General features: G+C 71.6%; 52 protein-coding genes (1 of these 52 cut by a window edge). 14 read left to right on the forward strand and 38 right to left on the reverse strand.

The features are described 5' to 3' along the window. Nucleotides 1–335: 335 nt before the first annotated feature. The 3 genes from OG990_RS27465 (at nt 336) to OG990_RS27475 (ending at nt 4,356) form a co-directional block, all read left to right on the forward strand. A complete protein-coding gene (locus OG990_RS27465) occupies nt 336–2,738 on the forward strand; it encodes an immune inhibitor A domain-containing protein (RefSeq protein WP_406081903.1) in 2,403 nt (800 codons plus the stop codon). A gap of 126 nt (nt 2,739–2,864) precedes the next feature. Beyond that, nucleotides 2,865–3,341 carry a hypothetical protein gene (locus OG990_RS27470; RefSeq protein ID WP_406077621.1) on the forward strand — a complete coding sequence of 159 codons (477 nt, stop codon included), beginning with the start codon at nt 2,865–2,867 and terminating at the stop codon, nt 3,339–3,341. Nucleotides 3,342–3,423: 82 nt separating this feature from the next. Continuing rightward, nucleotides 3,424–4,356, forward strand: coding sequence for an alpha/beta hydrolase (locus OG990_RS27475; RefSeq protein WP_328422673.1), 933 nt, complete (start codon nt 3,424–3,426; stop codon nt 4,354–4,356). A 4-nt stretch (nt 4,357–4,360) separates the two neighbouring features. Here the strand turns inward: OG990_RS27475 and OG990_RS27480 are convergent, their stop codons facing one another. Then, complete coding sequence (locus tag OG990_RS27480) at nt 4,361–4,726, reverse strand: hypothetical protein (protein WP_328422671.1); 366 nt, start codon at nt 4,724–4,726, stop codon at nt 4,361–4,363. Next, complete coding sequence (locus OG990_RS27485) at nt 4,723–7,782, reverse strand: SseB family protein (RefSeq protein WP_406077622.1); 3,060 nt, start codon at nt 7,780–7,782, stop codon at nt 4,723–4,725. Before OG990_RS27485 ends, OG990_RS27480 begins: the two co-directional genes overlap by 4 nt. 152 nt (nt 7,783–7,934) lie before the next feature. Between OG990_RS27485 and mycP the strand changes: the two genes are divergently transcribed. After that, entirely contained in the window at nt 7,935–9,158 is a 1,224-nt protein-coding gene (gene mycP, locus OG990_RS27490; RefSeq protein WP_328422667.1) for a type VII secretion-associated serine protease mycosin, read from the forward strand. Nucleotides 9,159–9,321: 163 nt separating this feature from the next. Here mycP and OG990_RS27495 read toward each other — a convergent pair whose 3' ends face one another. Together OG990_RS27495 and OG990_RS27500 are read right to left on the reverse strand one after the other, a co-directional pair. Further along, on the reverse strand, nt 9,322–9,615 hold the full coding sequence (locus tag OG990_RS27495; protein ID WP_406077623.1) for a WXG100 family type VII secretion target: 294 nt from the start codon (nt 9,613–9,615) through the stop codon (nt 9,322–9,324). 22 nt (nt 9,616–9,637) lie between these two features. Further along, a complete protein-coding gene (locus tag OG990_RS27500; RefSeq protein WP_088986744.1) occupies nt 9,638–9,958 on the reverse strand; it encodes a WXG100 family type VII secretion target in 321 nt (106 codons plus the stop codon). A gap of 285 nt (nt 9,959–10,243) precedes the next feature. Here OG990_RS27500 and eccE point away from each other — a divergent pair, with 285 nt between their 5' ends. The 4 genes from eccE (at nt 10,244) to rarD (ending at nt 14,159) form a co-directional block, all read left to right on the forward strand. Beyond that, a complete protein-coding gene (gene eccE / locus OG990_RS27505) occupies nt 10,244–12,145 on the forward strand; it encodes a type VII secretion protein EccE (protein ID WP_406077624.1) in 1,902 nt (633 codons plus the stop codon). A gap of 61 nt (nt 12,146–12,206) precedes the next feature. Further along, the gene (locus OG990_RS27510; RefSeq protein ID WP_328422659.1) at nt 12,207–12,593 is read left to right on the forward strand and encodes a phage holin family protein; all 387 of its coding nucleotides are present in this window, start codon (nt 12,207–12,209) and stop codon (nt 12,591–12,593) included. Between the two features lie 130 nt (nt 12,594–12,723). Next, nucleotides 12,724–13,200 carry a GNAT family N-acetyltransferase gene (locus OG990_RS27515; RefSeq protein WP_328422657.1) on the forward strand — a complete coding sequence of 159 codons (477 nt, stop codon included), beginning with the start codon at nt 12,724–12,726 and terminating at the stop codon, nt 13,198–13,200. A 17-nt stretch (nt 13,201–13,217) separates the two neighbouring features. After that, nucleotides 13,218–14,159 (forward strand): EamA family transporter RarD, encoded by a 942-nt coding sequence (rarD, locus tag OG990_RS27520; protein WP_328422655.1) that lies wholly within the window; start codon nt 13,218–13,220, stop codon nt 14,157–14,159. Here rarD and OG990_RS27525 read toward each other — a convergent pair. Further along, the gene (locus tag OG990_RS27525) at nt 14,140–14,859 is read right to left on the reverse strand and encodes an anti-sigma factor family protein (RefSeq protein ID WP_406077625.1); all 720 of its coding nucleotides are present in this window, start codon (nt 14,857–14,859) and stop codon (nt 14,140–14,142) included. The two genes, rarD and OG990_RS27525, sit on opposite strands and share 20 nt — an antisense overlap. Beyond that, a complete protein-coding gene (locus tag OG990_RS27530; RefSeq protein ID WP_328422651.1) occupies nt 14,856–15,434 on the reverse strand; it encodes a sigma-70 family RNA polymerase sigma factor in 579 nt (192 codons plus the stop codon). The genes OG990_RS27525 and OG990_RS27530 overlap by 4 nt, the downstream gene beginning before the upstream one ends. A gap of 177 nt (nt 15,435–15,611) precedes the next feature. Between OG990_RS27530 and OG990_RS27535 the strand changes: the two genes are divergently transcribed. After that, nucleotides 15,612–17,747, forward strand: a complete 2,136-nt coding sequence (locus OG990_RS27535) for a PhoX family protein (RefSeq protein WP_406077626.1) — start codon at nt 15,612–15,614, stop codon at nt 17,745–17,747. 80 nt (nt 17,748–17,827) lie between these two features. On the opposite strand, the gene OG990_RS27540 is transcribed toward OG990_RS27535, so the two are convergent. Next, the gene (locus OG990_RS27540; protein ID WP_328422648.1) at nt 17,828–18,610 is read right to left on the reverse strand and encodes an IclR family transcriptional regulator C-terminal domain-containing protein; all 783 of its coding nucleotides are present in this window, start codon (nt 18,608–18,610) and stop codon (nt 17,828–17,830) included. A gap of 153 nt (nt 18,611–18,763) precedes the next feature. On the opposite strand from OG990_RS27540, the gene OG990_RS27545 reads away from it, so the two are divergent. Then, on the forward strand, nt 18,764–19,972 hold the full coding sequence (locus tag OG990_RS27545; RefSeq protein WP_386985712.1) for an MFS transporter: 1,209 nt from the start codon (nt 18,764–18,766) through the stop codon (nt 19,970–19,972). Here the strand turns inward: OG990_RS27545 and OG990_RS27550 are convergent. The 25 genes from OG990_RS27550 to paaA form a co-directional block, all read right to left on the reverse strand. Beyond that, nucleotides 19,969–21,054 (reverse strand): polyprenyl synthetase family protein, encoded by a 1,086-nt coding sequence (locus OG990_RS27550; protein ID WP_386985714.1) that lies wholly within the window; start codon nt 21,052–21,054, stop codon nt 19,969–19,971. The two genes, OG990_RS27545 and OG990_RS27550, sit on opposite strands and share 4 nt — an antisense overlap. A 91-nt stretch (nt 21,055–21,145) precedes the next feature. Then, nucleotides 21,146–22,699, reverse strand: a complete 1,554-nt coding sequence (nuoN, locus tag OG990_RS27555; protein ID WP_355600631.1) for an NADH-quinone oxidoreductase subunit NuoN — start codon at nt 22,697–22,699, stop codon at nt 21,146–21,148. Beyond that, nucleotides 22,696–24,231, reverse strand: a complete 1,536-nt coding sequence (locus OG990_RS27560) for an NADH-quinone oxidoreductase subunit M (RefSeq protein WP_355600633.1) — start codon at nt 24,229–24,231, stop codon at nt 22,696–22,698. The genes nuoN and OG990_RS27560 overlap by 4 nt, the downstream gene beginning before the upstream one ends. Before the next feature lie 64 nt (nt 24,232–24,295). Beyond that, nucleotides 24,296–26,221 (reverse strand): NADH-quinone oxidoreductase subunit L, encoded by a 1,926-nt coding sequence (gene nuoL / locus OG990_RS27565; protein ID WP_386985717.1) that lies wholly within the window; start codon nt 26,219–26,221, stop codon nt 24,296–24,298. Between the two features lie 11 nt (nt 26,222–26,232). Further along, entirely contained in the window at nt 26,233–26,532 is a 300-nt protein-coding gene (gene nuoK / locus OG990_RS27570; protein WP_328422636.1) for an NADH-quinone oxidoreductase subunit NuoK, read from the reverse strand. After that, a complete protein-coding gene (locus OG990_RS27575; RefSeq protein WP_328422634.1) occupies nt 26,529–27,299 on the reverse strand; it encodes an NADH-quinone oxidoreductase subunit J in 771 nt (256 codons plus the stop codon). Before OG990_RS27575 ends, nuoK begins: the two co-directional genes overlap by 4 nt. Further along, nucleotides 27,296–27,937 (reverse strand): NADH-quinone oxidoreductase subunit NuoI, encoded by a 642-nt coding sequence (gene nuoI / locus OG990_RS27580; RefSeq protein ID WP_386985719.1) that lies wholly within the window; start codon nt 27,935–27,937, stop codon nt 27,296–27,298. Before nuoI ends, OG990_RS27575 begins: the two co-directional genes overlap by 4 nt. A 1-nt stretch (nt 27,938) precedes the next feature. Further along, entirely contained in the window at nt 27,939–29,291 is a 1,353-nt protein-coding gene (gene nuoH, locus OG990_RS27585; RefSeq protein ID WP_355600638.1) for an NADH-quinone oxidoreductase subunit NuoH, read from the reverse strand. Then, a complete protein-coding gene (locus tag OG990_RS27590) occupies nt 29,288–31,795 on the reverse strand; it encodes an NADH-quinone oxidoreductase subunit G (RefSeq protein ID WP_406077627.1) in 2,508 nt (835 codons plus the stop codon). Before OG990_RS27590 ends, nuoH begins: the two co-directional genes overlap by 4 nt. Further along, a complete protein-coding gene (nuoF, locus tag OG990_RS27595; protein ID WP_151489191.1) occupies nt 31,795–33,111 on the reverse strand; it encodes an NADH-quinone oxidoreductase subunit NuoF in 1,317 nt (438 codons plus the stop codon). Before nuoF ends, OG990_RS27590 begins: the two co-directional genes overlap by 1 nt. After that, nucleotides 33,108–34,262, reverse strand: a complete 1,155-nt coding sequence (gene nuoE / locus OG990_RS27600; RefSeq protein WP_406077628.1) for an NADH-quinone oxidoreductase subunit NuoE — start codon at nt 34,260–34,262, stop codon at nt 33,108–33,110. The genes nuoF and nuoE overlap by 4 nt, the downstream gene beginning before the upstream one ends. Beyond that, entirely contained in the window at nt 34,259–35,584 is a 1,326-nt protein-coding gene (locus OG990_RS27605) for an NADH-quinone oxidoreductase subunit D (protein WP_328422622.1), read from the reverse strand. Before OG990_RS27605 ends, nuoE begins: the two co-directional genes overlap by 4 nt. Continuing rightward, nucleotides 35,581–36,318 (reverse strand): NADH-quinone oxidoreductase subunit C, encoded by a 738-nt coding sequence (locus OG990_RS27610; RefSeq protein ID WP_406077629.1) that lies wholly within the window; start codon nt 36,316–36,318, stop codon nt 35,581–35,583. The genes OG990_RS27605 and OG990_RS27610 overlap by 4 nt, the downstream gene beginning before the upstream one ends. Further along, on the reverse strand, nt 36,315–36,992 hold the full coding sequence (locus OG990_RS27615; protein WP_328422618.1) for an NADH-quinone oxidoreductase subunit B family protein: 678 nt from the start codon (nt 36,990–36,992) through the stop codon (nt 36,315–36,317). Before OG990_RS27615 ends, OG990_RS27610 begins: the two co-directional genes overlap by 4 nt. A 14-nt stretch (nt 36,993–37,006) precedes the next feature. Further along, complete coding sequence (locus OG990_RS27620; protein ID WP_328422617.1) at nt 37,007–37,372, reverse strand: NADH-quinone oxidoreductase subunit A; 366 nt, start codon at nt 37,370–37,372, stop codon at nt 37,007–37,009. A 134-nt stretch (nt 37,373–37,506) separates the two neighbouring features. Continuing rightward, a complete protein-coding gene (locus tag OG990_RS27625; RefSeq protein WP_328422615.1) occupies nt 37,507–38,784 on the reverse strand; it encodes a geranylgeranyl reductase family protein in 1,278 nt (425 codons plus the stop codon). A 139-nt stretch (nt 38,785–38,923) separates the two neighbouring features. Then, complete coding sequence (locus tag OG990_RS27630) at nt 38,924–39,148, reverse strand: hypothetical protein (protein WP_328422613.1); 225 nt, start codon at nt 39,146–39,148, stop codon at nt 38,924–38,926. Nucleotides 39,149–39,233: 85 nt separating this feature from the next. Then, on the reverse strand, nt 39,234–39,944 hold the full coding sequence (locus OG990_RS27635) for a demethylmenaquinone methyltransferase (RefSeq protein WP_355600651.1): 711 nt from the start codon (nt 39,942–39,944) through the stop codon (nt 39,234–39,236). A 113-nt stretch (nt 39,945–40,057) separates the two neighbouring features. Further along, nucleotides 40,058–41,284, reverse strand: a complete 1,227-nt coding sequence (locus OG990_RS27640) for an LPXTG cell wall anchor domain-containing protein (RefSeq protein WP_406077630.1) — start codon at nt 41,282–41,284, stop codon at nt 40,058–40,060. A gap of 436 nt (nt 41,285–41,720) precedes the next feature. Then, nucleotides 41,721–42,911, reverse strand: coding sequence for a cyclic dehypoxanthinyl futalosine synthase (mqnC, locus tag OG990_RS27645; protein WP_386985730.1), 1,191 nt, complete (start codon nt 42,909–42,911; stop codon nt 41,721–41,723). Between the two features lie 135 nt (nt 42,912–43,046). Further along, the gene (gene paaE, locus OG990_RS27650) at nt 43,047–44,156 is read right to left on the reverse strand and encodes a 1,2-phenylacetyl-CoA epoxidase subunit PaaE (RefSeq protein ID WP_406077631.1); all 1,110 of its coding nucleotides are present in this window, start codon (nt 44,154–44,156) and stop codon (nt 43,047–43,049) included. Then, nucleotides 44,153–44,647 (reverse strand): 1,2-phenylacetyl-CoA epoxidase subunit PaaD, encoded by a 495-nt coding sequence (gene paaD, locus OG990_RS27655; RefSeq protein ID WP_406081904.1) that lies wholly within the window; start codon nt 44,645–44,647, stop codon nt 44,153–44,155. The genes paaE and paaD overlap by 4 nt, the downstream gene beginning before the upstream one ends. Before the next feature lie 23 nt (nt 44,648–44,670). Continuing rightward, nucleotides 44,671–45,396, reverse strand: coding sequence for a 1,2-phenylacetyl-CoA epoxidase subunit PaaC (gene paaC, locus OG990_RS27660; protein WP_386985734.1), 726 nt, complete (start codon nt 45,394–45,396; stop codon nt 44,671–44,673). Then, entirely contained in the window at nt 45,393–45,674 is a 282-nt protein-coding gene (gene paaB / locus OG990_RS27665; protein WP_121655474.1) for a 1,2-phenylacetyl-CoA epoxidase subunit PaaB, read from the reverse strand. The genes paaC and paaB overlap by 4 nt, the downstream gene beginning before the upstream one ends. A gap of 14 nt (nt 45,675–45,688) precedes the next feature. Next, nucleotides 45,689–46,756 carry a 1,2-phenylacetyl-CoA epoxidase subunit PaaA gene (gene paaA, locus OG990_RS27670; protein WP_328422601.1) on the reverse strand — a complete coding sequence of 356 codons (1,068 nt, stop codon included), beginning with the start codon at nt 46,754–46,756 and terminating at the stop codon, nt 45,689–45,691. 372 nt (nt 46,757–47,128) lie between these two features. Here paaA and OG990_RS27675 point away from each other — a divergent pair, with 372 nt between their 5' ends. Both OG990_RS27675 and OG990_RS27680 read left to right on the forward strand, forming a co-directional pair. Then, the gene (locus tag OG990_RS27675) at nt 47,129–48,115 is read left to right on the forward strand and encodes a hypothetical protein (RefSeq protein WP_406077632.1); all 987 of its coding nucleotides are present in this window, start codon (nt 47,129–47,131) and stop codon (nt 48,113–48,115) included. Then, the gene (locus tag OG990_RS27680; protein WP_328422597.1) at nt 48,115–49,074 is read left to right on the forward strand and encodes a hypothetical protein; all 960 of its coding nucleotides are present in this window, start codon (nt 48,115–48,117) and stop codon (nt 49,072–49,074) included. Before OG990_RS27675 ends, OG990_RS27680 begins: the two co-directional genes overlap by 1 nt. A gap of 89 nt (nt 49,075–49,163) precedes the next feature. Here the strand turns inward: OG990_RS27680 and OG990_RS27685 are convergent, their stop codons facing one another. The 3 genes from OG990_RS27685 to OG990_RS27695 are packed head-to-tail and all read right to left on the reverse strand — an operon-like array spanning nt 49,164 to nt 51,958. Then, nucleotides 49,164–50,015 (reverse strand): menaquinone biosynthetic enzyme MqnA/MqnD family protein, encoded by an 852-nt coding sequence (locus OG990_RS27685; RefSeq protein WP_406077633.1) that lies wholly within the window; start codon nt 50,013–50,015, stop codon nt 49,164–49,166. Continuing rightward, the gene (locus OG990_RS27690; protein WP_406077634.1) at nt 49,967–51,334 is read right to left on the reverse strand and encodes an MFS transporter; all 1,368 of its coding nucleotides are present in this window, start codon (nt 51,332–51,334) and stop codon (nt 49,967–49,969) included. Before OG990_RS27690 ends, OG990_RS27685 begins: the two co-directional genes overlap by 49 nt. Before the next feature lie 39 nt (nt 51,335–51,373). Beyond that, nucleotides 51,374–51,958 carry an ArsR/SmtB family transcription factor gene (locus OG990_RS27695; protein ID WP_406077635.1) on the reverse strand — a complete coding sequence of 195 codons (585 nt, stop codon included), beginning with the start codon at nt 51,956–51,958 and terminating at the stop codon, nt 51,374–51,376. A 395-nt stretch (nt 51,959–52,353) separates the two neighbouring features. Here OG990_RS27695 and OG990_RS27700 point away from each other — a divergent pair, with 395 nt between their 5' ends. Next, complete coding sequence (locus OG990_RS27700) at nt 52,354–53,604, forward strand: DUF222 domain-containing protein (protein WP_406077636.1); 1,251 nt, start codon at nt 52,354–52,356, stop codon at nt 53,602–53,604. Nucleotides 53,605–53,636: 32 nt separating this feature from the next. Here the strand turns inward: OG990_RS27700 and OG990_RS27705 are convergent, their stop codons facing one another. Further along, on the reverse strand, nt 53,637–53,846 hold the full coding sequence (locus OG990_RS27705) for a hypothetical protein (RefSeq protein ID WP_406077637.1): 210 nt from the start codon (nt 53,844–53,846) through the stop codon (nt 53,637–53,639). Nucleotides 53,847–54,029: 183 nt separating this feature from the next. On the opposite strand from OG990_RS27705, the gene OG990_RS27710 reads away from it, so the two are divergent. Continuing rightward, complete coding sequence (locus OG990_RS27710; RefSeq protein WP_406077638.1) at nt 54,030–56,321, forward strand: HelD family protein; 2,292 nt, start codon at nt 54,030–54,032, stop codon at nt 56,319–56,321. Here the strand turns inward: OG990_RS27710 and OG990_RS27715 are convergent. Together OG990_RS27715 and OG990_RS27720 are read right to left on the reverse strand one after the other, a co-directional pair. Continuing rightward, nucleotides 56,301–56,912 (reverse strand): hypothetical protein, encoded by a 612-nt coding sequence (locus tag OG990_RS27715; protein ID WP_406077639.1) that lies wholly within the window; start codon nt 56,910–56,912, stop codon nt 56,301–56,303. The two genes, OG990_RS27710 and OG990_RS27715, sit on opposite strands and share 21 nt — an antisense overlap. Nucleotides 56,913–56,916: 4 nt before the next feature. After that, nucleotides 56,917–57,184: the 3' portion of a YbaB/EbfC family nucleoid-associated protein gene (locus OG990_RS27720; RefSeq protein ID WP_328422583.1), read on the reverse strand. It continues 71 nt past the right edge of the window; only the last 268 of its 339 coding nucleotides appear in the window; its start codon lies beyond the right edge, outside the window; it ends in the stop codon at nt 56,917–56,919.

The raw sequence follows: 57,184 nt of genomic DNA on the forward strand, positions 1-57,184 counted from the left end.
CGGAGCACCACGCTCCGGGCGGGCCGTTTCGCGTGTGGGTGTCGGAGTGCCGGACGGCGGTTGTCGTATGTCCGATCACATAGATCGAAATACGTCGTTATAAAACGCGTGTGGCCGGTCCACGCTGGTCAGCGTCCCTGATGAAGCGCGGGGGTGTGACGGTGAAAAGCATTCCCAACAAATTCTTGCAACAAATCGACGCAGGCATCTTCCCACCCGTCCCAGCAGTGTCTATGTTCACCATTGGTCCCACTAGTGGGATCGATCTGTCACCGGCCTGTACCCCCGTTGGGCCGGCTCCCTCACACCGGAGGTACCACGTGCGCAAAGTCGCAGTGGGTCTGCTCGGGCTCTCACTGACGGCGACAGGCCTGGCGTTCGGCCCGTCCGCCTCGGCGGCGCCTCAGCCCAAACTGCCGGCAGCAGCTCCGTCCGCCGCCGAACCGCAGTCACTGAAGGACGAACTCCCCGACAAGCTTGAGGACAAGCGTCGCGAGCTGCGTCAGCAGGGTCTCAGCGACGTGCTGAGCGGGCGCAGCAAGCCGATCGAGCGCAACGGCAGCACGGTCGTCAAGGTCGGCAAGACGAGCGGGACGGGATCCAACGCCCGCACCTTCTCCGGCGGCCAGGAGACCAGGGACCAGTACGTCGAGCTCAAGCGTGAGCGGACCGACAAGATCTTCGTGATCCTGGCCGAGTTCGGAGACCAGCGGCACCCGTCCTACCCGGACAAGGACATGAACCCGGACATCGCCGGGCCGACGACCTTCAACGGACCGCTGCACAACCAGATTCCGCAGCCCAACCGAGCCGTGGACAACTCCACCGTCTGGCAGCCGGACTTCAGCCCGGAGCACTTCCGCCAGCTGTACTTCGGCACCAACCCGGGCGACGAGTCGCTGAAGCAGTACTACGAGGCGCAGTCCTCTGGCCGGTACACCGTCGACGGCCTGGTCACCGACTGGGTCAAGGTGCAGTACAACGAGGCCCGCTACGGTCGTTCCGACGACCCGAAGGCCGACGACGACCCGACCGGCGACCCCGCCGTCTGCGGCGACAACGTCTGCTCGAACACCTGGGCACTGATCCGCGACGCCGCCAACCAGTGGGTCGCCGACCAGAAGGCCAAGGGCCGGACGGACGCCCAGATCGCCGAGGAGATGCGCTCCTACGACCAGTGGGACCGGTTCGACTTCGACGGTGACGGCGACTTCAACGAGTCGGACGGCTACATCGACCACTTCCAGATCGTCCACTCCGGCGGCGACCAGGCCGACGGTGACCCGCACCAGGGTGAGGACGCCATCTGGAGCCACCGCTGGTCGGCCTTCAACAGCTCGCCCGTCGGCCCGCCGAACTTCCCGATCGGTGGCACCCAGATCGGCAACACCGGCGTCTGGATCCGCGACTACACGATCCAGCCGGAAAACGGCGGCCGGAGCGTCTTCTACCACGAGTACGGCCACGACCTGGGCCTGCCGGACGACTACGGACCGGCGGACAACAACAACGAGCACTGGACCCTGATGGCCCAGAGCCGGCTCGGCGCCAAGAACGACGCTGGCATCGGTGACCGTGGCGGCGACCTGGGTGCGTGGAACAAGTTCCAGCTCGGCTGGCTCGACTACGAGGTGGTCGTGGCGGGGCAGAAGCTCAACATGGAGCTCGGCCCGCAGGAGTACAACTCGAAGAAGGCACAGGCCGTAGTGGTCGTGCTGCCCAAGCGGGAGTACACCTTCAACTACGGTGCACCGTTCGAGGGCTCGAAGCAGTACTTCACCGGCAACAGGGACAACCTCGACGGCACCATGACGAGGACGTTCGACCTCACCGGCAAGTCCGCTGCGGCGCTGTCGCTGAAGGGCAAGTACGCCATCGAGGAGAACTACGACTACCTCTACTTTGAGGCCTCGACTGACGGCGGGCAGACCTGGACCGACCTGGACGGCACCGTCAACGGCCAGCCGATCGGCGTCGACGGCGCCAACCGCCCGGCCCTCGACGGCAGCAGCAACGGCGCGTGGGCGGACATCAACATCCCGCTCACCTCGCTCGCCGGCAAGGTGGCGCAGGTCCGTCTCCACTACGTCACTGACGGTGGTGTGTCCGAGGGCGGCTTCTTCGGTGACGCGATCACCGTGACGGCCGACGGCCAGACCGTGTTCAGCGACGGCGCCGAGACCGACGCCGGCTGGGCGCTCGACGAGTGGCAGGTTGTCGGGGCGACCTACACCGAACTGTTCGACAACTTCTACATCGCCGGCAACCGGTCGTATGTCTCGTACGACAAGTACCTGAAGACCGGCCCGTACTTCTTCGGCTACGCGAACACCCGCCCGGACTGGGTGGACCACTACGCGTACCAGGAGGGCCTGCTCATCTCGTACTGGAACCGGCGCTGGGAGGACAACAACACGGTCGCCCACCCGGGTGAGGGTCGGAACCTGTACATCGACGCGCACCCGCGCCCGATCTACAACCTCACCGGCGCGCCGTGGCGGGCCCGCGTCCAGGTCTACGACGCGCCGTTCAGCCTCAAGAAGGCCGACTCGTTCACCCTGCACCTCAACAGCCAGCCGCAGTACATCCGCGGCCAGGCTGCGGAGCCGCTGTTCGACGACACCAAGAAGTACTTCTACGAGGAGCTGCCGAACCACGGCGTCAAGCTCCCCGCGGCCGGTGTCAAGATCAAGGTCCTGGAGCAGGACGGCACCTCGATGAAGATCCGTATCTCCTAGTTCCTTCAGCAGTAAACGGCAGCGGCGCCCGGGACTCCCCGGGCGCCGTTGCCGTTTCCGCTGCCGTCGTCGCGTGAGCTCCACGGCCCTCCGGAACCGGGGCGCCACGACCAGCGTCGAAGGAGCGTGCCCACAGCCTCCCGTGCCCTGCTCCTGCTCATCCCGGTGCTGACGATGGTCGCGTGCGCCAGCACCGGGGACGGCGGTGCGCCACCCGAGGACCGACCCGCCCCGACCACCGCCCCGCCGAGCGCACCCCCGACGCCATCGCTCGACCCGAGCAGCCCGCCCGCACCGGCCGCCAGCGCATCGCGAGCCCGGCCTCCGCTGTCCGCCACCGAGCCGCCGACGATGCGCCCGCCCGTCGCCAAACCGAGCCCGCCCAGCGACCTGCGGCAGAACGACCTGGTCAGCGGCACCGTCACCCGGGGCGGCACCGGTCCCTGCTACGGGCTCGTCGCCGAGGACGGAACCGAGTACGCGCTGCACGGTCCGGACGCCGGCGAGCTGCGGACGGGGAGCTTCGTGACCCTAAGGATCGCTGCCGCGCGAGCCCGCATCAGCTGCGGGCCGGGCCTCCCGATGAGCATCGTGTCGCGGTGAGCGGTCGTACTGTGCCCGGCTGAGCAGCGGACACGGCGGACGGCAAGGACCGCGCCCTGCGCCAGGGCCCTAGGCTGGGCGCATGACCGACCAGCGCGGCGAAGCCGTCGACGAGTCCTGCGTCCTCACCGAGGGGCCGTGGACCCACCGCTTCGTCGGAGCCAACGGCACCCAGTTCCACGTGGTCGAGGCCGGCACCGGACCCATGGTGCTCTTCCTGCACGGCTTCCCCGAGCACTGGTGGGCGTGGCACGACATGCTGCCGGCGGTCGCCGACGCCGGCTTCCGCGCGGTCGCCGTCGACCTGCGCGGCTACGGCGCCAGCGACAAACCACCCCGGGGGTACGACGGCTACACGCTCGCCGCCGACATCGCCGGGTTGATCCGCGCGCTCGGCGAACGGTCGGCGACGCTGGTCGGCAGCGGTGTCGGCGGCATGGTCGCGTGGACGGTGGCCTCGTTCCATCCGTCCCTGGTCCGCCGGCTGGTGGTGCTGGGTGCCCCGCACCCGCTGCGGCTGCGCGCCGCCATCTTCGCCGACCCGCGCGGGCAGTTCGCCGCCTCCACCCCGGCGCTGAAGTTCCAGCTTCCCCGCTACGAGCACGTGCTGACCCGGGACGGCGCCGCGCCCGTGGCGGAGATCCTGCGCCGCTGGGGCGGGCCACGCTGGGTGGCCGGGCCGGACTTCGAGGCGTACGCCGAGCGGAGCCGGGAGGCGATGCGCATCCCGCAGGCGGCGTTCTGTGCGCTGGAGGGGTACCGCTGGGCGTTCCGTTCGGTGCTGCGGCTGCACGGCTACCGGTTCGTCCGGCTGATGCAGAAGCCGCTGGTCACCCCGACCCTCCAGCTGCACGGGGCGCTGGACGTCGCCTCCCTGCCGCGTACCGCACTGGGCTCCGGCCGGTACGTCGTCGCCCCGTACGAGTGGCGGCTGCTCGACGGGGTGGGGCACTTCCCGCACCTGGAGGCACCGGAGCTGGTGCTCGGCGAGATCCTGCGGTGGGCCAAGTCCTGAACGGTCAGACCCGCTGCTCCCGCAGGTCGGTGACCTCGGCGGCCGGCGCCCAGCCCTGGTAGACGCCGAAGTCGAACACCTCCAGCCGCATGGCCTGGGCCACCGGCCAGCGGCCACCGGTGTACTCCACCCGCAGCCAGGCGTCGTGCTCGCCGAGCACGATGAACGGCTGCCCCTGCCAGGTGCAGGTGGTCCGCACGTACGCCAGGTCCTCGACCTCGCTCGCCGGCAGCACCCGCACGTACCGGCCGGCGCGGACCTCCTCGAAGCCCTCAGCGGGCTCTGGTTGGTACAGCCGGATGTCATCGCCGTCCGGGCTGGCCTGGTACTCCCGGCCCTGCCAACGGGCCACGTAGCCGTCCCGCATCACGCCTCACCGACCTGTCGCCACACGACCGCGTCCGTGTCGAGCACCGCGACCACCCGCTCGGTGCCGTCCACGCCGATCCGCCAGAGCTGCGCACCATGTGGCAGCCGCGCGCTGTCCACCTTGAACTCCGCCACCACGTCGCTGCTCTCGCCCGGGGCGAAGCCGTTGCCCCGGAACGGCGGGCGTTCGATGACCCAGCCCTCCATGGCCCGCATCGCCGGCTCGTTCTGACCGCCGTACGGGATCCGGTAGAGGCTCGGCCGGTGTGCCGGCCAGCGCAGCACGTAGATCTCCTCGGCGTCCCGAGCGAACGGCGAATCCGGGTGGCTGAGGCCGAGCGCGTCGTGCAACTGAGCCGGCGTGGTCAGGTGGGCCAACTCGCCGGCCCGGTGCACGAAACCGGAGACCCGGTCGTACCCCCGCTCCAGGTAGTACGCGAGCTGGCTGGGCGCGATCGCCTTCTGCATCACGGTTGGTCGGGCCGGGTCGACGGCCGCCGGGGCGTACCGGGGGCGAGCGGCGGGCTCCGCCACGACCGGCGTCTCCGCCGCGTCCACCTCCAGGTCGTCGCCGAGCCCCACCTCCGCGGCCCAGTTGGCCAACGCGACGATCTGCTCGCCGGGCAGCTTGGCCCCGACCGGAGTGCCCGGGTTGACGGCGAACGACCAGTCCTCGTCCGGCCAGCGCCGGATCAGTTGGGCGAACTTCACCCGGACCGTGTCGACGTCGCCCTCGGCGTGGTCGGCGAGGCGCTCCGGGGAGGTGTAGACCACCACGTACGTCTCGCCGTCCAACTGCTCGGTGCGCCAGACGAAACCCGGGTCGCCGGGGCGGCTGCCCCGCACCGAATCCGGGGCGGCCGGCAGCAGGACCCGGGCCAGCAGCAGCGTGGACAGGAACGTGTCCGTGCTGCCGGCACCGGCCGCGCCGAGCAGGTCCTCCTCGACCGTGTTGGCGGGCAGGAACTCGACCGGTGCCCGCCCGTGCTGCTCGTCGCCGTCCGGGACCGTGCGCTCCGCACTGTCGTCGGCGTCGGGCCGCGCCGGCTCCGCCCCGCTGCCCGTCCGAGGTCGCGGCGCCTGCCCGCCGACATCGTCGGCGACCCGATCCGCGCCGTCTACGCCGACCGGTGGTCCGGCGAGGTCGGCGCGATCTTCGCCGTCCTGCCCGCCGACGCGGTCGTCAACGCGCACGCCACCCCAGCCACCGTCCGCCGGGCCGCCGCCCACACCGGCCTCCGCTGGGCCGAACAGGCCCAGCCCAGAGGATCCCGGGCCGGACGACGCCGGACCGAACTGGTCCGGGCCGGAAGTGGGCGGGGCTGTGGGCTCCGGACCGAACTGGCCCAGTCCGGTGGACGGCGGGGCTGTGGGCTCCGGGACGGACGCCGCCGAGCCGAACGGGCCCGGACCGGTGGACGGCGGGGCTGTGGGCTCCGGGGCGAACGCTGCCGGACCGAACTGGCCCGGACTGGACGAGGGCGCGGCGGCGGACTGCGGACCGGACCGCCAGGCGGCGTCGGCCGGGCCCTCGGCCTCGGCCGGGTCGGGGAGGTCACGGGACTCGATGATGGTGCCCTCGATGACGATGGGCGTGAAGCCGCGGCGCGGCGCGGGCGGGCCGGAGACCGGTTCCGCGATGGACGCCGGCAGCTCCTCCCCCGGCTCGAACCGGCCCGAATCGCCCGTTCGGCGGCGCGGAATCGCCTGGGTCTCGTCCGCCGAGGGATCGGTTCGCCCGAGTCGGGTCAGCGGCACCTCGCCGGTGGGTCGACCGGGCACCCGGAAGGCACGGGTGGGCTCCTCGGCCAACGGACCGGACCGGCGGGGTGGCAGTGGCTGGGTGGGTTCGTCGTCGGGTGCCGGCGCTCGTACCCCCCGGGACGCGCCAGGGTCGACGGCCGGGGGCCGCAGCGGCCGGGTGGCGTCCGGATCCGGCATCGGGAAGGCCCGGGTCGCGTTGTCGCCGCCCGGCCCGTCCGCGGGGCGGCGGCGCGGGAAGGGCTGGCTGCCCGGCCCGAACCGGGACGGCGGAACCGCGCGGTCGCCGGGCCGGCCCTCGCCCGGGGCCGGGCCGGTGGTCCGGCCCCGGCCGGACGCCGGTTCGAAGAAGGAGCGTCGGCCGCTCTCGGCGCTGCTGTTGCCAGCGGCCGGACCGTTGCTGAGGGCTGGACCGTTGCCGGCGGCCGGGCCGTTGACGTCGGCACCCGGCCGCTTCGGCGGCGGCCAGCCCGCACCGGCACCGGTTTGGTCGGTGGGGGCGACATTGGGGCTTTCGGCAGGCGCCAGCGGCGTGAACCGGGACGCGGCCGACCGGGACACGCCGGGTATTGCATCGCCCGGCCTGCCGGGACGGGGCGGGCCGGTCGGGTACCGCTGACCAGCGGCGGGCATGTCTTCCCCGCCAGATCGGCGCGTCAGCTCACCTGGGCCGGGCGTCCGGGACGACGTGCCCGGTGCCACCGAGCCGCCCACACGGGGCACCGCGCCCCGCGCTGGCGAGGGCAGCCCGGACGGGGTCGCCGCCGGGTCAAACCCGGACGACGTCGACCCGGTGTCGGGCGGCGCACCCGTGGCGTTCGTGCCGTCCCGACCGGACCCACCGGTCCGGGACCGGGACAGGGTCTCGGCCCGCTCCAGGCGGGCGCGGGCGCCCATGGCGCGGCCGGGCAGCCGGACGTCGCCCCTGGAGAGCTGGGCGACGAACCAGGGCGGTAGGTACCCCTCGACGGGCAACCCCGGGTTGACCGCGAGCCACCACTCCTGGTTGGGCCAGCCGACCGCGAGATCCGTGAACGGGACGCGTCGGTTGCTGCCGGGGTGATCGCCGAGGCAGGCCCGCAGCGCGGCGGCGGAGGTGAAGGCCAGCACGTGGGTCCGGCCGCCGGTGGTCCAGGTGCCCCAGCCGGATGGTGCCTGACCGGGCAGCGCAGGGGCGGCGACCGGCAACAACAGATCGGTGCGGGACAGAAGCCGGAAGTAGAGCTCCTGGTCGTTGGCGCGCAGCGCGTCCCGCATCGCCACCTCGGCCTCCGTGGCCGGCTCCCATTCGGTCACGGCCACCTCTCCTTCCGAGAACAGGCCACAGGTATCGCGTACAACCTACAAGGTGGTACCAAGATCACAATTGCTGGCCGGCGGCGGTCCGCCTGCGCGTCGATGAGGCGATAACATCCCGTTCCGGAGCCGACACGATACGGAGGCCGTCGATGTCCCGGTCGATTGCGCGCCCGGTCCTTGCAGGTCTGACGGCCACACTGCTGACCGGCACGGCCGCCCCGGCCGTCGCCGCCGACGTCGCGCTCCGGGTGGCACCGGCCTGCGCGACCCCACTCGCCCCCGTCCGGCCGGTCACGGCGCTGCCCTGGCCGCAGCAGCGGTACGACCCAGCCCGGCTCGCGCCGCTGGCCACCGGAGCCGGGGTGACGGTGGCGGTGGTCGACTCCGGGGTCGACCGGGTGCATCCCCAACTGGCCGGGCAGGTGCTGGCCGGTACCGACCTGCTCGACCCCGGCGGGGACGGCGGCCGGGACTGCGCCGGGCACGGCACCGGTGTGGCGAGCATCATCGCGGCGGCACCCCAACCGGGCGTCGCCTTCCACGGCCTGGCACCGGGTGCCCGGATCCTGCCGGTGCGGGTGAGTGAGCAGCAGGTGGTGCAGGGGCGGGAGTCGGGGCGCACGGTCAGCGCCAGCGAGTTTGCCCGAGCCATTCGCTGGGCCGTCGACCACGACGCCGACGTGCTGAACCTCTCCGTGGTGCTGTACGCCGACGACCCGGAGGTCCACTCCGCCGTGCGGTACGCGGTCGACCGGAACGTGGTGCTGGTGGCCGCCGCCGGCAACCTGCACGACAACGGGGACCCGCGCCCGTTCCCCGCCGCGTACGACGGGGTGCTCGGGGTGGGAGCGATCGGGGCGGGCGGTGGGCGGGCGACCTTCTCGCAGGCCGGTCCGTACGTCGACCTGGTCGCACCCGGCAGCGAGGTGCTGGCCGCCGCGCCCGGTCAGGGCCACCACCAGGTCGAGGGGACCAGCTACGCGGCGCCGTTCGTGGCTGCCACCGCGGCGCTGCTGCGCCAGTACCGGCCCGAGTTGACCGCCGCCCAGGTGGCGGAGCGGATCGTCGCCACCGCCGATCCGGCACCCGGCGCGGGTCATGGCGGCGGGTACGGCGCTGGTGTGCTGAACCCCTACCGGGCGGTCACCGAGACCGGCGGTGCCCGGCCGGCCGGCCCTCGGGCAGTCGCGGCGCTCGCCGACGACCGGGTCGACCCGGCGCTGGTCGCTCGCCAGGCTCGCCGGGCGACTGCCCGGGACCGGGCGCTGCTGGTCGGTGCCGTGATCGGCACGACGGCGGTTGCCGTGGTGCTGCTCGCCCTGGTGCTGCCCCGAGGTGCGCGCCGGCGGTGGCGCCCGGCCGACCCGGCCTGAACCCGCCAGCCCGCCGCCCCGCTCCGCGGCCCGATCTGAACCCGCCAGCCCGCCGCCCCGCTCCGCGGCCAGGCCTGACCCTGCGAGCCCGCCGCCCCGCTCCGCGACCAGGGGCGGCCGGGGCGCCGACCCGGACATGGTCAGCGCTCCCGGCCCACCGGAATCACTGGAACAGCCCGGTGTTCTTCTTCTCGGTGTCCAGATAGTCGGCGGCGGAGTCGCCCACCGCCAGCCTGATGTCGCGCAGCATCGCCTGGAGGTCCTGTGAGGCGGAGCGCCACCGCGTCTGGCGCTGCTCATACGCCTGCCGGGCCTCGCCCGTCCAGCTCGCCACCAGCGGGGCGGCGTCCCGTTCGAGCTGGCCGAGCTGCGAGTCGAGCGTGTTCAGCGCCTTCTGGATGTCCGCGCCGGCCTGCTGAAGCGCGGCGAAGTTGACGACCAGCACACCGTGGTCCATCGAATCTCCCTCCCGAGCGGGATCAGAGCGGCAGCTGGATGCCGCCGCGGTTGGTGCCGGCCACCCGGCTGGCCGCCTCGTCGTCCGAGACGTCGTACTGCCGGCCGGCGGTGCGGATCGCACCGGCGGTCTCCCGCAGCGCCCGGTGCAGCGCCGCCTGGTCCTGCGACCACTGCTGCTTGACCTGCTCGAACGACCGCCCGCCGGCGCCGCGCCAGGCCTGCTGCAACACCTCCAGCTCGGCCAGCAGGCCGGTCAGCATGGACTGCAACGACTGGTCCACCTGCTCGAACTTCGCGGCGGTCTGCTGCATGACCGCGGCTTCTGCCTGGGTTTGGGACACCCGGACGTCACCTCATCTCCTCGATCGTGACTGGCCGTCGACGCGCCCACCCTGGGGACGCGCCGCTCGCGTGGCCCGGTCGTCGAGCATGGTGGACGCGGGTCAGCGATGAACTTCGTGGCTGACGGTAGCGGCCCGGTAGCGGTTCTGCTACCCCCCGCATCTCCCCTGTGGACAACCACGAGAGCCATCGGTCGCTTACGATGTGCCGCAGCCACGTCGCGGCGCGTGACGGACCGTCGGAGCGGCCGGCCGCCCGGCACGGTCCACTGTCGAGGAGGTGCGGTGCCGGCGATCAGCACCGGAGGACCGCAGCCGGCGATCCCCGCCGGGCCCAGGCCAGGCATTGTCCCGCCGCCCGGGCCGAGCGGGCTCACCGACACCGGCCCGGGTCTTCCCGTCCAGGACGCACCTCACCGACCGCCGCCCCGCACCCGGTGGGCGTCGCTCGGCCGACGCGCGGGGGCCGGGGTGCGCACCGGCCAACTGGTCACCGGGCAGGTCGCGGTGGCGCTCGTCCTCGCCGCCCTGGCCCGGGGCGTCCTGGCCACCCTCGCGGCCCTGCTGGCAGCGGTGCTACTGGTGGCGACCGCCTGGGTCCGGGTCCGGGGCCGTTGGCTCTTCGAGTGGCTGGGCACCGCCGTCGGGCACCTGACCCGTCGCCGGGCGCTGGTCGGGCCGGCCGGCCCGACCGAGTTGCTCAACCTGGTTGCCCCGGGTGCCGTGGTCCGTTCGACGGAGCTGCCCGGCGGACCGGCTGCGGTGCTGGAGGACACCACCGGCCTGGTGGCGCTCCTCGAGCTCGGCGACCCCGGTGACCTGCTCGGCGACGCGTCCCGGGCGATCCCGGCACCGGCCGCGCTGCTGCCCCCGCCCGGGCCGGAGGTACCGCCGCTGCGGATCCAACTGCTGCTCGCCGGGACACCGGCACCCGTTCCGGCGGCGGGCGGCGCGGTCGGCACGTCGTACCGACAGCTCACCGACGGGCGGCTCGCCGGGCGGGAGCGGGCCGTACTGGCGGTCCGGGTGCTACGGGTCGACGGCTGGTCGGAGGAGGATCTGCGCCGGGTGCTCGCCGGCACGCTGCGCCGGCTCGTCCGCCGGCTCGGGCCGCTGACCGCACGGCCGCTCGGCGTACCCGCAGCGCTCCGCGTCCTGGGCGAGCTGGCCCACCACGACGGCCATCCGGTGCGGGAGTCCTGGCCGGTGCTCCGGTCCGGCGCACTGCTCCAGGCCACCTTCCGGCTGATCCAATGGCCGGACGCCCACAGTGCGGGTGCCCGGCGGCTGGTGGCACGACTGCTCGCGCTGCCGGCGACCGCGACGACCGTGTCGCTCTGCGCGGGCCCGCCTTCGGCCACCGGGGTGCCGACCGAGCTGACCGTACGCCTGGCCGCCGGGACGGCGACGGAACTGACCGTGGCCGCCGAGGCGCTGAACCGGCTGGTGACCGGCCTGGGCGGGCAGGTCCGCCGGCTCGACGGCGCGCACCTCGACGGGCTGGCCGGCACGCTGCCGCTCGCGCTCGCCGCCACCGGGGCGCAGCCACGACCGGCGGTGGATGGCTGGGAGCTGACCCTGGGTGAGGCCGGGATGATGGTCGGCGCCAACCGGCACGGCGGTGCGGTCACCGTGCGGCTGTTCCGACCGGAGAGCACCCGCGTGCTGCTGGTGGGCGGGGTACGCGCCGCTCAACTGGTGGCGCTGCGCGCGATGGCGCTGGGCGCCCTGGTGGTGGTGCAGACCGCGCGCCCGCGCGCCTGGGCGCCGTTCGTCCGGGGCGTGGGCGCGCCCGGCGGGACGATCCCGCTGATTCCGCCGGGTCGCCCGGTCGCCGACGGAGTGGGCACCGCGCTGCGGCCGTTGCTGTTGGTGGTCGACTCGGGACCGGTGACGGCCGAGGCCGAGCCGGGCCCGCCGTGGCGGGCCACCCTGGTGGTCCGGGATGAATTGACCCCGGCGGACGTCGACACGCTCAGCCGGGCCGACCTGGCGGTGCTACAACCGCTGGATGCCGCCGAGGCCGCCCTGGCCGGTGCCGCGCTGGGGCTGGGCGGCTCGGCCGAGTGGCTGACCCGGATCCGGGACGACATGGTGGCCGTGGTGAACCGGCGAGCACTGCGGTGGGCGCTGCTCTCCCCCACCCCGATCGAGTCGCAGCTGATTGGGCGGCCGGCGCGCGGCTGAGCCGAACAGATCGTCAACTGGCGGGTTACGCCGGTGGCCGGTCCGTGGCACGATCCCCGCCATGGGTTTTCTGAAAGGGCTGCTGATTCGGCTGGCCACCACGGCGCTGGCCTTCTGGCTGGCCACACTGCTCATTCCAGGCATCATTCTGGAGTCGACCTCCGCGGTCGAGACGGTCACCACGCTGGTCCTGGTGGCGGCGATCTTCGGCGTGGTCAACGCGGTGCTCCAGCCGATCATCAAGACCGTCGGCTGTGGCTTCTACCTGCTGACCCTGGGTCTCATCGCGCTGGTGGTCAACGGCCTGCTGTTCCTGCTCACCAGCTGGATCGCCGACCAGGCCGGGCTGGGGTTCTCGGTGGACGGCTTCTGGCCGGCCGCCGTGCTGGGTGCCCTCTTCGTGAGCATCGTGACCTGGATCCTCGGCGCGGTCCTCGACCGCGACTGACCGGCGACCGCCCCGCACCGACCCGGGTCGTCCGGGGCCCCGGCCACGACCGGAGCCCCGGGCGGTCTGGTGACCACGGATCGGGAATTGGCGTGCGCGGGGACCGCTCGGGTCGGTTAGCCTCGCCGGCGTGTTCTCGCTGACCCGCGCCGACGGCCACCTGCTCAGCACCGACCCCGCCCGACTCGAGCTGGAGCGGGTGCACCGCTGGCTGTCCACCGACGCGTACTGGGCGCTGGGGCGGGACCGGGAGACAGTCGCCCGGGCGTTCGCCGGCTCGCTGCCGTTCGGCGTCTACCGACCTGGGGACGGCCGCCAGGTGGCGGTGGCCCGGGCGGTCACCGACGGCGCCACCTTCGCCTGGCTCTGCGACGTGTACGTGGACCGCTCCGCCCGGGGCAACGGGTTGGGCGGCTGGCTGGCCGGCACGGTCCGCGACCACCTGGCCGAGCTGGGCGTACGCCGGATTCTGCTGGCCACCAACGACGCGCACGAGGTGTACGCGCGGGTGGGCTTCACGCCGTTGGACACCCCGGAGCGGTGGATGCACCTCGATCGGCGGCCAGCGGTGACGCCGGTCACCGGAAAGGAACAAGACGGCAGTTGACCCCTTACGGTGGAGCCGTGACGCCACTCCGCCTGGGATACCTCTACGGCCTCGGCGCGTACCTGCTCTGGGGTTTCTTCCCGCTCTACCTGAAGCTGCTGCGACCGGCCGGCCCGCTGGAGATCCTGGCGCACCGCATCGTCTGGTCGGTCGTCTTCGTGGCCCTGCTGCTGGCCGCGCTGCGCAACATCGGCTTCCTGCGGGCGCTGCTGCGCCGGCCCTGGGCACTGGCCGGGATCGTCGCCGCCGCCGCGCTGATCGCGGTCAACTGGGGCACCTACATCTACGGGGTCAACTCCGACCGGGTGGTGGAGACGGCGCTCGGCTACTTCATCAACCCGCTGGTGGTGGTGCTGCTCGGGGTGACGGTGCTGGGCGAGCGGCTACGCCCGGCGCAGTGGGTGGCACTGGGCATCGGCGCGTCGGCGGTCGCGGTGCTCACCGTGGACTACGGCCGGCTGCCCTGGCTGGCACTGACCCTGGCCTTCAGCTTCGCCGGGTACGGCCTGGTCAAGAAGCGGCTCGGACTGCCCGCCGCAGAGGGGCTCTTCGTCGAGTCGGCGGTGCTGGCGCTGCCCGCGCTGGGCTACCTGGCCTGGCTGACCCGGCGCGCCGAGTCGACCTTCGGGCACGTCTCGGCCGGGCACACCGCGCTGCTGGTGGTGGCCGGTGCGGCCACCGCGATCCCGCTGCTGCTCTTCGCCGGGGCCGCCAACCGCCTGCCGCTGACCAACCTCGGCATGATCCAGTATCTGGCGCCGATCCTTCAGCTCGGCTGCGGCGTGCTGATCTTCCACGAGCCGATGCCGCCGGCCCGCCTCGCCGGCTTCGCGCTGGTCTGGCTCGCCCTGATCGTCTTCACCGCCGACGCCGTCCGCCAGTCGCACCGCACCCGTCTCGCCACCCGCACCCCCTCCCCCTCCCCAAGCCCTGAGCCGGTTACGGGACGGCGAAGGTGAGCAGGGGGGTGCCGTCGGCGCGTTGCAGTTCCACACTGACGAGTTCCGCGTCGGTGAAGCGGGTCGCTCCGGTGAACCGGAGGTCGTCCCCGGGCGCGGCGAGCCAGGAGCCGATCTGCTCGGTGGCACCGTTCGGGCCGTGCGCCACCAGCCGGAACGGGTACGCCTTGCCGTAGCTGGTCCGCGCGTCGTACCCGCAGTGCATGGTCACCTCGGTGCCCCAGTCGGTGCCGGTCAGCCCGATCTCGGCGTGCACCGGCCCGGCGGCGGCCACCGGTCGCATGGCGACCATCGACACCTTCGGCGCGGGCGTGCTGCCCTGGGCACCGGGGGTGTCGGGCGGGCCGGCCGGGCGGGGTAGCACCGCGCCCGTGCCGACACCGACCACCAGAGCCAGCGCGGCGGCGGCCAGGGTGGTCAGCGCATACCGCCGACGGGTCGCGGAGCGTTCACGGCGACCGCGGTTGCGGGCCTCCTCCAGCAACGCGGGCGCCCGGGCGGCGGTCGGTGGCGGCAGGAACTGCTCCAACCCCGCCGGGTCGAGGCGGCCGAGCAGCCCGGGCAGTACGGCGATCTCGGCGACGGCGTCCCGGCAGGAGGCGCAGCCGGCGAGGTGCCGCTCGTAGGCCGCCCGCTCGGCGGGGGCGAGGGCACCCAGCACGTACGCGCCATCGTCGTGCGCGAACTCGCACCGGGTCATCCCGTCACTCCCATCTCAGCCAGGACCAACCGTAGTGAGCGCAGCGCGTAGTGGGTGCGCGACTTCACGGTGCCCGGTGGCACGCCCAGCCGGGACGCCGCCTCGGCCACCGACCGTCCCTGGTAGAAGCACTCGACCAGCACCTCCCGATGGGTGGGGCTGAGCCGGTTCAGCGCCTCGGCGACCGTCCACGCCTCCACCGCGCGTTCGGCCTCGTCGACCACCTCCGGCGGTTCGGGCAGCTCGTTGGTGAACACCTCGCCGACCCGGGTCGATCGTCGCCGCCAGGCGTCGATGGCGAGGTTGCGGGCCGTGGTGAAGAGCCAGGCCCGCACCGAGCCGCGGCGCGGGTCGAGCGACTCCGGGTGTCGCCAGGCCCGCAGCAGCGTCTCCTGCACCAGGTCCTCGGCCCGCTGCCGGTCCCCGTTGACCAGCCGCAGGGCGTGTGCGTACAGCGCCTCCGCGTGCTCGTCATGCAGCGCGCGCAGCAGTTGGGCGTCATGGTCGCTGATGGCGGTCTCCTCGCTTCCGGCGCGCGTCCGGCGGTGCGTCCGCTCGTGAATACGTGCGGTCATGCCGATCGGTTCAGCCCGAGGTCAGACCGGCTGTGCGTCGACCGGCACCGGCGACTTGTTCACGTCTGGTTCACATTGCGGCCGACGAGCGCTCACCGCGTCCTCCTAGCGTCCGGCAGGTACGCCTGCCGATGCCTGATCCAGCAGTGCCACTGACCTTCCCAGGAGGCTTCTCCCATGAGCGACCGTCCCCGGCTGCTCCCGCTGTTGGGTGCCAACCGCCACGGCACCCGCGACGCCATGACCTGTCTCTACCGCTGTGGAAACGCCTGCGACCACCCGGTCCCGAACACCTCCGACAACGCGTACTTCGGAGACGTGGTGAACGCGGAGGTCTCGCGGCGCGGCGTCGTCCGGGCCGGCGCGGTCGGTGCGCTGGTGCTCGGTTTCGGTGGTGCCGCGGCCGGTGCGCTGGCCGGCGCCGCCCCGGCCATGGCAGCCCCCGCCACCCCGGATCTCCCGGACGTCCCGGAGTCCTTCGGCTTCGGACGTCCCACCACCGGCGTCGGCAGCGGGGCGCTGAGCTTCAAGCCGATCCCGCCGAACAAGTTGGACACCCTGGTCGTACCGAACGGGTACGACCACGCCGTGGTGATCAAGTGGGGTGACCCGGTGGTGCCGGGCGCGCCCGAGTTCAACGTGCACAAGCAGACCGCCGCAGCGCAGTCCAAGCAGTTCGGCTACAACAACGACTTCGTGGGCGTGCTGCCGCTGGACAAGCGGGGCAACCGGGCGCTGCTCGTGGTCAACCACGAGTACACCAACGAGGACCTGATGTTCCCGGGCTTCCCCGGCCTGGACGGGCTCTCGGTGGAGCAGCTGCGCACCGCGATGGCCGCGCACGGCATGTCCGTGGTGGAGCTGGAGCGGGTCGCCGGCACCGGGCAGTGGAAGCCGGTCGAGAACGGCCGGCGGCCGTACAACCGGCGGGTCACCGCGCTCGGCACGAAGTTCGACCTGACCGGCCCGGCCGCCGGCTCGGCCTGGCTGAAGACCGCCGCCGACCCGAAGGGCCGTACGGTCGTCGGCACGCTGAACAACTGCGCCGGCGGCGTGACCCCGTGGGGCACGGTGCTCTCCGGCGAGGAGAACTTCAACCAGTACTTCGTCGGTGCCGACGGCGTCCCGGCGGAGCTGAAGCCGAAGATGGACCGGTACGGCATCAGCACCGCAACCCGTTACCCCAGCGGCAGCCGCAAGTGGGAGCGCGCCGACGAGCGTTTCGACCTGGCGAAGCACCCGAACGAGGCGCACCGGTTCGGCTGGATCGTCGAGATCGACCCGTTCGACCCGGAGAGCCGCCCGCGTAAGCACACCGCGATGGGCCGGTTCAAGCACGAGGGCGCGAACGTGATCGTCACGAAGGACGGGCACGTGGTCGCGTACATGGGCGACGACGAGCGGTTCGACTACCTCTACAAGTTCGTCTCGGACAAGAAGTTCCTGAAGGGCAACTCCTGGGCCGCCCGCAAGCACAACCTGACCCTGCTGGAGTCCGGCACGCTCTACGTCGCGCAGCTGGACCAGACCAGCGCCGGCGAGATCGACGGCTCGGGCAAGCTCCCCAGTGACGGCGCGTTCAACGGCCGGGGCCGCTGGATCAAGCTGGTCAGCGGCAACCGCTCGTACGTCGACGGGATGACCGCCGCGGACGTGCTCACCTTCACCCGGCTCGCTGGCGACAAGGTCGGCGCGACCAAGATGGACCGCCCGGAGGACGTCGAGCCGAGCCTGCTGACCGGCAAGGTGTACGTGGCGCTGACGAACAACACCAACCGGGGCGTCGGCAGCAGCCCGAAGGCGGACGAGGCCAACCCGCGGACCGCCAACAAGCACGGGCAGATCCTGGAGCTGGTCGAGGACCGCGGCGACAACGCTGCCGAGACCTTCGCCTGGTCGCTGCCGATCGTCTGCGGCGACCCGACCGACCCGTCGACCTTCTTCGCCGGGTACGACAAGACCAAGGTCTCCCCGATCTCCTGCCCGGACAACGTCGCCTTCGACGCCACCGGCAACCTGTGGATCTCCACGGACGGCAACGCGCTGGGCAGCAACGACGGCCTCTTCGCCACCGCCGTGGAGGGCCCGGAGCGGGGTCACCTCAAGCAGTTCCTGACCGTGCCGCTCGGCGCCGAGACCTGCGGCCCGTTCATCACCGGTGACAACCGCTCGGTCTTCGTCGCCGTGCAGCACCCGGGTGAGATCACCGGCGCATCGGTGGAGAACCCGGCCTCGAACTGGCCGGACGGCGACTACGCCAAGCCGGGCGTGGTGGTCACCTGGCGCCTCGACGGCGGCCCGGTGGGCAGCTGACGTTACTCCGGCGGTCCGGCGCTGGACCGCCACCAGAGGCCCTCTCCCAGCCCGGGAGAGGGCCTCTCGGCGTCGTGGGGTCAGTGGTCGGCGGCGATGCCGTCGGCGACGGCCCGGGCGACCGTGAGCAGCTTGGCCCGGACCACCCGGGCGGAGGTCATCATCTCGCCGGCCGGCAGCGCGCAGGCCAGCACGACCCGCCGTTCCATGTCCTTGTCCGGCGAGACCAGCACCGCCGCGCAGGCCACCCCCTGGCGGAACTGCCCCAGCTCCAACTGCATGCCGCGCCGGTCGCCGGCGGCCAGGTCGGCCTCGAACGTCTCGGTGCTGGTCAGGGTGGCGGTGGTGAACGGGCGCATGCCGTACTCCCGCAGGTAGCGGAAGCGTTGTTCGGTGGTGAGGGTGGCGAGCAGGGACTTGCCGAGGGCGGTGGCGTGTGCCCCCTCGTCGAAGCCGGGGACCAGGTCCTCCAGGTAGGGCGAGCGGTGCCCCTCGGCGACCGCTGTGAGGGCCACCTGGCCGCCGACGAAGCGGCCCAGGTAGTGGCTGTAGCCGGTGTCGGCTGCGGCCCGCCGCAGCGTCTCACCGACGGCTGGCGGGCCACGGAACGCGGTGACCAGTTCGCGGTAGCGGTCCGCCACCTCCAGCCCCACGATGTACGTGCCGTCCTCCCGACGGATCACGTAGCCCTCGTAGGCGAGGGTGCGGACCAGGTGGTACGTGGTGGCCACGGTCAACTCGCACCGCCGGGCGATCTGCTTGACGGTCAGGCCCTTCGGGGCGCGACCGACCGACTCCAGCACCCGCAGCGCTCGGGACACGCTGCGGATCAGGTCCGAAGGTTCTGCCAAGGGGTCGCGCACAACCACCTCCGCCGCCAGGGACTTACACCATATGAAAAACAGGCCCGGTGCGAAATGCCTGTTCGGGTCGAGGATGCCAGATCGTCATCAACACGTCGTACCCCGCCGGTCACCAGGAGTGATCCGAGAACGGTTCACGTAGGTTTGTCGACGATGACCGACACCGCCCTCACCTCCGCCCCGGGCACCGCCCCGGCCCGCCCGATCCGGGTCAGCGCCGGCGCCGTCGCCACCACCATCGCCTGCGTGCTGCCCGTCTTCCTGCTCGGCGGCCTCGCCGTGCAGATGGGCGCGGACCTCGGCTTCTCCCCGGCTGGCCTGGGCCTGGCCGTGGCCGTCTACTTCGGGATCAGCGCGCTGGCCTCGGTGCCCTCCGGCCGCCTGGTCGAGCGCTACGGGCCGGCCGTGGTGGCCCGCTGCGGCATCCTCCTGGCCGCCGGGTCGATGCTTGCCGTGGCGGCGCTCGCCCGGTCGTACCCGGTGCTGGTCGGGCTGCTGGCGCTCAGCGCCGCCGCGAACGCCCTCGGCCAGTTGGCCAGCAACGCCGCACTGGCGCAGCACGTGCCGGCTCGCCGGCAGGGGCTGTCGTTCGGTGTCAAGCAGGCCGCCATCCCGGTCTCCACCCTGCTGGCCGGGGCAGCGGTGCCCACCGTCGCGCTCACCGCCGGCTGGCGTTGGGCGTTCGTGGCCGCCGCCGGCGCGGCGCTGACGACGCTGCCCGCCGTACCCCGGCAGGAGCGCGGCCGTGCCCGGCGGGCCGGCGCCGGGCGCGCGGGCCGGGCCACGATGGCGCTGGTGGTGATCGGTGCGGCGGCGGCGCTGGCTGCCGCCGCGGCGAACGCGCTCGGCACCTTCCTGGTGGACTCCGCGGCCGCCCGGGGCCTGTCACCGGGTCTCGCCGGCCTCACCCTGACCCTGGGCAGCGCCGTCTGTGTGCTGGCCCGGGTCGGCGCCGGCTGGCTGGCCGACCGACGCGCCAGCGGCCACGTGGCACTGATCGCCGCGATGCTGGTGGTCGGCGCGGCCGGGCTCGGCCTGCTCGCCCTGACCGGGGCGGTGCCGCTGGTGGCTGGCGTGGTGCTCGGCTTCGGCCTCGGATGGGCCTGGCCCGGCCTGATGAACTTCGCGGTGGTCCGGCTCCACCCGCAGGCCCCGGCCGCCGCCACCTCGATCACCCAGACCGGGGTGTACGCGGGCGGCTGCCTCGGTCCACTGACCCTCGGCCCGCTCGCCGCCCACCTCGGCTACCCGACGATGTGGACCACGGCTGCGGTGGCCATGCTGCTCGCCGCCGCCCTCATGCTCGTCGGCAGCCGCCTGTTGACGCGCACCGCCGCCGGGGCGGGTCGGAGCGGGGATTAGCTGGTGCGGTCGGCGATGTAGTCGCAGAGCGATTCGAGGGCCTGGCGGGACGGGCCCTTCGGAAGCGGGGCCAGGCGCCCCCGGGCGTCCTCGGCGTAGCTGCGCACGGTCTCCCGGGCCCGCTTGAGCGCCGGGCTCTCCCGGAGCAGCCCCAGCGCCTCGGCGTGCAGCGCGTCGTCGGTCAGCGGGCCGGTGGCCAGGATCTCCCGCAGCCGCACCGAGGACGCGTCGGAGTCGTCCGCAGCGCGCGCGTAGAGCACCGGCAGCGTCGGAACGCCCTCACGCAGGTCCGTGCCGGGTGTCTTGCCCGACTGCATCGAGTCGGAGGCGATGTCCAGCAGGTCGTCGGAGAGCTGGAACGCGACGCCGATGGTCTCGCCGTACCCGGCCAGCGCCTCGATGTGCTCGGTGGAGGCTCCACTGAACATGCCGCCGAACTGGGCCGACGTGGCGATCAGGGAGCCGGTCTTCTCGGCGATCACGTGCAGGTAGTGCGTGACCGGGTCATCGTCGGCGCGCGGCCCCACGGTCTCCGCGATCTGGCCGTGCACCAGCCGGGCGAAGGTGCGCGCCTGCAACCGGACCGCCTCGGGGCCCAGCTCGGCCGAGATGTCCGCAGCGCGGGCGAAGAGGTAGTCGCCGACCAGGATGGCGACCGAGTTGGTCCAACGGGAGTTCGCGCTCGGCGCGCCCCGGCGCACGGCGGCCTCGTCCATCACGTCGTCGTGGTAGAGGGTGGCCAGGTGGGTGAGCTCCATCACCACGGCCGCAGGGACCACCTGCGGGCTGGTCGGGTCACCGAACTGGGCGCCCAGCGCCACCAGCAGCGGCCGGAACCGCTTCCCGCCGGCCTCGACGAGGTGCCGGGCGGCCTCGGTGACGAACGGGTCGGCGCTGGCCACACTGGCCCGCAGATCGACTTCGACCGCGTCCAGCAGACCCAGCACACATGCCTCGACGCGGGGATCGGCGAGATGGAGGCCGAGCGCGCCGAACTGACTCGTGCTCGCCCGACCCCGACGACCGCCGGAGCCGGTGGCACCTGAACGCTCGCCAGCCGGAATCACCACGCTATCAACCATGCCACACCCGTTCTACCTGCTCCGGGTCGGGGATATGCACCGGGGACCGGCACACGAACGTGTGCCGGTCCCCGGTTTGCCGAGGCTCTGGTCATCGCACGAAGTCGGCGGCTCCGGCAGCCAGGTCGAGCAGCGGCGCCGGGGCGACACCCAGCACCAGGGTGGCCAGGACGCCGATCATCAACGCGGCGGAGGTGAGTCCACCGGGCACGGTGACGGTCGGGGTGGACTCGCCCGGCTCGGAGAGCCACATCATGACCACGACCCGCAGGTACGGGAAGGCCAGCACCATGCTGGTCAGCACACCGGCGATCACCAGCCAGGCGTGGCCACCGTCCAGCGCCGGCCCGAAGACCGCGAACTTGCTGGTGAAGCCGCTGGTGAGCGGGATGCCGGCGAAGGCCAGCAGGATGAACGTGAACAGGCTGGCGTAGAACGGCGAGCGCCGGCCCAGCCCGGCCCAGCGGGACAGGTGGGTGGCCTCCCCGTCGGCGTCCCGGACCAGGGTCACGACCGCGAACGCGGCCAGCACCGAGAAGCCGTACGCGACCAGGTAGAACATCGTGCCGGAGAGCCCGTCACTGCTCGGCGACAGCACACCGACCAGCAGGTAGCCGGCGTTGGCGATGGAGGAGTACGCGAGCAGCCGCTTGATGTCGGTCTGGGTGACCGCGAGCACCGCGCCGACCAGCATGGTCAGCACCGCCACCGCACCGAGCACCGGGGTGAAGTCCCAGGCGGCACCGGCGAACGCGACGTGGAAGACGCGCAGCAGCGCGCCGAACGCGGCAACCTTGGTGCAGGCGGCCATGAAGCCGGTGATCGGGGTCGGCGCGCCCTGGTAGACGTCCGGCGTCCACACGTGGAACGGGGCCGCCGCGGCCTTGAAGAGCAGGCCGATGGCGAGCAGCGCCATGCCAGCGAAGAGCAGCACCGGGCTTGCCGGCGACTCGGTCACCGCCGCGTTGATCGTGGCGAAGTCGACCCCGGCACCGCGACCGGGGATCCCGGAGGTGAAGCCGTAGATCAGGGCCACCCCGAACAGGAAGAACGCCGAGGCGTACGCGCCGAGCAGGAAGTACTTCATCGCCGCCTCCTGGCTCAGCAGTCGCCGGCGACGGGCCAGCGCGCAGAGCAGGTACAGCGGCAGCGAGAAGACTTCCAGTGCGATGAACATGGTCAGCAGGTCGTTCGCCGCCACGAAGATCAGCATGCCGCCGATCGCGAACGTGGTGAGCGGGTAGACCTCGGTGAGGCCGTTGCGCCCCTCGGCCTGCTGCCGGTCGTCGGCCGACTCGGCGGTCACCGCGGCCTGGGCGACGAACGCCCCGCCCCGCTCCACCGTCCGGTCACCGATCAGCAGCAGCGCCATCGCGGCCAGCACCAGGATCGCGCCCTGGAGGAAGAGCGTCGGTCCGTCCACCGCGATGGCCTGGCCGGCGGTGATGAGCCGGTCGTCGGCGTTGAGGACCACCATGGTCAGCGCGGCGAGGACGGCCAGCAGGGCCAGCGTCAGCTGCACCACGTGCCGCAAACGCCGGGGCACGAAGGCCTCGACCAGCACGCCGAACAACGCGACACCCAACATGATCATGATTGGGGCGAGCGCCGCATAGTCGAGCGACGGCAGTTTCAACTCGGTCACTTTGCCGCCTCCTGGACGGTGCCGCCCACCGACGGGGCGGGGTCGGTCCTGCCGATGTCGTCCATGGTCGCCTGGACGGCGGGGTTGATCACGTCAGTGACCGGCTTGGGGTAGAAGCCGAGCAGCACGATCAGCGCGATCAGGGGGGCGACCACGACCTTCTCGCGCAGGTTGAGGTCCCGGCGCATCCCCTCGACCTCGGTCAGCGCCGGGTTGAGCGTGCCCTGGGTGGTGCGCTGCACCATCCACAGCACGTACGCGGCGGCCAGGATGATGCCGACCGTCGCGATGACCGCGACCGGCTTGTTCACCGTGAACGTGCCGATCAGCACCAGGAACTCGGAGATGAACGGCGCGGTCCCGGGCAGCGCGAGCGAGGCGAGACCGGCGAAGAAGAGCACCCCGGCGAGCACCGGGACCAGCTTGCCCGCGCCACCGAAGTCGCTGATCAGCGCCGAGCCGCGCCGCGAGATCAGCATGCCCACCACCAGGAAGAGCAGGCCGGTGGCCAACCCGTGGTTGAGCATGTAGAGCACCGCGCCGGTGCCGGCCTGGGTGGTGAAGGCGAAGATGCCCACCCCGATGAAGCCGAAGTGCGCGATCGAGGTGTACGACACCAGCCGCTTGAGGTCGTTCTGGCCGACCGCCAGCAGCGCGGCGTAGACGATGCCGATCACGCCGAGCGCCAGCGCCCACGGCGCGAACCACTTCGACGCCTCGGGGAACAGCGGCAGGCAGTAGCGCAGGATGCCGAACGTACCGACCTTGTCCAGCACGCCGACCAGCAGCGCCGCGGCGCCCGCGGGGGCGGCGCCACCGGCGTCCGGCAGCCAGGTGTGGAACGGGAAGAACGGCGCCTTGATGGCGAACGCGAGGAAGAAGCCGAGGAACAGCCAGCGCTCGGTGCCGGTGCTGATGTCGATCTGCGACAGCGCCTGCCAGTCGAAGGTCTTCCCGCCGACGACCCACAGCCCGATCACCGCGGCCAGCATGAACAGGCCGCCGACGAGCGAGTAGAGGAAGAACTTCACCGCCGCGTACTGCCGCTGGTGGCCACCGTAGCTGCCGATCAGGAAGTACATCGGCACCAGCATGACCTCGAAGAACACGTAGAACAGGAAGACGTCGGCGGCGGCGAAGACGCCGATCATCGTGCACTCGAGGACCAGCAGCAGCGCGAAGTAGACGGGCACCGACCGCTTCGACGACTCCGCGTCGTGCCACGACGCCAGGATCACCAGCGGCACCAGCACCGCGATCAGCATCAGCATCACCAGCGCGATGCCGTCGGCGGCGAAGGTGAAGTTGACACCCCAGTTCGGGATCCACGAGTAGGACTCGCGGAACTGGAACCGGTCACCGCCTGCCTTGAAGCTGACCCACATCACCACGGAGAGCACCAGCACCAGCAGCGACCAGACGAACGCCACCTGCTTGGCCAGCTCCGGTCGGTGGCGCGGCAGGAAGGCCACCACCAGGGCGCCCACCAGTGGCGCCACGGTGAGCACCGAGAGGAACGGGAAGTTGGACATTATGCGGCCTTACCTCCGTCGTCACTGCGTGGTCCGCCGGCGGGGGCGGCCGGAAAGAGGTCGATCACGCCAACCACCCCGCCTGCACGGCCAGGAACGCCGCCATCACCAGCAGCGCACCGGCCAGGATCGAGGTGGCGTACGAGCGGACGAAGCCGGTCTGCAGCCGCCGGAGCCGACCCGAGCCACCGCCGACCCCGGCGGCGAGCCCGTTGACCAGCCCGTCGATGCCCCGGTTGTCGAGGAAGACCAGCGCCCGGGTGAGGAAGATGCCCGGCTTCTCGAAGACCGCCTCGTTCACCGCGTCGGTGTAGAGGTTGCGCCGCGCGGCGGTGACCAGCACCCCGGCCGGCTGCGGCGCGGTGGCCGTACCGGCCCGGAACAGGAACCAGGCCAGCCCGGCGCCGAGCACGGTGACCAGCAGCGAGAGCGCGGTGATCACGGTGTGCGAGAGGACCGCCTCGTGCCCCTCCTCGTGGCCGCCCAGCCCGGCGGTCGCCGTCAGCCAGTCCGGTACCGAGGTGGCGAGCAGGAAACCGGCACCCACCGAGCCGACCGCCAGCAGGATCAGCGGGATGGTCATCAACGCCGGCGACTCGTGCGGGTGCTCGATGTCCTCGGTCCACCGCTTCGGGCCGTGGAAGGTGAGCACGAAGAGCCGGGTCATGTAGAACGCGGTCAGCCCGGCGCCGAGCAGCGCTGCCCCACCGAAGAGCCAGGCCGTCCAGTCCGTCCGCTCGAAGGCGGCCACGATGATCGGCTCCTTGGAGAAGAAGCCGGAGAACGGGAACATGCCGATGATGGCCAGCCAGCCCATCATGAAGGTCAGCCAGGTGACCTTCATGTACTTCGACAGCCCACCGAAGCGGCGGATGTCCACCTGGTCCTTCATCCCGTGCATGACCGAGCCGGCGCCCAGGAACATGTTGGCCTTGAAGAAGCCGTGCGCCAGCAGGTGCACGATGGCCAGCGCGTACGCCCCGCCGCCCAGGCCGACGCCGAGGAACATGTAGCCGATCTGGCTCACCGTCGACCAGGCGAGCACCCGCTTGATGTCGTCCTTGGCCGCACCGATGATGCAGCCCATCAGCAGGGTGAGCGCGCCGACGCTGACGACCACGAGCTGAAGCGTCGAGTTGGCGGAGAAGATCGGGTTGGACCGGGCGATCAGGTAGACGCCCGCGGTGACCATGGTGGCGGCGTGGATGAGCGCCGACACCGGGGTGGGGCCCTCCATCGCGTCCGGCAGCCACGCCTGGAGCGGGAACTGGCCGGACTTACCGGCCGCACCGAGCAGCAGCAGCAGGCCGAGAACCAGCACGGTGGCGCCGGTCAGCGCGCCGACACCGTTGAACACCTCGTCGTACTGGGTGGTGCCCAGGGTGGCGAACATGATGAAGATCGCGATGGCCAGGCCGGCGTCGCCGACCCGGTTCATCAGGAACGCCTTCTTGCCGGCCGTGGCGGCGCTCGGCCGCTCGTACCAGAAGGAGATCAGCAGGTACGACGCCAGACCGACGCCCTCCCAGCCGACGTAGAGCATCACGTAGTTGTTGCCGAGCACCAGCAGCAGCATGGCCGCGACGAACAGGTTGAAGTACGCGAAGAACCGGCGGCGGCCCGCGTCGTGCGCCATGTACTCCACCGCGTACAGGTGGATCAGGAAACCCACCCCGGTGATCAGGAGCACGAAGACCGCGGCCAGCGGATCGAACAGCAGGCCGAAGTCGACCCGCAGGTCACCGACGGCGATGAAGTCCCAGAGGCTCAGCTCGACCGACTTGTTCTCCAGGCCGCGAAGCTGGAAGAAGAAGGACAGGCCGAGAACGAACGCGGCACCGATGGCGGCGACGCCCAACCAGTGCCCCCAGCGGTCGGCCCGCCGGCCTAGCAGCAGCAGGATGGCCGCGCTGACCAGCGGGATCGCCACCAGCAGCCAGACGCTGCTGAGCAAGCCCGTGGCACCGGCGTACTGCACAGTCTCTTCCACTTGCTTGCCCCTTAGTACTTGAGCAGGTTGGCGTCGTCGACGCTCGCGGAGCGTCGAGTCCGGAAGATCGACATGATGATCGCGAGCCCGACCACGACTTCGGCCGCCGCCACCACCATCACGAAGAACGCCATGATCTGACCGTTGAGGTCGCCGTTGATCCGGCTGAAGGTGACCAGGGTCAGGTTGGCCGCGTTGAGCATCAGCTCCACGCACATGAACAGCACAATCGCGTTGCGCCGGATGAGCACCCCGGCGGCACCGATGGTGAACAGCACCGCAGCCAGCACGAGATAGTGGTTGGGCGTCACTGGTCGGTCCCCTTCAGCGAGGTTTCCTGGGCGGTCAGCTCCCGCACCGGCAGGATGTCCGGCGTGCTCCGCTCGGTGAGCCGCCCGTCCGGCAGCCGCGCCGGGGTGGCCACCGAGGAGGACGTCGCGAAGACACCGGGGCCCGGCTTGGGGCCGGGGTAGTTGCCCGGCGCGAAGCGGGCCCGCATGGTCGACGGCTGGTCGACCTTGTCCTGCTTACGCCGCTCGACGTGCGCGAGCACCATGGCTCCGACCGCCGCGGTGATGAGCAGAGCCGAGGTCAGCTCGAACGCGAAGACGTACTTGGTGAAGAGCAGCCGGGCGATGCCCTGCACGTTGCCCTCCGCGTTGGCCTGCTCCAGGCCGACCGCGGTGGTCCCGTCCATCGCCCGGTAGAGCGCGCTGCCCACCAGGCCAGCGAAGCCCAGCCCGAGCACGATGGCGGCGACCCGCTGACCGCGCAGCGTCTCGATCAGCGAGTCGGAGGCGTCCCGGCCGACCAGCATCAGCACGAACAGGAAGAGCATCATGATCGCGCCGGTGTAGACGATGATCTGCACCATGCCGATGAACGGCCCGGCCTGGAGCACGTAGAACACGCCCAGGCAGAGCATGGTGAGCACCAGCCAGAGCGCCGAGTGCACGGCGTTGCGGGCGGCCACCATCCCGATCGCGCCGATCAGCGCGAGCGGCGCGAGGATCCAGAAGGTGACCTCCTCGCCGCCGGACACCCCGCCCGCCGCGGCCAGCACCGTAGACGTGGTCATGCTCCCTCTCCCTTACCGACCGCCGCGCGTTGGGCGGCCTGCTCGGCGCCCGGGAACGTCACGCCGGGGTGCTCCTCGACCTGGTAGCGGTCGGGGCTCATCGGGGACTTCTCGGCACCGGCAGAGGTGCCCGGGTTGTCCAGGGCGCCGATGTAGTAGTCCTTCTCGCTGTCGCCCAGTCGCATCGGGTGCGGCGGCTGCTCCATGCCCTCAAGCAGCGGCGCGAGCAGCTGCTCCTTGGTGAAGATCAGGTCCTGCCGGTTGTCCCGGGCCAGCTCGTACTCGTTGCTCATGGTGAGCGATCGGGTCGGGCAGGCCTCGATGCACAGTCCGCAGAAAATGCACCGGGCGTAGTTGATCTGGTAGACGCTGGCGTACCGCTCACCCGGCGAGAAGCGCTGCTCGTCGGTGTTGTCGCCGCCCTCGACGAAGATCGCGTCCGCCGGGCAGGCCCAGGCGCACAGCTCACAGCCGATGCACTTCTCCAGCCCGTCCGGGTGCCGGTTGAGGATGTGCCGCCCGTGGTAGCGCGGCGCCGACACCGGCGGCTTGAACGGGTAGTCGGTGGTGACGACCTTCCTGAACATGTGCGAGAAGGTGACCCCGAATCCCTTGAACGTTCCGGTGATCGCGCCCACGTCACACCTCCCTGGAGTCCGAGCCGGCGACGATGTTTGCCGGCTCCCGCTCGGCCACCACGCGCGTGATACGCGGGCTCGGTGGTACCTGTAGATCCATCGGTGGCAGCGGGAAGCTGCCGTACGGGCGGCTGTCCACCTGTTCCTGCATGGTCGGCTTCGGCTGCGGCCGGCGGTTGGGCCAGAACAGCGTGGCGATCAGCAGGAGGCCGGCCGGGATGCCGACCGCGATCAGCTTGCCCTGCGAGTCCCAGTCCTCGATGGAGCGCAGGCCCGACAGGACCAGGATCCAGACCAGGTTGATCGGCAGCAGCACCTTCCAGCCGAAGCGCATGAACTGGTCGTAGCGCAGCCGGGGCAGCGTGCCGCGCAGCCACACGAAGACGAAGACCAGCGCGATCACCTTGCCGAAGAACCAGAGCAGCGGCCACCAACCGGAGTTGGCGCCCTCCCAGAGCGTGATCGGCCACGGCGCCCGCCAACCACCCAGGAACAGCGTCGTGGTGACGGCGGACATGGTCACCATCGCGACGTACTCGCTGAGCATGAAGAGCGCGAACTTCAGCGAGCTGTACTCGGTCATGTAGCCGGCGACCAGCTCGGACTCGGCCTCGGGCAGGTCGAACGGCGCCCGGTTGGTCTCGCCCACCGTGGAGATGAAGAAGATGATGAAGCTGGGCAGCAGCAGGATCGCGTACCAGCCCGGCGCCGGGATCGAGTTGCCGAAGATGGTCAGCTCGGTGCCGTGCCCCTGGGCGGCGACGATCCCGCTGGTGCTCATCGTGCCGGCGGTCATGAACACCGCCACGATGGAGAGCCCCATGGCGACCTCGTAGGAGATCATCTGGGCGCTCGACCGCAGGCCGCCGAGGAGCGGGTACGTCGAGCCGGAGGCCCACCCGCCCAGCACGATGCCGTAGACGCCCATCGAGGAGCAGGCCAGCAGCAGCAGTACCGCCACCGGCACATCGGTGACCTGCAGCGGCGTCTGGTGGCCGAAGATGCTCACCATCGGGCCGAACGGCACCACCGACAGCGCGGTGACCGCGCAGATCACCGAGATGGTCGGGGCGAAGAAGAAGACGACCTTGTCGGCCGCCTTCGGCAGGATGTCCTCCTTGAAGGCCATCTTCAGGCCGTCGGCGAGCGTCTGGAGCAGACCGAACGGGCCGGCCTGGTTGGGGCCGGGCCGAACGGCCATGCGGCCGACGACCCGTCGCTCGAACCAGACGCCGAGCAGCGTGGCCAGCACGGCGACGACGAAGGCCATGACGACCTTGATCAGGACCAGCCACCACGGATCCTGGCCGAAGTCGGCCAGCGTCGGATCCTGGGCCAGGTAAGACGGGCTCACTGGTTACCCCCAGCGTTGAGGAGCGGACCGGGGAGACCGGCTTCGTCCGCCGCCACGCGCCCGGCCGGAACGGCCACGCTCGGTGCGGGAACGGAGATCCGGACGACCGCGCCGGACGTCGCCCCGAGGCTGCGTCGCACGGTCGAGCCCGGTGAGTTGGTCGGCAGCCAGACCACGCCGTCCGGCATCTCGGTGAGCTCCGCCGGCAGGGTCAGCGCCCCCCGGTCGGTGCCCACAGTGACCGGGTCGCCGTCGGTGACGCCGAGCGCCTCGGCGGTGCCCTTGCCCAGCCGGACCACCGGCGGGCGCGCGGTGCCGGCGAGGTCCTCGTCGCCGTCGATCAGGGTGCCCAGGTCGACCAGTTGGTGCCAGGTGGCCAACACGGCCTCCCCGGTGCCCGGGTGCGGCACGGTGCCCGGCGCCACCGACGGCGCGGCCGGCCGCTGGGTGCGCGTCGCCGGCAGCGAGCCCAGCTCACGTCGCACGCTCGGCACGTCGGCGGTGCCCAGTCGCACGTCGAGCAGCGCGGCCAGAGCGTCGAGCACCCGGCCGTCGGTCATCGCGGCGGTCTGCAGCACCGCCTCGAACGGACGCAGCCGGCCCTCCCAGTCCAGGAAGCTGCCGGCCTTCTCGACCACCGGGGCGACCGGCAGCACCACGTCCGCCCGCCGGGTCACCGCGCTGCCGCGCAGCTCCAGGCTGACCAGGAACGGCACCGCGTCCAGGGCGGCCTCGGCCAGCCGCGGGTCGGCCAGGTCGGTCGGGTCCACACCGCCCACCACCAGCGCGCCGAGCTGCCCGTTGGCGGCGGCCGACAGGATCTGATCGGTGTCCCGACCGGCCTGGCTCGGGATCACCCCGGCCGGGATGTCCCACGCCTCGCCCAACTCGGCCCGGGCCGCCGGCTCGGTGACCAGCCGGCCACCGGGGAGCAGGTTGGGCAGGCAGCCCGCGTCGACCGCGCCGCGGTCACCCGCGCGCCGCGGCACCCAGGCCAGCTTCGCGCCGGTACGCCGGGCCACGTTGGCCGCCGCGGAGAGCCCGCCCGGCACACTGGCCAGCCGCTCGCCGACGATCAGGATCGCGCCCGGCGCGCTCAGCGCCTCGGCGACCGTGGCGTGCTCGGCGAGCACGCTGGCCTCCTCGCCCGGCACCACCCGGGCCAGCTTGGCACCGAGCTTCTCCAGGCCACGGGTGGCGAACGGCGCGAGCGCGTACACCGTCAGCGTCTTCTTCAGGTACGCCTTGCGCAGCCGCAGGAAGAGGATCGGGCACTCCTCCTCCGGCTCCAGGCCGACCAGCACCACCGCCGGCGCGTTCTCCACGTCGGTGTAGGTGACGTCGGTGACCCCGGCGACCGAGCTGGCCAGGAAGTCGGCCTCCTCGCGGGAGACCGGCCGGGCCCGGAAGTCGATGTCGTTGGTGTTCAGCGCGACCCGGGCGAACTTCGCGTACGCGTAGGCGTCCTCGACGGTCAGCCGACCGCCGGTGAGCACCGCAGTGCCCTGTCCGCCTTCCCGGGCCGCGTGCAGCCCCTCGGCGGCCACGGTGAGCGCCTCACTCCAGGACGCCTCCCGCAGCTCACCGGTGCGCTTGTCGCGGACCAGCGGGGTGGTCAGCCGGTCGGTGGCGCGGGCGTACTGGAAGCCCCACCGGCCCTTGTCGCAGTTCCACTCCTCGTTCACCGCCGGCTCGTCGCCGGCCAGCCGGCGCAGCACCTTGCCGCGCCGCCAGTCGGTGCGCTGCTCGCAGCCGGCCGAGCAGTGCTCGCAGACGCTCGGGCTGGAGACCAGGTCGAACGGGCGGGCCCGGAACCGGTACTGGGAACCGGTGAGCGCGCCCACCGGGCAGATCTGCACGGTGTTACCGGAGAAGTAGGAGTTGAACGGCACGTCACCCGCGTCGCCCTGCTCGCCGTACGCGTCGTCCCGGTAGATGTTGATTTCCTCGGCGGACGACCGGCCCATCAGGTCGATGAACTTGTCGCCGGCGATCTCCTCGGAGAACCGGGTGCAGCGCTGGCAGAGCACGCACCGCTCGCGGTCCAGCAGCACCTGGCTGCTGATCGCCATCGGCTTCTCGTACTCCCGCTTGTGCTCGTGGAAGCGGGAGTCGGTGCGGCCGGTGGACATCGCCTGGTTCTGCAGGGGGCACTCGCCACCCTTGTCACACATCGGGCAGTCCAGCGGGTGGTTGAGCAGCAGCAGCTCCATCACCCCCTCCTGCGCCTTCTTGGCCACCGGGGAGGTGATCTGGGTACGGACCACCATGCCGTCGGCGACGGCCTGGGTGCAGGAGGCGACCGGCTTGCGCTGCCCCTCCACCTCGACCAGGCACTGCCGGCACGCGCCGGCCGGTGCCAGCAGCGGGTGGTCGCAGAACCGGGGGATCTCGGTGCCCATCTGCTCGGCGACCCGGATCAGCAGCGTCCCCTTGGGGGCGGTGACCTCGACGCCGTCGATGGTGAGGGTGACCGTGTCGGTCTGCTTGGCTACGTCCGTCATCAGTGAGCTCCAACCAGCTGCTTGTCGGAGAGCTTCGGCGCGGTCCGTCCCTCGATGTAGTCGAGGTAGTCCTGCTTGAAGTACTTCAGCGACGAGGTCACCGAGCTGGTCGCGCCGTCGCCGAGACCGCAGAACGAGCGGCCGAGGATGTTGTCGCAGGTGTCCAGGAGGGTGTCCAGGTCCTCGTGGGTGCCCTGACCGGCGAGGATCCGCCGGTAGACCCGGACCATCCAGTAATTGCCCTCACGGCACGGAGTGCACTTGCCGCACGACTCGTGGTGGTAGAACTCCAGCCACCGGTACGTCGCGTAGACCGGGCAGTCCTGGTCGGAGAAGATCTGGGTGGCCGTGGTGCCGAGGATCGAGCCGGCCGCCGCCACCCCCTCGAAGTCCAGTGGCACGTCCAGGTGCTCGGCGGCGAGCAGCGGGGTGGACGAGCCGCCCGGGGTCCAGAACCTCAGGTTGTGGCCAGGCTGCATCCCACCGGCCAGTTCCAGCAGCTCGCGCAGCGTGACGCCCATCGAGCACTCGTACTGGCCGGGGTTGGCGACCCGCCCGGAGAGCGAGTAGATCATCGGCCCGGAGGACTTCTCGGTGCCCATGGTCTTCCACCAGTCGGCTCCACCGAGCACGATCGGAGGCACGCTGGCGATGGTGCCGACGTTGTTCACCACCGTCGGGCTGGCGTACAGGCCGTGGGTGGCCGGGAACGGCGGCCGCAGCCGCGGCTGGCCCCGGAACCCCTCCAGCGAGTCCAGCAGCGCCGTCTCCTCGCCGCAGATGTACGCCCCGGCGCCGGAGTGCACCACCAGCTCGAGGTCGTAGCCGCTGCGCAGGATGTTCCGACCGAGGTAGCCCTTGTCGTACGCCTCCTGGACCGCGTTGCGCAGCCGGCGCGCGGCGTGCACCGCCTCGCCCCGGATGTAGATGTAGGCGCGGCTGGCCCGGATCGCGTACGACGCGATGATGACGCCCTCGACCAGCGCGTGCGGGTCGTGCGTCATCAGCGGCAGGTCCTTGCAGGTGCCCGGCTCGCCCTCGTCGGCGTTGACCACGAGGTAGTGCGGCTTGCCGTCGCCCTGCGGGATGAAGCCCCACTTGAGACCGGTGGGGAAGCCGGCGCCGCCCCGGCCGCGCAGCCCGGAGTCCTTGATCAGCTGGATCAGGTCGTCCGGGTGGGCCTTGAGCGCCTTGCGCAGGGCGGCGTAGCCGTCCAACTGCTCGTAGGTGCCGATCCGCCAGGCGTCCGGGGACAGCCAGCGCTTGGTCAGCACCGGCGTCAGCTTGGCCAGCGTCTCCGGGCGGGGAGTGGTCACTTCTGTGCCCCCGTTTCGCTCGCGGCGGAGTTCGCGCCACCGGCGCTCGCCGACGCTTCGTTGAGGTTTCGCTCCTGCGCGCCGGTGGAGTCACCGGCGGGCTTGCCGTCGCCGGCCGGCTCGTTGGCCGCCACGCCGGCGGCCTGCGCCTCCTGCGCGTCACGCGGGCCCGGCGGCGAGGTCTCCGCCGGAACCTTGGTGCCGGGCGCGTCCGGCACGGCGGTCGCCGCGTCCGGCTGCCGGGTCTCAGCGGTACGCACCTGCGGCGACTTGTCGTCCGGCGCCTTCACGTCCGGCGCGGTGCTGCCGGTCACAGCAGCGGCGGGAACCGGCTGGACGGTGCCGGGCGTACCCGTCGGAGCGGACGCGCCGTCGCCACCCTTCACCGGGGTGACCGGCTTGGCGGGCGCCTCGGCCGGCTTCGCGCTGGCCTCGGCGGCCTTCGCCTTCGCCGCCGCCTTGTCCGCCTCCGCCTTGCTGCGGATCGGGGTGTTCGGGTCGAAGCCCGGCACCGAGACGCCGTGCTGCTGCGCCAGCCGCAGCCCGCGCAGGGTGGGCTCGCCCGGCCCGCCGTCGGCGACCGCGCCGTCCCGCTCGTCGGCGAAACCGGCGAGCTGCACCGCCATCTCCTTGAGCGTGCAGAGCCGAGCGCCCCGGGTCGGCATCGGCCGCCCGCCGGCGCGCAGCTCGTCGACCACGCCGACCGCAGTGGACGAGTCCACGCCGTCGAAGAAGTCGTAGTTGACGGTCATCACCGGGCCGTAGTCGCAGGCCGCCAGGCACTCGGCGTGCTCCAGGGTGATCTTCCCGTCGGCGGTGGTCTCGTCGTGCCCGACGCCGAGGTGCTCGGCGAGGGTGTCGTAGACCTCCTGACCGCCGAGCACGTTGCACATGGTGTTGGTGCAGACGCTGACCAGGAAGTCGCCGGTCGGCTTGCGCTTGTACATGGTGTAGAAGGTGGCCACCGCGCCGACCTGCGCCTTGTTCAGGCCGAGCACCTCGGCGCAGAACGCGACGCCGGACGGGGAGACGTACCCCTCCTCCGCCTGGACCAGGTGCAGCAGCGGCAGCAGCGCCGAACGGGACCGGTCCGCCGGGTAGCGCGCGATGATCTCGCGCGCCCGCTCCCGGGTCGTCTCAGTGAAAGTCATCGGTCACACCCACCCATCACGGGGTCCAACGAGGCGCCGCCGGCGATCACGTCGGCGATCAGGCCGCCCTCGGCCATCGCCGGGAGGGCCTGGAGGTTGACGAAGCTCGGCTCCCGGTAGTGCACCCGGTACGGCCGGGTGCCACCGTCGGAGACCGCGTGCACGCCCAACTCGCCGCGGGGCGACTCGATGCCGACGTACACCTGGCCGGGCGGGACCCGGAAGCCCTCGGTGACCAGCTTGAAGTGGTGGATCAGCGACTCCATCGACTGACCCATGATCTTCGCGACGTGCTCCAGCGAGTTGCCCAGGCCGTCGACGCCGATGGCCAGCTGCGCCGGCCAGGCGATCTTGCGGTCGGCCACCATCACCGGGCCCGGCTTGAGCCGGTCGAGGGCCTGCTCGACCAGCTTCATCGACTCCCGGATCTCGGCGAGCCGGACCAGGTAGCGGCCCCACACGTCACCGTCGGAGTGGGTCGGCACGTCGAACTCGTACGTCTCGTAGCCGCAGTACGGCATGGTCTTGCGCAGATCCCAGGCGAGGCCGGCGGAGCGCAGCACCGGGCCGGTGACGCCGAGCGCGAGGCAGCCGGTCACGTCCAGCACTGCCACGTTCTTCGTGCGCTGGGTCCAGATCGGCTGGCCGGAGAGCAGGTCCTCGTACTCCTTGAGCCGCTTCGGCAACAGCTTGAGGAACTGTTGGATCTTGTGGATCGCCTCGTCCGGCACGTCCTGCGCCACGCCGCCCGGCCGGACGTACGCGTGGTTCATCCGCAGGCCGGTGATGGTCTCGAAGATGTCGAGGATGTACTCCCGCTCGCGGAAGCCGTACAACATCATGTTGATCGCGCCGAGTTCCATGGCCGTGGTGGCCACCCAGACCAGGTGCGACGAGATCCGGTTCAGCTCCATCATCAGGACCCGGATCGTGGTGGCCCGCTCGGTGATGTCGTCGGTGATGCCGAGCAGCTTCTCCACCGCGAGGCTGTAGGCCGTCTCGTTGAACAGCGGGGCCAGGTAGTCCATCCGGGTCACGAACGTCGTGCCCTGCACCCAGTTGCGGTACTCGAGGTTCTTCTCGATGCCGGTGTGCAGGTACCCGATGACCGACCGCGCCTCGCGGACCGTCTCGCCCTCCAGCTCCAGGACCAGCCGCAGCACACCGTGCGTGGACGGGTGCTGCGGACCCATGTTGACCACGATGCGCTCGTCGTTGATCGGGTCGGTGCCCGAGACGATCGTGTCCCAGTCCCCACCGGTGACGGTGAAGACCCGACCCTCGGTGGTCTCGCGTTCGGTCGCGTAGTTCGACGTGGTCACTGGTAGGACCTCCTCCGGTCCGGTGGCGGGATCTCGGCGCCCTTGTACTCGACCGCCACGCCACCGAGCGGGTAGTCCTTGCGCTGCGGGTGGCCCTCCCAGTCGTCCGGCATGAGGATCCGGGTCAGGTTGGGGTGGCCGTCGAAGACGATGCCGAACATGTCGTACGCCTCCCGCTCCTGCCAGTCAGCGGTCGGGTAGACGGCGGTCACGCTGGGCAGGTGCGGGCTCTCGACGGAGACCGCGGCCTCCAGCCGGACCCGACGCCGGTAGGTCATCGAGGTGAGCAGGTAGACCACGTGCAGCCGGCGCTCGTCGGCACCGAGATAGTCCACGCCGGACACCGACGAGCACAGCTCGAAGCGCAGCGCCAGGTCGTCCCGCATCACCTGGCAGACCTCGGCGATGCGCTCCGGGCGGACGTGCAGGGTCAGCTCGCCCCGGTCGACCACGACCTTCTCGATCGCGTCGCCGAAGGCCGGGTACGCCTCCTCCAGCGCGTCGCGGACCTCGTCGAAGTAGCCGCCGTACGGGCGGGTGGCCTCCTCGATCGGCTGGCGCTGGCGGACCAGGCCGCCGTAGCCGGACACGTCGCCGGTGCCCTGGTTGCCGAACATCCCCCGGCCGGCCGGGCTGGCCGGCGGGTACTCGGCCGGGGCGGTGCTGCTGGCGCCGGCCGGCGTGACCGGCACCGGCACCCCGCCGTCGTTGTTCTTCTCGTTCAGTGCGGTCACTTCGGGCCCCTGTGCGCGTGGAGATGGTTCTGGGCGTTCATCCAGTTCTCGATCCGCAGCTGCTCCTCGCGCCCCTCGCGGACCGCCTGGGTCCACTCGGCACGCCGGGCCTTGTCGCTGCGGTACGAGGACGGCATCGAGCCGTAGGGCACGACGGGGACGTCACCACGCTCCTGACGGGCCTCGAGCATCTTGCGGCCGTTCGGGCCCAGCGGCTCATACATGATCTTCTCGCGGAGCTTGAGGATCGCGTCGATGAGCATCTCCGGCCGGGGCGGGCAGCCGGGCAGGTACATGTCGACCGGCACCACGTGGTCGACGCCCTGCACGATCGCGTAGTTGTTGAACATGCCGCCGCTGCTGGCGCAGACGCCCATCGAGAGCACCCAGCGGGGCTCGGCCATCTGGTCGTAGATCTGGCGCAACACCGGGGCCATCTTCTGACTCACGCGGCCAGCCACGATCATCAGGTCGGCCTGCCGGGGCGAGGCCCGGAAGACCTCCATGCCCCAACGGCCCATGTCGTAGTGCGGACCACCGGCGGCCATCATCTCGATGGCGCAGCAGGCCAGGCCGAAGGTGGCGCCCCAGAAGGACGTCTTCCGCGACCAGTTGACCAGCTTCTCCACCGAGGTGAGCAGGACGCCTGCGGGGAGCTTCTCCTCGATGCCCATCTGACGTTCCTTCCTCAGTCCCAGTCCAGGCCGCCGCGCCGCCACACGTAGGCGTACGCGACGAAGACCGCGACGATGAACAGGACCATCTCCACGAAGCCGAAGATCGGCAGAGCGTCGAACGAGACCGCCCAGGGGTAGAGGAAGATGATCTCGATGTCGAAGACGATGAAGAGCATCGCCGTCAGGTAGAACTTGATCGGGAACCGCCCACCGCCGACCGGCTGGGGGCTGGGCTCGATGCCGCACTCGTAAGCCTCGAGTTTGGCTCTGTTGTATCGATGGGGACCTGCGAAGCGGGCGGCGCCAACGGAGAACAGCGAGAACGCCGCGGCGAGGGCGAACAGCCCGATGATCGGTGCGTAAGGCGAGAGCGACATCGTATTCTCCTGCTCGTCCTTCCCTGCCCTCGGTGCTTGAGGAAAATCACACTATTCACGTCCCACGCGGTGGCTGCCGGCGGGGGTCGATCTTTGTCCGGGTCGGGGCTGTGACCAGCCCCGACACCGGTTGTCTAGACGGCTGGCGCTGCCTTCGTCATCGCGTTGATGACCCGGTCCATCGCGTCCCCGCCACGGGGGTCGGTCAAATTGGCCAACAGCTTGAGCACGAAGCGCATCAACGTCGGGTGCGGCATTCCGTGCTTGGTGGCGATCCGCATGATCTCCGGACGGCCGATCAGCTTCACGAAGATGCCGCCCAGCCGGTAGTAGCCGCCGAGCCGGGCCTTCAGCTCGTTCGGGTACGCCATCAGCGCCCGCTCCCGCTCCGCGCCGGCCGGCCGCGCGAGGGCCTGCACGGCCACCTCCGCGGCCAGCTCGCCGGACTCCATGGCGTACGCGATGCCCTCCCCGTTGAACGGGTTGACCATGCCGCCGGAGTCGCCGACCAGCATCACGCCACGGGTGTAGTGCGGCACCCGGTTGAAGCCCATCGGCAGAGCCGCGCCGAGGATCGGGCCGTCGGCGTTGGTCTCGTCGGTCATCCCCCAGTCGGCGGGCGTGTTCGCCAGCCAGTCGGTGAGCAGCCGCCGGTAGTTGGTCTTGCCGAACGCGGAGGACGAGTTGAGCACGCCGAGGCCGACGTTGACCCGCCCGTCACCGAGCCCGAAGATCCAGCCGTACCCGGGCAGCAAGTTGTCGCCGCTGTCCTTGCTGCGCAACTCCAGCCAGGACTCCAGGTAGTTGTCGTCGTGCTTGGCCGGCGAGCGGTAGTAGCGGCGGACGGCCACGCCGATCGGCCGGTCCTCCCGCTTGGCCAGGCCGAGAGCGAGCGGGAACCGGCCGGATACCCCGTCAGCCGCCACGACCAGCGGGGCGTGGAAGGTGGCTGGCTCCTTGTCCGGGCCCACCTCCGCCTCGACGCCGGTCACCCGGCCGTCGCCGTCGAGCACCGGGCCCAGCACGTTGACGCTGGTCTGCAGCTTGGCGCCGGCGGCCACCGCCCGTTGGGCGAGCAGGTCGTCGAAGTCCAGCCTGGTGCGCACCAGACCGTAGTTGGGGAAGCTGGCCAGGTCCGGCCAGTCCAGCTCGAGGCGTACCCCGCCGCCGATCACCCGCAGGCCCCGGTTGTGCAGCCAGCCGGCCTCGGGCGAGGTGTCCACGCCCATCCGGATGAGCTGGCGCACGGCGCGCGGGGTCAGCCCGTCGCCGCAGACCTTCTCCCGGGGGAACTCGGTCTTCTCCAGCAGCAGCACCCGTACGCCGTGCCGGGCCAGGTGGTACGCCGTTGCCGATCCACCGGGACCGGCGCCTACGACGATGACGTCGGCATCGTGCTCCACCGCGGTCATTCGCGCCTCCTCCCGCACGCTCGTGAAATGCTTCACAAGCCAGACGGGACGAGTGTATGACCGGTGTCATACCTGCGCAGGATCAGGGGTACCTAACTCGCCGGTGTGACAGCAGATGACCGTCCACAGACACTCGGTGTCAGGCCGGACTGGGCGCATCCAGGCCGGCGTCCACGCGGATGGTCTCCGGCAGGTGCTCGCGCAGAGCGCCACCCGCCGCCCGATCCAGCGCTGCCAGAACCTCGGCGACCACCTGCCGGACCTCCGCCGGATCGGCGCCGGCCAACGCGCGCAACTGCGCGATGAGTTCGGCCGCGTCGTCGTCGGTGGCGGCCACCGGGTCCGCCGGGTCTGCTCCGGTCATGCGGACGAGCGTACGGGGCAAAGTGGACTAAAGCCTGATATTCACGAAACCTGAATATTGTCCATGCCCGTCCCCTGGTCCGCCGTTACTCGCGGATCCCCCGGTGCAGGGCGACCACGCCGCCGGTCAGGTTGCGCCACGCCACCCGACCCCAACCGGCCGCAGCGAGACGCCCGGCCAGCGCGGCCTGGTCCGGCCACGCCCGGATCGACTCGGCCAGGTAGACGTACGCCTCGGGGTTGCTGGACACCGCACGGGCCACCGCCGGCAGCGACCGCATCAGGTACGACAGGTAGACCGTCCGGAAGGCCGGGTTGACCGGGGTGCTGAACTCGCAGACCACCAGCCGGCCACCGGGCCGGGTCACCCGGGCCAGCTCGCGCAGGGCCGCGTCCGTGTCGTTGACGTTGCGCAGCGCGAAGGAGATGGTCACCGCGTCGAAGCTGGCGTCGGCGAACGGCAGTCGCAGCGCGTCTCCGGCCAGCAGCGGCACCTCGGGCCGGACCCGTTTGCCGGCGTACAGCATGCCCAGCGACAGGTCGGCGCCGACCGCGTACGCCCCGGACTGGGCCAGCTCCTGCGTCGAGACACCGGTGCCCGCACCGACGTCCAGCACCCGCTCGCCCGGCCGCAGGCCGAGCGCCGCGCGGGTGGACCGACGCCAGGAGCGGTCCTGGCCGAAGGAGAGCACGGTGTTGGTCAGGTCGTAGCGCTCCGCCACGCCGTCGAACATCGCGGCGACCTCGTGCGGCTGCTTGTCCAGGCTGGCGCGCTGGCCCTGCGGGGTACGGCTCACCCCTCCACTCTGCCAGCCGCCCTCCCGTCGACGGCCGCTGGGTGGCGCGGCGCGGACCCCGGTACGCGAAAGGGCGGGGTGGTCGCCCACCCCGCCCTCGCGTCGTGCCTGCGTCAGTCGGTCGACTTCTCGTCGCCCGGGGCGATCAGGACGACCTTGCGCCGGCGGGAGAGCACAAGCAGCGCCCCGCCGACGAGCAGGATGATGCCGCCGATGCCGCCGATCAGGCCAGCCTGCACACCGGTCACCGGCAGACCGCCGCCGCCACCTCCACCGGCTGCCGGCGACGTGGTCGCGCCCGGCGTCGGCGTACCGCCCGGGGTCGGGGTCGCCGTCGGGGTGGGGGTGGGCTGCACGGTCAGGTCGACGAAGACGTCGAACTGCGCGGTGTTGTCCCCTTCATCGGTCTCCGTGAAGGCCTTCCGCTGGGCGCCGGTGGCCACCTTCGGCTGCTCCTCAGGGCTCCCCTCGGCGGCGTCCAGGCCACTGGCGAAGAGGAAACCAGGCCGAAGCACCGGCTCGGTGACATCCGCGCCGATCTTCACCCGCACGTCGCCGGTGTAGAACTGACCCGGCTTCAGCACCACGCCGGAGTCCTCGCAGTACGCGTTCGCCAGACCATTCAGCGGCTGCTCCACGCAGCCCTCCGGTAGCTCGGCGAAGGTGACGCCCGCCGGCAGCGTGATCCCGTACGCCACGCCGGTGGCCTTGCGGCTGCCATCGTTGTAGATCGCCCAGTCCAGTGGCGCGGTCTCGCCACGCTTGACCGGCTTGAGGCCGGACTCGCCCGTCCCGTCACCGTCCACCACCACGTCGGCGTAGACATCCTGAACCCACGCCGTCAGGTCGTAGCCGGGCTTGGTGACGGTGATCTCGTGCTCGACGGTGTTGTCCTCGGTGTTGGGATCAACGGTGGCCGAGCTGATGGTGACCACCAGCGTGCCGGCCTCGCCGCGTCCACCGGTGGAGAACAGCGGAATACCGAAGTCCTCGGTGGTGCCGGCCGCCAGGTCGCCGAGGAGGCAGCTGAAGGTGGTGCCGGCGACCTCGCAGCCGTCCCAGGCGAGCACGCCGACCATGTGGTCATTCAGGCCCTTGGTCTCCACGGTGACCCGGACGTCCTTGGCGTCGACCGTGCTGCGGGTGTTGTCGACCTGGAACTTGAACGGCTTGGCCTTGGCTTCTTTGACGCCCTTGGCCAACTCGTAGCTCTGCGGAATCAGGGCCAGGTCGGCCTGGTCGGCGGCCTGGGCCGGGGCGGCCACGGTGGCCAGGCCACCGGCCGCGAGCAGTGCCACGACACCGGCGCGGGCCAGGGTCGAGCGGTGGAACGCTGTCATCAGTCCCCCGGGGGTAGGGAAGAAAGAATGGTTGCGGGAACGAGCGGACGTTATCCGAGGTCGATCTCCCAAGCCAGCGTGCGGGGCCGCTTTCATCCGTCCGGCCTGGAGTGTGCAGACGGTACGGGCGGGATGGTCACCCATCCCGCCCGTACCGCCGTGCGTTATGTGAACGACCCTCACGGGCCGATGGAGGACTGCCCGCGTGCCGCGCGACCCAGGACCATCAGACCACTCGCCACCAGCACTGTCGCGCTGATTCCGCCAATCCGCGGTGGCGAGGGATATGAGGCGGGACGCTAGCGGCCGACGATCATCTCCACCACCCCTGACCGGGCAGCTTGGACGCCGCAGCGGCCGGGACCACCCGGACCGCCGAGGCGGTCGGGCGGGAGCATGAGCCCCGGTCAGCCGAACGGCCGGGCTGCGACCAACCTCAGTTGACGTCGACCAGCGGCAGGGAACGGCCGGCACCGCCGCCGGGCAGCGCGATCGAGGAGAAGTGCGAGACCACGCGATCGTCGGTCGGGTCGTCGGCCGGCGTGTGGTGCACGGCCAGCCGGTTGTAGAGGGTGTCCCGCTGCGCCGGGATCCGGTCCGCCGAGCGGATCATGCCGATCAGCTCGTGCAGGTTGGAGCGGTGCCGCGCGCCGGCCGAGGAGATGACGTTCTCCTCCAGCATGATCGAGCCGAGGTCGTCCACGCCCATGTGCAGGGCGAGCTGCCCAACGTCCTTGCCGGTCGTCAGCCAGGACGCCTGCAGGTGCGGCACGGTCTCGAAGAAGAGCCGGGCCACCGCGACCAGCCGCAGGTACTCCAGCGTCGTCGCCTGCGTGCGGCCCTTGAGGTGGTTGTTCTCCGGCTGGTACGTCCACGGAATGAAGGACCGGAAACCACGGGTGCGGTCCTGCACGTCGCGGATCATGCGCAGGTGCTCGATCCGCTCGGCGTGCGTCTCGCCGGTGCCCATCATCATGGTGGCGGTCGACTCGATGCCCTGCCGGTGGGCCAGCTCCATGACCTCCAGCCAGCGCTCACCCGACTCCTTGAGCGGCGCGATGGCCTTACGCGGCCGCTCGGGCAGCATCTCCGCCCCGGCACCGGCGATCGAGTCCAGGCCGGCGACCTTGATGCGAGCGATGGCCTCGTCCAGGCTCACCCCGGAGACCTTGGCCATGTGCAGGATCTCGCTCGGCCCGATCGAGTGGATGACCAGCTGGGGGTACGCCTGCTTCACCGAGGAGAACAGCTCCTCGTAGTACTCGACGCCGTAGTCCGGGTGGTGCCCGCCCTGGAGCATCACCTGGGTCGCGCCCAGCTCGACCGCCTCGCCGCAGCGACGCAGGATCTCCTCGGTCGGGTGGGTCCACCCTTCCTTGTGCTTGGGCGCCCGGTAGAACGCGCAGAACTTGCACGCCGTCACGCAGACGTTGGTGTAGTTGATGTTGCGATCGATGAGGTACGTGACGACGTTGTCCGGGTAACGCCGCCGGCGCACCGCGTCCGCCGCCTCGCCCAGCGCGTGGAAGGGCGCCTCGGTGTAGAGCAGCAGGGCCTCCTCGGGCGTGATCCGCCCACCGTCCGCGCCGCGCTGCAGGATGTCGTCGATCTCCCGGCTCACCGTCACACCCCGAGCCTACGTCGCCCCACCCGGCTCGACCGTCTGGCCCCGGCGGCGTGCGGTACGTCCCACAGCCGCCGCCGGTCAGTTCTCGCTAGCCCTCCGCGCAGAACCCGACGAACTGCCGGCCATCCGACGCCTTCACGCGTCGTAGTCCACCGTGAGCTTGTCGGTCGTCGGGCTGGACTGGCAGGTCAGGACGTAGCCCGCCGCCAGCTCGTCGGGCTCCAGGGCGTAGTTGCGGGCCATCGTGACCGCACCGTCGACGACCTTCGCCTTGCAGGTCGAGCAGACGCCACCCTTGCAGGCGTACGGCAGTTCGCCGCGCACCTTCAGTGCGGCGTCCAGCACCCGCTCCTCGCGGCCCATGGTGAAGCTCGACGACCGGCCGTCCAGCACGATGGTGACCTCGGCCCCGGCAACCGTCTGGTCCACCGGGCGGCGCACCGGCTCCGGCGGCGCGTCGACGTGGAACAGTTCGGTGTGCACCGCCGACTCGGGCAGCCCGCGCGCGGTCAGCACGTTCCGGACGTCGACCACCATGCCGTACGGGCCACAGAGGAACCACTCCTCGATGGTGTCCCCCGGGACGATCGTGCTCAGCAACCGGCTCAGCCGCTCGGTGTCGATCCGCCCGGAGAGCAGCGGCGACTCGCCCTGCTCGCGGGAGAGCACGTGCACCAGGTGCAACCGGGTGGGATAGCGGTCCTTCAGGTCGGCCAACTCCTCGGCGAACATCACCGTGTTCGCCGTGCGGTTGCCGTACACCAGGGTGAAGGTGCTGGCCGGCTCGACGGCCAGGGCGGTCGCGACCAGCCCGAGCACCGGGGTGATGCCGGAGCCGGCGACGACCGCGCCGTAGTGCCGCACCCGGTCCGGCGCGAAGGCCGTGGTGAACGTGCCCAGCGGCGGCAGCACCTCGACCGTGTCGCCGCCGCGCAGCGCGCCGCAGGCGAAGGCCGAGAAGGCGCCGCCGGGAATCTCCCGTACCCCGATCCGCAGTCGGCCGCGCCGGGCCAGGTCGTCGGGGGTCGAGCAGATGGAGTACGACCGGCGTACGTCCGTGCCGTCCTCGGTCACCCGTCGCACGGTGAGGTGCTGGCCCGCGCGGAACGCGAAGGCCTCTCGCAATTCCTCGGGTACGGCGAAGGTGACCGCCACGGAGTCGTCGGTGAGCCGGTCGACGGTGCCGACCTGCAGCGGGTGGAAGACCGGCCGGCGGCGGACCGGTCGGGTGATGGTGACTGTCACAGCGCCTTCAGGTGGTCGAAGGGTTCGGCGCAGGAGCGGCAGCGCCACAGCGCCTTGCACGCCGTGGAGCCGAACCGGCTGACCTGCTCGGTCTCCGGCGAGCCGCAGTGCGGGCAGCGGACCGCGAGGGTCAGCGGCACCACACCGGCGGCGGGCACCGGGGCCGGCGGGGCGATCCCGGCGTCGGCGAGTTTGGCCCGCCCATCGTCGGAGATCCAGTCGGTGCTCCACGGTGGGCTGTAGACCGTGTGGACCTCGGCGTCCGGATGGCCGGCGACGGCCAGCGCGCGGCGGATGTCGGCCCGGATCACGTCCATCGCCGGGCAGCCGGTGTACGTCGGGGTGATGGTGACGGTGACCCGGCCGCTGAGCGGATCTTCCTCGACCGCGCGCAGGATGCCCAGCTCGTCGATGGTGATCACCCGGATCTCCGGATCCACCACGCTCGCCGCAGCCGTCCTCGGGTCGGTCGACCCACGGGCGCCGTCCACCACTGCGGGGCTCTGCCGCGTACTCACCACGTCGCTCCGGGGTGCGCGCGGTGCAGCACCTGCATCTCGGCGAGCAAATACGCCAGATGCTCGGTGTGCACGCCCGTCCGCCCGCCGGCCGGCGCCCAGCGGCTCTCGGGCCGGGTGAGCGTCGCCTCGGCCAGCACCGGGCCGACGGTGTCGTCGAACGCCTCCCGCAGGGTGGCCGGGTCGACCGGTGCCGCGGGATCGGCGGCGAACAGCTCGTGCGTGTACGGCCAGACCTGGTCGACGGCCGCCTGCATCCGGCGGTGCGACTCCTCGGTGCCGTCGCCGAGACGCTTCACCCACAGTGCGCCGTGGTCCAGGTGGTACGCCGACTCCTTGCGGGCCTTCGCACCGATCGCGGCCAGCCGTTCGTCCGGGCACCCGGCCAGGGCGGTGTACAGCGGCAGTTGGTACGCCGCGAGGAAGAACAGCTTCGCCATGGTCACCGCGAAGTCGCCGTTGGGCAGCTCGACCAGCAGGGCGTTGCGGAACTCGCGGTCGTCGCGCAGGTACGCCAGCGCGTCCTCGTCCCGGCCGGCGCCCTCCAGCTCGCCCGCGTACGACAGCAGTAGGCGGGCCGCGCCGAGCTGGTCGAGGGCGATGTTGGTCAGCGCGACGTCCTCTTCCATCTCCGGCGCGCGAGTGGTCCACTCGGCCAGCCGTTGCGCGGCGACCAACGCGTCGTCGCCGAGGGCGAGGGTGAATTCGACGGGACCGTTCACAGGTGAGCCACCCCGTCCGGTACCTCATAGAAGGTGGGGTGGCGGTAGACCTTGTCGGCGGCCGGGTCGAAGAAGGCGTCCTTCTCGTCCGGGCTGGACGCCGTGATCGCTCCGGCCGGCACCACCCAGATCGACACGCCCTCCTGCCGCCGGGTGTAGAGGTCCCGGGCGTTGCGCAGGGCCAGCTCGGCGTCGGGGGCGTGCAGGCTGCCGACGTGGGTGTGCGACAGCCCGCGCCGGGCCCGCACGAAGACCTCCCACAGCGGGGTCTGCTCCATGCTGGTTCGCTCGCTCACGCCGCCACCTTCTCCTTCTGCTCGGCCCGCTTGGCGGCGTACGCCGCGGCGGCCTCGCGCACCCACGCACCGTCGGTGTGCGCGGCCCTCCGGTGTGCCATCCGCTCCCGGTTGCACGGCCCGTCGCCGGAGATCACCCGCATCAGCTCGTCGTAGTCCGGCTGGGTGTAGTCGTACGCCTGCCGCTCCTCGTTCCAGCGCAGGTCGTCATCGGGGATGCGCAACCCGAGGATCTCCGCCTGCTGGACGCACATGTCCACGAAGCGCTGGCGCAGATCGTCGTTCGAGAAGCGCTTGATCTTCCAGGCCATCGACTTCGCGGAGTGCGTGGAGTCGCCGTCCGGCGGGCCGAACATGGCCAGCGACGGGTACCACCAGCGGTCCACCGCGTCCTGGGCCATCGCCTGCTGCGCGGGGGTGCCGTGCGCCAGGGTGTGCAGGATCTCGTAGCCCTGGCGCTGGTGGAACGACTCCTCCTTGCAGACCCGGATCATCGCTCGGGCGTACGGGCCGTAGGAGCAGCGGCACAGGGGCACCTGGTTGACGATCGCCGCGCCGTCCACCAGCCAGCCGATCGCGCCCATGTCAGCCCAGGAGAGGGTGGGGTAGTTGAAGATCGAGCTGTACTTCTGCCGCCCGTCGAGCAGCAGCCGGACCAGCTCGTCACGGCTGATGCCGAGGGTCTCGGCGGCGGCGTAGAGGTAGAGACCGTGGCCCGCCTCGTCCTGCACCTTGGCCAGCAGGATCGCCTTGCGCTTGAGCGACGGCGCCCGGCTGATCCAGTTTCCCTCCGGCTGCATGCCGATGATCTCGGAGTGGGCGTGCTGGGCGATCTGCCGGATCAGCGTCTTGCGGTACGCCTCCGGCATCCAGTCCCGTGGCTCGATCTTCTGCTCCGCGCCGACCACCTCGGCGAAGTACGCCGCAAGGTCCTCGTCCGGCGCGGGGCCGCCGCGCCGCTGACGGGCGGCGGCGGCGCGCAGCTCCGCCTCGGCCGCCTCGACCTCGCCGAGCAGGCCGCCGCCGGTTGCGTCGTCCGGGGCGGAGAAGTCGTTGCCATACATGAGGACAAGTGTTACAGCTTGCGCCTCGATGCACTAGGGGGTGTAACAGGAAACCCGAGTCACGTTCGGTCACGGATGGGCGGTATTTCCGCACGCAGCGCAATCGGCCCGGCTATGACTTGGCTCACTGGACGAAGATGAATCCTCCTAGAAGACGCATACCGTCTCGATATCCCGCCTTTATTGCATGTTGGCAGGCGTCGAACTCTGGTGGTCGGCCGGTCCGGAAGTAGACTTCTGCCGGTCACACGATCGGCTGCCCAGAATCGTTGTCTCCACAGAGGCCACCTCCCCCGGCCTCGGCGATCGCACCGGTCATCCCGGGAAACAAGCCGGTCCCCCCGGCCCTGACATCTGGAGCTCACCCAACTCATGCGATCTCGCGTGACCATGGTGCTCGCCGTCGTGGCGGTCCTGCTCGGTGGCGTTCTGCTGGTTCCCGCTGCGTACGCGCGGCTCGCTGGCAACGACGGCAGCGCAGGCGGCGGTGGCGGCGGGAGTGTCGCCGCGCCCTCACCCACCCCACCGCCACCGCCCACGCTGGCGGCTGGCCCGGTATCGGTGAACTTCAAGGGCGACTTCTACTCGTGGGCCCTGCTGGACCGGGAGACGGGCAAGATCTCCGGGTCGCCGAACATGACCGCGACCAGCTCGACCGAGTCGATGATCAAGGCGTGGATCGTCTCCGACTACCTGCGCCAACTCGGCGACAAGGAGCCGACCGCGGCGCTCAAGAAAGCCGCCAGCTCCGCCATCCGGGACAGCAACGACGACGCGGCCAACATGGTCTACAAGGCCGCCGGCGGCTCGTACTCCGTGCCGGCGGGCGGCCAGCCGGGGCCGGTGATCAAGCGGGCGATCAGCATCTGCGGTCTGACCGACACCAAGCGCGGCAACGTGACCAAGTACGAGGGCTACTGGAGCTTCACCCGGATGTCCCCCCGGGACGCCGTCCGGCTCGGTGACTGCATCGCCGACGGCAAGGCGGCCGGCCCGAAGTGGACCAAGTGGGTGCTCAGCGAGATGAGCAAGGTTCAGGGCACCACCGCGGCCAAGGACCAGAAGCTCAAGTCCGGCGGCGGTCGCTGGGGGATCATCAACGGCCTGCCGAAATCGATCACCGCGCAGGGCCCGGTCAGCATCAAGAACGGCTGGACGCCGCTCTACTACGACGGCAACTGGCACGTGAACTGCCTCGCCGTCAACGACAAGTGGAGCCTCGCGGTGATGCTGCGTTACCCCATCAAGAACGGGCTGGACTACGGCGCTCAGGTCTGCGCCAGCGTGGCCACTCAACTCGTCACCCCGCAGCCCGGCGCCGCGCTCAAGGTGCCGCAGCAGCCGGTCGGAAAGCTCTGATGGCCGGCAACCGTCGGGCGGACCGGCGACGCGGCGGTGATGCCTCCCCGCTGCGGCTGGTCGCGATCGCGGTCGTCCTGATCGGGCTGGTGCTGGTTTCGCTGCGGCTGCTACCGGGGTCGCCGTTCGAGTCGACCTCCGCCGCCCGCTGGGGCGACTCCGGCACGACGACCAGTGACCGGTCCACCGGCACTCCCTCCGACCGCAGCGCCCGCCAGCCGGCCCCGGAACCGAGCCCCAGCCCGTCGTTGGAGCCGCTGCCGTTCCAGGCCAAGGACCTCAAGCTGGACATCGAGGGCTGGTATTCCTGGAGCGTGCTCGACCGCCGCACCGGAAAGATCATCGGCTCGAAGAACATGAACGAGACCAGCACCACCGCCTCGATGATCAAGGCCTGGATCGTCGCCGACTACCTGCGTCGCGCCGACGACGCCGGGCAGACGCCGAGCGACGCGAAGCTCGCCGACGCCACGCGGATCATCCGGGACAGCGACAACACCAGGGCCGAGCAGTTCTACAACTCGGTCGGCCGGGACGCCTCGATCCGGCGACTGCTCTCCATGTGCAAGCTGACCGACAGCAGTGTCGCCCCCGACGGCGGCTGGAGCCGGACGGCGCTCTCCCCCCGGGACACCGCCCGACTGGGCAACTGCATCGCCACCGGCACCGCCGCCGGGCCGGAATGGACCAAGTGGCTGCTCAACGAGATGAAGCTGGTCCGCGGCGCCGGTGACTTCGGCATCCGCAAGGCGTTCCCGGCCGCCGAGCAGAAGCAGATCGCCATCAAGAACGGGTGGATCGACCGGACCAAGGAGCAGGAGATGCACATCAACTGCCTGGCCATCGGCGACACCTGGACGATGGGCGTGATGGTCCAGTACCCGATCAACATGGGCTACGACTACGGCATGAAGAACTGCGAGAAGATCACCGAGGCACTGCTCCGCCCCAACGTCTGACCCGCCCTCCCAGCGTCTGACGCCGCCCGGCGTCCGGACCGCCAGCCGGCTCGGTCGACCGTCCCGGCTGGCGGCCTGCGCCCTGAGGCTCAGCCGGCGAAGAACTCCGGGCCACCGGCCGGCAGTTCCGGGACCACGCCGTGCTCGGCGGCGCGGCGGGCGAACTCCCGCAGCCCGGCGACCTGCCGGTCGCCCAGCGAGAAGTCCAGGGTCCGGAAGTACGTGGCCAGCGTCGCGGCGTCGAACGTCTCCCACCGGGCCGCCGCCTCGGCGACCTGGTCCAGCTCGGCCAGGCAGAGGTCGCGCGAGCGCAGGAACGCCTCGTGCACCTCCTTGACCAGCCCCGGATGGGCGGCGGCGAAGTCGCGGCGAACCGCCCAGACCGCGAAGACCATCGGCAGCCCGGTCCACTCACGCCACGCCTGCCCGAGGTCGGTGACCGTGAGACCCCGCTGCGGCGCCTCGTACAACGCCCGCAGCGCCACGTCCCCGATCAACACCCCGGCGTCGGCCTCCAGCAGCATCTGGGTGAGGTCCGGCGGGCAGCGGAAGTAGTCGGGACGAACGTTGTACTTCTCGGCGAGCAGCAACTGGGCCAGCAGCACCCCGGTCCGCGAGGTGGAGCCGAGCGCCACCCGGGCGCCGTCCAGCTCGGCGAGGGGCTTCGTGGAAACAACGTTGACCGACAACACCGGCCCGTCGCTGCCCACCGCCAGGTCCGGCAGGAGCAGCAACTCGTCGGTGTGCTTCAGGTACTCCACGAGCGTGATCGGGCCGATGTCCAGGTCGCCGGCCACCAGCGCGGCGCTCAACCGGTCCGGCGAATCCTTCTGCAGGTCGACGTCGAGCAGGGCACCGGAGCGCATCAGGCCCCAGTAGATCGGCAGGCAGTTCAGGAACTGGATGTGCCCGACCCGTGGACGTGCGATGCGCTCAGCCATGACCCGACCGTATCCCCGGCCTCTGGCGCCGGCTCGGCGGGCCGGCCCGAAGTGGCCAACCCCGCATCCGCCCCCGCCGACCGCTGGTGTTGCCGTCCGCCCGGGTCGTGCGGCGACGGGCGGCGTACCGCCCGGGCGACCACCGGCACGAAGACCAGCACCACCAGGAGCCCGGCCAGGCCGGCGGCGGCGATCAGCGGTCGGGGCGGGACGGCCGTCAGCAGCGCACCGCCGATCAGGAAACCGGCCATCGAGCCTCCCTGCACCGCCGCGCCGTAGCTCGCGTACGCCCGAGCGCGCATCGCCTCCGGCACCCGGCGAGCGGTGAGCAGGTTGGCGAAGACGTTCTCGCCGCCGTTGGCCGCGCCCGCCACCAGCCAGAGCGGCACCAGCAGGCTGGCCGCCGGCACCATCGCGCCGAACAGCACCATGAGGCTGCAACCGGCCAACGTGGCCAGCACCCCACGGACCAGCGCAGCGTCGTCGGTGAGCCGGTTGGCGAGCCGGGCGGCCAGCCAGCCACCGGGCAGCATGCCAGCCATCCAGGCGGCACTGACCAGCCCGTAGGTGGTGGGCGAGCCGTTCAGGGTCTCCCGGATGAAGAAGACCTCGACCACGTTGATACCGCCGATCGCCGCGATCACCACGGCGGTACTGACCACCATGACGAGCATCAGCGGGTCCCGGCGCAGCCGCCAGCCGAGGGCTGCCACGCGTGGGTTGGCCGGGGTGGCGGCGATCCGCCGACCACCGCGCCGGGTCCGCAGCAGCAGGCCGGCGACCACCAGTGCCAGGTAGGTCGCGGCGTCGAGCAGCAGCGGTACGCGGGTGCCGAACTGCCCCACCAGCAGCCCGGCCAACACCGGCCCGCCGAGCGCCCCGAGGGAGACAGCGGTCTGGCTGATCGCGCTCGCCCGCGGCAGGTCGTCGGGGCGGACCATCGCCGGCAGCAGCGCCGCCAGGCAGGGCTGGGTCACCGCGAGCCCGCACGCGAGCAGCGTGACGAGCCCGACCACCAGGACCGGGTGGTCGGCGAGGGCGAGCAGCACGCAGATCGCGGCCTGGGCCAGCCCGACGGTCACCAGCAGAGTGCGGCTGTCCACCCGGTCAGCGAGCCGGCCGGCGAGCGGGGCGAGCACCACCAGGGGCAGGGTGGCCGCGAGCAGCAGCCCTGACACGGCGAGCCCGCCGGCGCCAGCGCCCTGCAGGGCCAACGCGAGGGCGGTGGCGGCGAGGAAGTCGCCGCAGATCGTGGTGCCCCGGGCTGTGGCGGCGAGCCAGACGTCCGGCCAGCGCGACTCGACAGTTGTGAAGGACATACTTCGGAAATAATCCTTCACAACTGGTTGGCACAACCCCTATGGCAGCGGCACCACGTGGTACTGCACCGAGACGGTCCGCGCACCCGCCGGCGGATCGGCCCGGCGCCGGCGCTGGCGGTACGGCTCCAGCAGCGCCGAGACCGCCTCGTTCACCCCGGCCATCTCCTCCGCGGTGAGCAGCAGCAGCGCGTCGCTGAACAGCGCCACCTCGTACCACTCGGGCGGCTCGCTCCCGGCGCGCCGCAACCAGTCCCGGGTCCGCTCCATGTCGCGGGCCACATGCGCCTCGACCAGCGCCTGCTCGGCCGCGCGCGCCTCCGGCCCGGCCGCACGGCCCGCGTCGAACATGACGCTGGGGCTGACCGCGCGCCACACCCGCTCCCGCGCGTCACCCCGGCTCGGTGCCTGCTCGACCAGGCCGAACTTCGCCAACGCTCGCACGTGGTAGCTGGTCGCACTCGGCGACAGCTCGGCGATCTCCGCGAGCTCGGTGGCGGTCCCACCACCCTCCCGACTGCTCAGGTATTCCATGATCGCGATTCGGGCCGGATGGGCCAGCGCCCGCATCACCTGCGGGTCACTGATCGTCATCCGACGCGCCTCGGGACGGGCCTCGGTCATGACCCCCATGATCCCGGCCATCCGCGCGACCCGCCATCACCCCCCGGGCTACGCGGACCGGCAGTTCCGCTCCACCAACCGCGTTGCCACCGGCGGGATGGCACCACGCGCCAGGCATCGGGCGGTGCCGGACCTGTCCAGCAGCGGACAGGGCCGGGCGTCAGGTGTGCCGGACCCGTCGGCAGCGGACAGGTAGACGACCGCTGCGGCGTTGATGGCGACCGCGCGCGCCGACCCTCTAACCGCATGACCGTGCTGCACCTGCACTGGCTCAGCGTGGGCGGGATCCGCGGCAGACCCAGCAGTCAGCAGACCTGCAGGTGCGGCGACCGGCCGGGGCACGCCCGCCACCGGAGGCTCGGGAAATTGTCGTACACCTGTTCTAATGTGGCTTCATGTTGAGGGCGTTGGAGCAGGCCGGCGGGGCCGTCGACGACTGCGCCGACGTCGCCCCGTGGGCGCTCTCCGACGACGAGTTGCTGGCATCACTGGACGCGACGCACGCGGTGGCGCAGCGGCTGGCCACCGTCCAGCTGGGGCTGGTGCGCGAGCTGGACGCCCGCGGCCTGGCGGTCGCTCGCGGCGCCTCGTCCACCGCCGTCTGGCTCCGGGAGCGACTCCGGCTCTCCGGTCGATCCGCCCGCCAGCTGGTCGAGCTCGCGGCCGCCATCGACGCCGCCCCGTCGGCAGTGCGCGATGCGATGCGGACGGGCGCCATCACCGTGGAGCAGGGCCGGGTGCTCGCGGAGACGATCGCGGCCCTTCCGGCCGAAGCGGGGCCGGAGGTGGCCGACAAGGCCACCCAGCTGCTGGTCGCCTGGGCCGACCGGTTCGACCCGGCGATCCTGCGCCGTCTCGGGGAACGCGTGCTCACGCACGTCGCACCGGATCTGGCCGACCAGGCCGAGCTGGCGGCCCTCGAACGGGCCGCCGACCGCGCCGAGGCCCGCCGGCACGTCACCCTCTCCGACCAGCAGGATGGGCAGGTACGCCTCAGCGGGAGCCTCGACACCGAGACCGCCAGCCTGCTCCGCGAGGCGATCGGGCCGCTCTGCGCACCGGCCGGCGCGCACGACGACCGCAGTCCCGGTCAGCGCCGGGCGGACGCGCTCGGCGAAATCTGTCGGCTGGCGCTGCGCACCGGCCACCTGCCGGACAGCGGCGGCGACCGACCACAGCTCGTGGTGACCGTCTCCCTGGACGCGCTGGTCAACGGCGTCCGCGCTGGCGCACTGGAGACCGGGGCACACCTGACGCCCGGCGCGGTGCGCCGCCTCGCCTGCGACGCCGCCGTGCTGCCGGCCGTGCTGGGCGGCAACAGTCAGGTGCTGGACGTAGGGCGTCAGCGCCGACTCTTCACCGGCCCGTTGCGCCGGGCACTGGTGCTACGCGACGGCGGCTGCGCCTTCCCAGGCTGCGACCGGCCATCCCGCTGGTGCGACGGCCACCACGTCCAGCACTGGGCCGACGGCGGGGCGACGGCGCTGGGCAACGCCGTCCTGCTCTGCGGCCACCACCACCGGCTCCTCCATCAGGGCGACTGGACGGTCCGCATCGCGGGGGACGGCCAGGCCGACTTCCTCCCGCCCAGCTGGCTTGACCCGCTCCGCACCCCGCGCCGCAACCTCTACCACCGGCGCTGCTGAGGCCGAGGGAGCACCAACCTCCGCAACGCTTCTCAGGCCGGAGCGAGTACCCCGTCGCCGCGCCGCGTCTCCACGTCGCGCGCGCCCACCACGTCGCCCTCAGGCCGGTCGCCGTAAGCGCCACGCCACACCGCTGCCGCACCGCCCGGGCGCCACGCCGCCGCCACACCGCCGCGGCGCCACGCCGCCGCCACACCGCCGGGGCGCCACGCCGCCGCCACACCGCCGGGGCGCCACGCCACGCCGTCTCCATCGGGTGGTCGCTTCGGTAATTCGGTGGAAGGGTCGGGCGTGGGAGCGTAGGGTTGCAGCCCGCTTGACGGCCGAGGTGAGCTGCACCGGAACGGACGTCCCCGCGCCGGGTGGCCGGCCATCCGCCCCCGGACACGCGAGCGCGCAGCAGATGTGAACGATGGGACGTCAGCATGCCCGCACTTGACCTCGACACCCACCTCGACACGGATCTGGCCGCCGAGCGCGCACACCTCGCCACCTCACGGGCGGCGCTGCGACGGATGCGCGAGCGGGCCGAGGCCCTCTTCGCCACGGGTGACCAGGTGGCCGGCGACGCCTACGCCGCAGAGACGCTCGGCCGCACGCTGGCCCGCCGGGTGGCCGAGCTGGCCGACGACCCGACCACGCCCCTCTTCTTCGGCCGCCTCGACTTCGGCGGAACCACGGACAGCGGGACCATGGACAGCGGGACCCCTGACGGCACGACCACGACCAGAACAACGGCGGACAGCGGCCCAGCCCCGGACGCGATCGAGATCGCCGGATCAGGCACGACCGGCGGCGCTGGCACAACCGGCAGCACGAGCCCGACCGGCGGCAGCGGCAGCGGCAGCGGCAGCGGCAGCGGCAGCGGCAGCGGCAGCGGCAGCGGCAGCGGCAGCGGCAGCGGCAGCGGCAGCGATCATGACGGGCGGCGCTATCACGTGGGGCGGCGGCATGTCAGTGATGAGCTGGGCGAGCCGTTGGTGCTGGACTGGCGGGCACCGGTTTCGCGGTCGTTCTACCGGGCCAGTGCTCGGGATCCGCAGGGGGTGGCGGTCCGGCGCCGATTCGGTTTCAGCAACGGGGTGTTGACCAGCTTCGAGGATGAGCGGCTGGACCGGGGTGAGGAGCTGGGCACGACGAGCCGGATCCTCACGGCCGAGATCGAGCGGCCGCGCGTGGGGCCGATGCGGGACATCGTTGCCACCATCCAGCCGGAGCAGGACGAACTGGTCCGGGCCGACCTGGCCGACTCGATCTGCGTGCAGGGCGCGCCGGGCACCGGGAAGACCGCCGTCGGGCTGCACCGGGCCGCGTACCTGCTCTACCTGCACCGGGAGCGGTTGCGGCGGGCGGGTGTGCTGATCGTCGGGCCGAACCGGGCGTTCCTGTCGTACATCGCGGCGGTGCTGCCGGCGCTGGGCGAGGTCGAGGTCGAGCAGGCCACGGTGGAGGAGTTGATCTCCCGGGTGCCGGTCCGGGCGGTCGAGCCGTCGGCGGTCGCCGCACTCAAGCACGACGTGCGGATGGCCAGTGTGCTGCGCCGTGCGGTGCAGGCACAGATCGGTACGCCGACCGATCCGATCACCGTGTCGGACGGCTCGTTCCGGTGGCGGATCGGGCTGGAGCCGCTGCACCGGATCGTCGAGGAGACCCGTCGGGAGGGGCTGCCGTACGGCACCGGCCGGGAGCGGGTCCGGGCGCGAGTGGTGAGCCTGCTGCAACGGCAGGCCGAGGCACGCCGGGCGGAGTCGCCCAGCGACGCCTGGCTGCGCCGGATGGGCCGGTGCCGACAGGTGGCCGACTTCCTGGACTCGGTCTGGCCGGCGCTCACCCCCGAAGGGCTGGTGCACGGCCTGCTGGCCGACCCGGCCCGGCTCGCCGCCGCGTCGGACGGGCTGCTCAGCGACGCCGAGCAGTCGCTGCTGGTCTGGGCGAAGCCGGCCCGTACCGCGAAGGCGACCCGTTGGACCGCCGCCGACGCGGTGCTGGTCGACGAGGCGGCCGGGCTGCTGGAGCGGCCCTCCGGGTTCGGGCACGTGGTGGTGGACGAGGCGCAGGACCTCTCCCCGATGCAGTGCCGGGCCATCGCCCGACGTAGCGAGCACGGCTCGGTCACTCTCCTCGGTGACCTCGCCCAGGGCACCGCACCGTGGGCGGCGACCGACTGGCGGGAGTCCCTGGCCCACCTGGGCAAGCCGGACGCCGTGGTGGTGCCACTGACGATCGGCTTCCGGGTGCCCGCCGCGGTGGTCGCGTTCGCCAATCAACTGCTGCCGGCGCTCGCGGTGGACGTACCCCCGGCAGAGTCGCTGCGCCACGATGGCGGCCTGGACGTGCGTACCGTGACCGACCTGACCGCGGCGACGGTGGCCGAGGTGCGCGCGGCGCTCGCGCACGACGGCTCGGTCGGCGTGATCGCCGCGGACGACGCGGTCGACGGGCTGCGCGCGGCGCTGGCCGCCGTCGGCGTCCCGACCGCGACCGCCGACGACGTGGCCGACCTGGCGCGGGTCACCGTGGTGCCCGCGACGCTGGTCAAGGGCCTGGAGTACGACCACGTGGTGGTGGTCGAGCCGGCCGCGATCGTCGCGGCCGAGCCGCGCGGGCTGCACCGGCTGTACGTGGTGCTCACCCGGGCGGTGTCGCGGCTCGCGGTGCTGCACCACGAGCCGCTGCCCGCGCCGCTCCTGACCGGGTCAGCGACCGGAGAGAGCTGAGGCGATCTCGCGCAGCGGCTTGCCCGACTCGGCGATCGGCACCGTGAAGGCCAGCCAGGAGCCGTCGGTGAACTCGATCCGGAGGCGCTTCGGGTTGAGCCGGTGCCAGCCCACCCGGGCGTCGGCCACCGCCGTCCGGGGCGCCGACCAGACGACCCGGGTCTCGGCCACCGCCCGCTCGTCGTCGGCCTGGCTCGACCAGAGCTTCGTCGGCCCGGACGCGCACACGAGCAACCGCCGGTCGGTGACGGCGAGGACGGTGTCGTTGAGCGTCGTGGCCGGGGGCACCGGCCGCCGGGCGTGTTGCAGGGTGGAGGCGGACGAGCCGGGCGCTCCCCGGCCAGCCACCCCGTGGGTGACTCGGTCGACGATCCGATCCCCCGCCGGGAAGGAGAACAGCGGCGAGAGCAGGTTGAGCAGCGCCCCGGAGACACCTCCGCCACCACCGGCGCCGGAGGATCCCGGCTGCTCCGCTTGCGGTGGGTCGGCTGGCAGGACGCCCTGGGCGATCTCCGTCTTCGCGACGGCGAGCACCTGTTCCCCCGGCTCGACCAACTGGGTCAGCCGTTCCTGGTAGCTGATGTCCGCCATCGGCTCAGTACCGGTCGGCGGCCGGTCGGCCGGCGTCGGGAGCGTCGCCGATCACCTCGCCGACCAGTTCGCGTACCCGGGCGGCGGCCGCGGCCTGGGCGCGGCTGGCCGCGGCGGTGAACTCCTCGGCCAGGGTGAACGAGTCGAGGCGCATCGCCCTGGCGTTGATCTCGGACGACACGATCGTGCCGTCCGCCGCGGCGGTGACCCGGACCAGGCCGGAGTCGCTCACGCCCTCGGCGCTGCTCTCTTCGAGCTCGGTCATCTTGCTG

It is taken from the genome of Micromonospora sp. NBC_00858 (genome assembly GCF_045207365.1).
GTDB lineage: Bacteria > Actinomycetota > Actinomycetes > Mycobacteriales > Micromonosporaceae > Micromonospora.

Bases quoted from the DNA above. Each gene is read 5' to 3' on its own strand.
- OG990_RS27710 (WP_406077638.1), top strand. From the start codon at position 54,030: ATGCCCGCACTTGACCTCGACACCCACCTCGACACGGATCTGGCCGCC.
- OG990_RS27475 (WP_328422673.1), top strand. From the start codon at position 3,424: ATGACCGACCAGCGCGGCGAAGCCGTCGACGAGTCCTGCGTCCTCACC.
- OG990_RS27530 (WP_328422651.1), bottom strand. From the start codon at position 15,434: ATGACCGCACGTATTCACGAGCGGACGCACCGCCGGACGCGCGCCGGA.
- OG990_RS27630 (WP_328422613.1), bottom strand. From the start codon at position 39,148: ATGACCGGAGCAGACCCGGCGGACCCGGTGGCCGCCACCGACGACGAC.
- paaA (WP_328422601.1), bottom strand. From the start codon at position 46,756: ATGTATGGCAACGACTTCTCCGCCCCGGACGACGCAACCGGCGGCGGC.
- OG990_RS27560 (WP_355600633.1), bottom strand. From the start codon at position 24,231: ATGTCCAACTTCCCGTTCCTCTCGGTGCTCACCGTGGCGCCACTGGTG.
- OG990_RS27690 (WP_406077634.1), bottom strand. From the start codon at position 51,334: ATGTCCTTCACAACTGTCGAGTCGCGCTGGCCGGACGTCTGGCTCGCC.
- OG990_RS27675 (WP_406077632.1), top strand. From the start codon at position 47,129: ATGCGATCTCGCGTGACCATGGTGCTCGCCGTCGTGGCGGTCCTGCTC.
- OG990_RS27545 (WP_386985712.1), top strand. From the start codon at position 18,764: ATGACCGACACCGCCCTCACCTCCGCCCCGGGCACCGCCCCGGCCCGC.
- OG990_RS27525 (WP_406077625.1), bottom strand. From the start codon at position 14,859: ATGACCCGGTGCGAGTTCGCGCACGACGATGGCGCGTACGTGCTGGGT.
- OG990_RS27625 (WP_328422615.1), bottom strand. From the start codon at position 38,784: ATGACCGCGGTGGAGCACGATGCCGACGTCATCGTCGTAGGCGCCGGT.
- OG990_RS27680 (WP_328422597.1), top strand. From the start codon at position 48,115: ATGGCCGGCAACCGTCGGGCGGACCGGCGACGCGGCGGTGATGCCTCC.
- OG990_RS27640 (WP_406077630.1), bottom strand. From the start codon at position 41,284: ATGACAGCGTTCCACCGCTCGACCCTGGCCCGCGCCGGTGTCGTGGCA.
- OG990_RS27575 (WP_328422634.1), bottom strand. From the start codon at position 27,299: ATGACCACGTCTACGGTGCTGGCCGCGGCGGGCGGGGTGTCCGGCGGC.
- OG990_RS27590 (WP_406077627.1), bottom strand. From the start codon at position 31,795: ATGACGGACGTAGCCAAGCAGACCGACACGGTCACCCTCACCATCGAC.
- OG990_RS27685 (WP_406077633.1), bottom strand. From the start codon at position 50,015: ATGGCTGAGCGCATCGCACGTCCACGGGTCGGGCACATCCAGTTCCTG.
- nuoE (WP_406077628.1), bottom strand. From the start codon at position 34,262: ATGACTTTCACTGAGACGACCCGGGAGCGGGCGCGCGAGATCATCGCG.
- OG990_RS27695 (WP_406077635.1), bottom strand. From the start codon at position 51,958: ATGACCGAGGCCCGTCCCGAGGCGCGTCGGATGACGATCAGTGACCCG.
- mycP (WP_328422667.1), top strand. From the start codon at position 7,935: ATGTCCCGGTCGATTGCGCGCCCGGTCCTTGCAGGTCTGACGGCCACA.
- OG990_RS27495 (WP_406077623.1), bottom strand. From the start codon at position 9,615: ATGGACCACGGTGTGCTGGTCGTCAACTTCGCCGCGCTTCAGCAGGCC.
- OG990_RS27715 (WP_406077639.1), bottom strand. From the start codon at position 56,912: ATGGCGGACATCAGCTACCAGGAACGGCTGACCCAGTTGGTCGAGCCG.
- OG990_RS27700 (WP_406077636.1), top strand. From the start codon at position 52,354: ATGTTGAGGGCGTTGGAGCAGGCCGGCGGGGCCGTCGACGACTGCGCC.
- OG990_RS27510 (WP_328422659.1), top strand. From the start codon at position 12,207: ATGGGTTTTCTGAAAGGGCTGCTGATTCGGCTGGCCACCACGGCGCTG.
- paaB (WP_121655474.1), bottom strand. From the start codon at position 45,674: ATGGAGCAGACCCCGCTGTGGGAGGTCTTCGTGCGGGCCCGGCGCGGG.
- OG990_RS27550 (WP_386985714.1), bottom strand. From the start codon at position 21,054: ATGGTTGATAGCGTGGTGATTCCGGCTGGCGAGCGTTCAGGTGCCACC.
- OG990_RS27535 (WP_406077626.1), top strand. From the start codon at position 15,612: ATGAGCGACCGTCCCCGGCTGCTCCCGCTGTTGGGTGCCAACCGCCAC.
- OG990_RS27620 (WP_328422617.1), bottom strand. From the start codon at position 37,372: ATGTCGCTCTCGCCTTACGCACCGATCATCGGGCTGTTCGCCCTCGCC.
- OG990_RS27615 (WP_328422618.1), bottom strand. From the start codon at position 36,992: ATGGGCATCGAGGAGAAGCTCCCCGCAGGCGTCCTGCTCACCTCGGTG.